Source organism: Streptomyces sp. HD (assembly GCF_028369295.1).
Classification (GTDB): Bacteria; Actinomycetota; Actinomycetes; order Streptomycetales; family Streptomycetaceae; genus Streptomyces.
In genome coordinates this window covers 114283-155223 of record NZ_JAQMYP010000023.1, presented here as the reverse complement: position 1 = coordinate 155223, position 40941 = coordinate 114283, and the positions used below count along the sequence as shown (strand labels likewise).

General features: G+C 71.0%; 29 protein-coding genes and 1 pseudogene (1 of these 30 only partly in view). 15 read left to right on the top strand and 15 right to left on the bottom strand.

Annotation, left to right across the window (positions count from 1 at the left end):
• Positions 1 to 314 precede the first annotated feature (314 nt).
• Together POF73_RS23180 and ptsP are read left to right on the top strand one after the other, a co-directional pair.
• Positions 315 to 764, top strand: coding sequence for a PTS sugar transporter subunit IIA (locus POF73_RS23180; protein ID WP_272118548.1), 450 nt, complete (start codon positions 315 to 317; stop codon positions 762 to 764).
• A gap of 82 nt (positions 765 to 846) precedes the next feature.
• A complete protein-coding gene (gene ptsP / locus POF73_RS23175; protein WP_272118546.1) occupies positions 847 to 2517 on the top strand; it encodes a phosphoenolpyruvate--protein phosphotransferase in 1671 nt (556 codons plus the stop codon).
• Between the two features lie 69 nt (positions 2518 to 2586).
• Here the strand turns inward: ptsP and POF73_RS23170 are convergent, their stop codons facing one another.
• Both POF73_RS23170 and POF73_RS23165 read right to left on the bottom strand, forming a co-directional pair.
• A complete protein-coding gene (locus POF73_RS23170) occupies positions 2587 to 3480 on the bottom strand; it encodes a hypothetical protein (RefSeq protein WP_272118544.1) in 894 nt (297 codons plus the stop codon).
• A gap of 182 nt (positions 3481 to 3662) precedes the next feature.
• Complete coding sequence (locus tag POF73_RS23165; RefSeq protein WP_272118541.1) at positions 3663 to 5630, bottom strand: acetoacetate--CoA ligase; 1968 nt, start codon at positions 5628 to 5630, stop codon at positions 3663 to 3665.
• A 212-nt stretch (positions 5631 to 5842) separates the two neighbouring features.
• On the opposite strand from POF73_RS23165, the gene POF73_RS23160 reads away from it, so the two are divergent.
• The gene (locus POF73_RS23160; protein ID WP_272118539.1) at positions 5843 to 8209 is read left to right on the top strand and encodes a glycoside hydrolase family 31 protein; all 2367 of its coding nucleotides are present in this window, start codon (positions 5843 to 5845) and stop codon (positions 8207 to 8209) included.
• 2 nt (positions 8210 to 8211) lie between these two features.
• On the opposite strand, the gene POF73_RS23155 is transcribed toward POF73_RS23160, so the two are convergent.
• Both POF73_RS23155 and POF73_RS23150 read right to left on the bottom strand, forming a co-directional pair.
• Positions 8212 to 8748, bottom strand: coding sequence for an NUDIX domain-containing protein (locus POF73_RS23155; RefSeq protein ID WP_272118538.1), 537 nt, complete (start codon positions 8746 to 8748; stop codon positions 8212 to 8214).
• A 50-nt stretch (positions 8749 to 8798) separates the two neighbouring features.
• A complete protein-coding gene (locus POF73_RS23150) occupies positions 8799 to 9605 on the bottom strand; it encodes a M15 family metallopeptidase (RefSeq protein ID WP_272118536.1) in 807 nt (268 codons plus the stop codon).
• Between the two features lie 138 nt (positions 9606 to 9743).
• Between POF73_RS23150 and POF73_RS23145 the strand changes: the two genes are divergently transcribed.
• From POF73_RS23145 to glpK, 5 genes are all read left to right on the top strand, one after another.
• Positions 9744 to 10190, top strand: a complete 447-nt coding sequence (locus POF73_RS23145; RefSeq protein WP_272118534.1) for a Zn-ribbon domain-containing OB-fold protein — start codon at positions 9744 to 9746, stop codon at positions 10188 to 10190.
• Complete coding sequence (locus POF73_RS23140) at positions 10187 to 11377, top strand: lipid-transfer protein (protein WP_272118532.1); 1191 nt, start codon at positions 10187 to 10189, stop codon at positions 11375 to 11377. The genes POF73_RS23145 and POF73_RS23140 overlap by 4 nt, the downstream gene beginning before the upstream one ends.
• 163 nt (positions 11378 to 11540) lie before the next feature.
• Positions 11541 to 13193 carry a GGDEF domain-containing protein gene (locus POF73_RS23135; RefSeq protein ID WP_272118531.1) on the top strand — a complete coding sequence of 551 codons (1653 nt, stop codon included), beginning with the start codon at positions 11541 to 11543 and terminating at the stop codon, positions 13191 to 13193.
• Between the two features lie 483 nt (positions 13194 to 13676).
• On the top strand, positions 13677 to 14402 hold the full coding sequence (locus POF73_RS23130) for an MIP/aquaporin family protein (protein ID WP_272118529.1): 726 nt from the start codon (positions 13677 to 13679) through the stop codon (positions 14400 to 14402).
• A gap of 22 nt (positions 14403 to 14424) precedes the next feature.
• On the top strand, positions 14425 to 15936 hold the full coding sequence (gene glpK / locus POF73_RS23125; RefSeq protein ID WP_272118527.1) for a glycerol kinase GlpK: 1512 nt from the start codon (positions 14425 to 14427) through the stop codon (positions 15934 to 15936).
• Between the two features lie 107 nt (positions 15937 to 16043).
• Here the strand turns inward: glpK and POF73_RS23120 are convergent, their stop codons facing one another.
• The 5 genes from POF73_RS23120 to POF73_RS23100 are packed head-to-tail and all read right to left on the bottom strand — an operon-like array spanning position 16044 to position 23981.
• Complete coding sequence (locus POF73_RS23120) at positions 16044 to 16649, bottom strand: GTP-binding protein (protein WP_272118524.1); 606 nt, start codon at positions 16647 to 16649, stop codon at positions 16044 to 16046.
• Positions 16630 to 20268, bottom strand: a complete 3639-nt coding sequence (locus tag POF73_RS23115; RefSeq protein ID WP_272118522.1) for a hydantoinase B/oxoprolinase family protein — start codon at positions 20266 to 20268, stop codon at positions 16630 to 16632. The genes POF73_RS23120 and POF73_RS23115 overlap by 20 nt, the downstream gene beginning before the upstream one ends.
• A 24-nt stretch (positions 20269 to 20292) precedes the next feature.
• Positions 20293 to 20688, bottom strand: coding sequence for a DUF742 domain-containing protein (locus tag POF73_RS23110; RefSeq protein WP_272118520.1), 396 nt, complete (start codon positions 20686 to 20688; stop codon positions 20293 to 20295).
• A gap of 9 nt (positions 20689 to 20697) precedes the next feature.
• Complete coding sequence (locus POF73_RS23105; protein ID WP_272118518.1) at positions 20698 to 21135, bottom strand: roadblock/LC7 domain-containing protein; 438 nt, start codon at positions 21133 to 21135, stop codon at positions 20698 to 20700.
• Positions 21132 to 23981, bottom strand: a complete 2850-nt coding sequence (locus POF73_RS23100) for a sensor histidine kinase (RefSeq protein WP_272118516.1) — start codon at positions 23979 to 23981, stop codon at positions 21132 to 21134. Before POF73_RS23100 ends, POF73_RS23105 begins: the two co-directional genes overlap by 4 nt.
• A 403-nt stretch (positions 23982 to 24384) precedes the next feature.
• On the opposite strand from POF73_RS23100, the gene POF73_RS23095 reads away from it, so the two are divergent.
• A complete protein-coding gene (locus POF73_RS23095; protein WP_443049600.1) occupies positions 24385 to 25032 on the top strand; it encodes a hypothetical protein in 648 nt (215 codons plus the stop codon).
• 167 nt (positions 25033 to 25199) lie between these two features.
• Positions 25200 to 26747 (top strand): APC family permease, encoded by a 1548-nt coding sequence (locus POF73_RS23090; RefSeq protein WP_272118512.1) that lies wholly within the window; start codon positions 25200 to 25202, stop codon positions 26745 to 26747.
• Here POF73_RS23090 and POF73_RS23085 read toward each other — a convergent pair whose 3' ends face one another.
• The 4 genes from POF73_RS23085 to POF73_RS23070 form a co-directional block, all read right to left on the bottom strand.
• On the bottom strand, positions 26748 to 31433 hold the full coding sequence (locus tag POF73_RS23085) for a hypothetical protein (protein WP_272118510.1): 4686 nt from the start codon (positions 31431 to 31433) through the stop codon (positions 26748 to 26750).
• 64 nt (positions 31434 to 31497) lie between these two features.
• Positions 31498 to 32379, bottom strand: a complete 882-nt coding sequence (locus POF73_RS23080) for a hypothetical protein (RefSeq protein ID WP_272118509.1) — start codon at positions 32377 to 32379, stop codon at positions 31498 to 31500.
• Positions 32380 to 32410: 31 nt separating this feature from the next.
• Positions 32411 to 33937 (bottom strand): hypothetical protein, encoded by a 1527-nt coding sequence (locus POF73_RS23075; protein ID WP_272118507.1) that lies wholly within the window; start codon positions 33935 to 33937, stop codon positions 32411 to 32413.
• 213 nt (positions 33938 to 34150) lie between these two features.
• On the bottom strand, positions 34151 to 34843 hold the full coding sequence (locus POF73_RS23070; RefSeq protein ID WP_272118506.1) for a GntR family transcriptional regulator: 693 nt from the start codon (positions 34841 to 34843) through the stop codon (positions 34151 to 34153).
• Positions 34844 to 35025: 182 nt separating this feature from the next.
• Between POF73_RS23070 and POF73_RS23065 the strand changes: the two genes are divergently transcribed.
• The 5 genes from POF73_RS23065 (at position 35026) to POF73_RS23045 (ending at position 39533) form a co-directional block, all read left to right on the top strand.
• Entirely contained in the window at positions 35026 to 36324 is a 1299-nt protein-coding gene (locus POF73_RS23065) for an MFS transporter (RefSeq protein ID WP_272118505.1), read from the top strand.
• The gene (locus POF73_RS23060) at positions 36321 to 37223 is read left to right on the top strand and encodes a putative hydro-lyase (RefSeq protein WP_272118503.1); all 903 of its coding nucleotides are present in this window, start codon (positions 36321 to 36323) and stop codon (positions 37221 to 37223) included. The genes POF73_RS23065 and POF73_RS23060 overlap by 4 nt, the downstream gene beginning before the upstream one ends.
• A 71-nt stretch (positions 37224 to 37294) precedes the next feature.
• Complete coding sequence (locus POF73_RS23055) at positions 37295 to 38053, top strand: LamB/YcsF family protein (RefSeq protein WP_272118501.1); 759 nt, start codon at positions 37295 to 37297, stop codon at positions 38051 to 38053.
• Complete coding sequence (gene pxpB / locus POF73_RS23050) at positions 38050 to 38667, top strand: 5-oxoprolinase subunit PxpB (protein ID WP_272118500.1); 618 nt, start codon at positions 38050 to 38052, stop codon at positions 38665 to 38667. The genes POF73_RS23055 and pxpB overlap by 4 nt, the downstream gene beginning before the upstream one ends.
• Positions 38664 to 39533 (top strand): biotin-dependent carboxyltransferase family protein, encoded by an 870-nt coding sequence (locus tag POF73_RS23045; RefSeq protein WP_272118498.1) that lies wholly within the window; start codon positions 38664 to 38666, stop codon positions 39531 to 39533. The genes pxpB and POF73_RS23045 overlap by 4 nt, the downstream gene beginning before the upstream one ends.
• Positions 39534 to 39766: 233 nt before the next feature.
• On the opposite strand, the pseudogene POF73_RS23040 reads toward POF73_RS23045, so the two are convergent.
• Both POF73_RS23040 and POF73_RS23035 read right to left on the bottom strand, forming a co-directional pair.
• Positions 39767 to 40612, bottom strand: a pseudogene (locus POF73_RS23040) (SGNH/GDSL hydrolase family protein); the annotation flags it as partial.
• Positions 40609 to 40941: the 3' end of a glycosyltransferase gene (locus POF73_RS23035; protein ID WP_272118560.1), read on the bottom strand. Its footprint extends 831 nt past the window's final position; only the last 333 of its 1164 coding nucleotides appear in the window; the start codon falls outside the window, past its right edge; the stop codon is at positions 40609 to 40611. The gene POF73_RS23035 and the pseudogene POF73_RS23040, both read right to left, overlap by 4 nt.

The window sequence follows — 40941 nt, the reverse complement described above, 5'->3', positions numbered from 1 at the left end:
GTTCCAAACTCTATCAGTGTTTTTCCGGCCCTCTGACCACCATCCTGCAGGCATGCAGAAGGTGACCCCGAGATAGGATCTGACAAGTTGGGTGCTGCTGGGCAAGGACGCCTAGTTGCGTCACTCAGTCCCGAGCAGGAGTACGACTGTACACGCGGCCGCAGAGCGGGTGCAAATCGGTTTACGGTATGGTCTAGACCACCCTGGAGTGCCCGCGCGGAATCGGCACTTCATGTGACATACCCTGCTGAACAGTGTGCCGTCCGCACAGGCAACGACGGCCCATAACGATCTCCACCCCTGGGAGGTTTCCCATGACCACCGTGACGTCCCCACTGGCAGGACGCGCCGTCGGACTGGCATCCGTACCCGATCCTGTCTTCTCCGGGGCCATGGTCGGCCCGGGCACCGCGATCGACCCCGTGCGTGAGCCCTCCGAGGCTGTGTCGCCCGTGGACGGAGTCATCGTCTCTCTCCATCCGCACGCCTTTGTCGTCGTCGACGAGCAGGGTCACGGCGTGCTCACCCATCTCGGCATCGACACCGTGCAGCTCAACGGCGAGGGCTTCGAGCTTCTCGTGAACAAGGGGGACACCGTGACGCGCGGGCAGGGCATCGTGCGCTGGAACCCGGCAGCGGTCGAGGAAGCCGGCAAGTCCCCCGTGTGCCCGATCGTTGCCCTTGAGGCCACGGCAGAGGCCCTCTCCGACCTGCGGGACGACGGCGACGTGAAGGCTGGTGACAGTCTCTTCTTCTGGAAGTGACACCGGCGCCGTCGTATGACGGCAAGTAGGGACGACAACCACCGCGGCGGCGGGACCCGCCGCACTATCGGAGACGGGTGAGATGGAGACAACGCTGCGAGGCGTCGGCGTGAGCCACGGTGTGGCGATCGGCGAGGTTCGGCACATGGGAACGGCGGTCCTCGAACCGCCTGCCAAGCAGATCCCGGCCGAGGAGGCGGAGCGTGAACAGGGGCGCGCACGCAAGGCGGTGGAGGCTGTGGCGGCCGACCTGATGGCGCGCGGCAATCTGGCGGGGGGCGAAGCCCAGGCGGTGCTTGAGGCTCAGGCCATGATGGCCCAGGACCCCGAGCTGATGGCGGATGTGGACCGGCGTATCGCCGTCGGCAGCACGGCTGAGCGCGCCGTGTACGACGCCTTCGCCGCGTACCGCGAGCTGCTGGCCGGCGCCGGGGAGTACCTTGCCGGCCGGGTGGCCGACCTCGATGACGTGCGGAATCGTATCGTCGCTCGTTTGCTCGGAGTCCCGATGCCGGGTGTCCCGGACAGCGACGAGCCGTATGTCCTTGTCGCTCGCGACCTCGCGCCGGCCGACACCGCGCTGCTGGATCCGGCCCTGGTTCTCGGCTTTGTCACCGAGGAGGGCGGGCCGACCAGCCACAGCGCGATTCTGGCGAGGGCTCTCGGCGTTCCGGCCGTGGTCGCGCTGCCGGGTGCCGGTGAGCTTGCCGAGGGCACGGTCATCGCTGTTGACGGCAGTACCGGTGACATCTTCGTGAATCCGAGCAAGGAGAAGAAGGCGGAGCTGGAGGCCGCTGCCGCCAAGCGCAAGGCGGCGCTCGCGGCGTCGACCGGCCCGGGTGCCACCGCGGACGGTCACAAGGTGCCGCTGCTGGCCAACGTCGGCGGGCCGTCCGACGTTCCGGCTGCTGTCGAGGCGGGCGCCGAGGGTGTCGGTCTGTTCCGTACCGAGTTCCTCTTCCTCGACGACAGCAAGAAGGCGCCGTCGGAGGAGAAGCAGGTCGAGGCCTATCGGCAGGTGCTTGAGGCCTTCCCCGAGGGCCGCGTCGTCGTGCGTGTCCTGGACGCGGGTGCGGACAAGCCGCTGGACTTCCTGACGCCGGCCGATGAGCCGAACCCGGCCCTGGGTGTGCGTGGTCTGCGGACGCTGCTGGACCACCCCGAGGTGCTGCGTACCCAGCTGACGGCACTCGCGAAGGCTGCGGAGGGGCTGCCCGTCTACCTTGAGGTCATGGCCCCGATGGTGGCGGACCGTGCCGATGCGAAGGCGTTCGCGGACGCGTGCCGTGCGGCCGGGCTGCAGGCGAAGTTCGGCGCGATGGTGGAGATTCCGTCGGCCGCGCTGCGGGCGCGTTCGATCCTGCAGGAGGTCGAGTTCCTGTCGCTGGGGACGAACGACCTCGCGCAGTACACCTTCGCCGCGGACCGTCAGGTGGGTGCCGTGTCCCGTCTGCAGGATCCGTGGCAGCCGGCGCTGCTCGACCTGGTGGCACTGTCCGCCGAGGCGGCGAAGGCCGAGGGCAAGAGCTGTGGTGTCTGTGGTGAGGCGGCGTCCGACCCCCTGCTGGCGTGTGTGCTGACCGGTCTGGGTGTCACCTCCCTCTCCATGGGGTCGGCATCGATTCCTTATGTCCGGGCGACGCTGGCGAAGTACACGCTGGCCCAGTGTGAGCGTGCCGCTTCGGCGGCGCGGGCGGCGGACAGCGCCGAGGAGGCGCGGAACGCCGCTCAGGCAGTGCTGTCCGGCGAGTAGCCGGAGCGAGCGGGCTGCAAGCCTGTCGCGTGGGGCGCTCCACCTGCGGGTGGAGCGCCCCCTGCGCGTTCAGTGGTCGTGGCCCGGAGTCGCCTCCTCGTCGCCGAGGTCAGGGGGCGCGCAGTAGTCGACGCCCGATTCCGGAGAGATGAGGTCTCCGGAATCGATGTCGGTGCAGTAGGCGTCGAAGACCTCGCCCGCGGTGAGGGGTTCCAGTCCGTCTCCACGCAGGCGCCATCCGTAGATGCGGTCGGATGTGCCGGGAGCGCTGGTGCGCATGACGAGTCCGCCGGGGCTCCGGGTGGCCAGGCCGAGGGCTAGAACCGTGGTGAACTCCAGCGCTTCTGCCTCGTCGAGGTGCGTGGCGCCCTGGGCGTGTTCGTCGGCGTGAAGGGCGGAGACGAGTGTTTCCGGGGTGCCCATGACGCTGCAGACGAGGTGTCGGCAGCCCTGATGGGCCGTGTCCAGGATGCGGACGAGGAGATGCGAGGCGCGGATGAAGGCCGCGCGGCCGAGGTCCTCGCCGCAGGTGGCACAGGCGCCGAGTCGGGCCAGGAGCATCGACGCGTACTCCCTGGTGGCTTGGCGGACGGCCTCGTCGACGAGAGCCGGGACTAGGTCTGCCAAGGGTTGGCCCTCAAAGGGGACGGTAGGTCCGGTGGCCGCGAGTTCGGCGGTGAAGCGCGTGCGGCTGGACGGGATGTCGGGGTCGAGGCCCGTTTCCGCGCAGAACTCGGCGTATTCCTGGGGATCGAAGAGGGCGATCGTCGTATGGCTGCCTTGGAAGGCCCGTGTCCTGAGGAGGGCTTCCACCTGTTCCAGATAGATCTTGTGGTCGTCGAAGGTGAAGCTGCGGTAGCCGCGCATGGCGCGGAAGTCGTGCTCGTCGGTCAGCAGGCCGATCGTGCCGGCGATTTCGCGGCGCAGGGCGCCTCGCATCGTCTGGTGGTCGGTGTGCGCCATCTTTCCCCCTGTGTGCGGTCGATCAATGCTCACTCACAGTAATCGGGGGCACTGACAACGGCGTCGGGGTGACGTGCCTGACGGGCCAGATGGTTGGTATTCGTGCAGGTCAGAGCCGCGATATCCGCGTGGCCGGCCTCGGAGGTCACGTGGCTCTGGAGTCCGAGGCCGGTGCTCCTCGGTCAGGCGCGCTTGCGGGCGAGTTCCTCGTAGAAGTGCAGGAGGTCGAGGTTGTCGATCGAGCCCGGGTTGACTGCCTTTTCAAGGGGTGTGCCTTGGAGGAGTCGCTTGACCGGGACCTCGATGCGCTTGCCGGTGAGGGTGTGCGGGACGCCGGGGACCTCGATGATCTCGTCGGGAATATGACGTGGTGACAGTTGTTCGCGGATGGTCTGCTTGATGCGGTTCAGGAGGGCCTCGTCGAGTACGGCTCCGGGGACCAGGTGCACGAACAGGGGCATCCAGTAGCCGCCGTCAGGCTGTTCGATGCCGATGACGAGGGATTCCTTGATCTCGGGAAGGCGCTCCACGGCTTCGTAGATGTCCGCCGAGCCCATCCGCACGCCCTGGCGGTTGAGGGTCGAGTCGGAGCGGCCGTGGATGATGACGGAGCCGCGTGAGGTGACGGTGATCCAGTCTCCGTGGCGCCATACGCCGGGATAGGTGTCGAAATAGCTGTCGTGGTACCGGCTGCCGTCGGGGTCGTTCCAGAAGTGGATCGGCATGGACGGCATGGGGTTGGTGACCACGAGCTCGCCCACCTCGTCGATGAGGGGGTTGCCGCTGGGGTCCCAGGACTGCAGGTCGGTGCCGAGACCGGGGGCCTGGAGTTCGCCGACGTACACGGGCAGCGTGGGCACGGCCCCCGCGAAGCAGGAGCAGACGTCCGTGCCGCCGCTGACGGAGGCGATCCAGAGGTCGTCGCGGACCTCGTCGTGCAGCCAGCGGAACCCGTCGGGCGGGAGCGGTGATCCGGTGGTGGCGACGCACTGCACCTCGGAGAGGTCGAAGTCGCGGGCGGGGTGCACATCGGCCTTGCGGCAGGCCATGACGTACGCGGCCGAGGTGCCGTAGAGGGTGGCTTTGGTGCGTTCGGCGACTCGCCACTGAGCGCCGGTGTCGGGGTATCCCGGGCTGCCGTCGTAGAGGACGATCGTGGTGCCGGTGAGGAGGCCGGAGACGAGGAAGTTCCACATCATCCAGCCCGTCGAGGTGTACCAGAAGAAACGGTCCTCTGGGCCCAGGTCGCAGTGCAGACCGAGTTGCTTGAGGTGCTCGACGAGGATGCCGCCCTGGGACTGGACGATGGCCTTCGGAAGGCCGGTCGTGCCGGAGGAGTAGAGCACCCAGAGGGGGTGGTCGAATGGCACCTGCTCGTAGACGGGCTCCACATCGGAGGCTGTGAGGGCAGACCATTCCAGGGCGCCTTCGGGGGCCTCCGTGCCGAGCAGGGGGATGTGGACGACGGCGCGCAGGGTGGGGAGTTCGCGGCGGAGTTCGGCGACGGTATCGCGGCGGTCGTGCTGCTTGCCGCCGTAGCGGTAGCCGTCGACCGTGATGAGGACGACGGGTTCGACCTGCTGGAAGCGGTCGAGGACGCTGCGGGCGCCGAAGTCGGGGGCGCAGGAGGTCCAGACGCCTCCGACGGCGGCCGTGGCGAGGAGGGCGACGACAGCCTGCGGGATGTTCGGGAGGTAGCCGCTGACGCGGTCTCCGGGGCGTACGCCCAGGGCACGCAGCTCGGCGGCGAGGGAGCCGACCTGGTGGCGGAGCTCGGACCAGGTCACGGGGCGGGGTTCGTGGGATTCGTCCACGTGGAGGAGCGCGGGTTCGTCCGGCCGGGTCGCGGCGGCGCGTAGGGCGTGCTCGGCGTAGTTCAGGGTCGCGCCGGGGAACCATTGGGCGCCTGGCATCGCGCGATCGCCCAGCACGCGCGCGTAGGGGGTGGAGAAGCGTACGTCGAACCACTCGGTGACGGCTTTCCAGAAGGTGTCCAGTTCGTCGACCGACCAGCGGTGCAGGGCCGCGTAGCCGCCCTCGGCGGGGGCACCGTGGTTTTCGGCGGCCCAGGCCTGGAACCTGGTGACCTGAGCCTGCGCGATGCGCTGCGGATCTGGCTGCCAGAGCGGCTGGGGATTCACGGTCGACATGGGGCGGCTCCCGGACTGTGCGCGTCGTGTGCGTCTTCCGCGCACGGCGGGGGTGTGCGCGTGACGCGGATGACACGGACGATGCCATGTGATCGACTTCTGCACCAGGGTGCGCCCCACATAGTCCGTGTCGTGAAGATGTGGTCCAGGCACGGGTGAACGGCAGTTGAACGGCACACGCGTGTGGGGCGCTGAATGGCAGGCTGAGCAGCATGGACGGTCGTGACCTGGTGCGTTCGATGAAGGCGGTCGGTTCTGTGGGAGCGGCCCAGGGGTTGCGTACCGTACGAGCGGCGTGGCGCAGGAAGCGCGCCGACGCCGCGGGGCTGCCGCCCCGGGGTGCCGAGCGTGCTCGGGTGCCCGGGCCGGTGCAGGAGGTGGAGCCCGGTCCGGGCGGCGGTGTCATCCGGTTCAGCCGGTCGGAACTACGCATCGTCGTCACCGTGAACGGAGCCGTCTTCTGGGGGTGGGACGGGGCCGCTCCCGAGCCGTCGTACGCGCTCGCGGGCCGGTGTCCGGAACCGGATCCCCGGGCCGTGCTGGAGCCCGACAAGGACGGTGGCTGGCGGGTCGTGGCCGAGCGGGTGACGGTCGTCATCTCGCGGCACGGTGCGGTGGAGGTGCAGACGCCGGGTGGTTTGACACTGCGCCGTGACCTGCCACCGCGTTGGTGGGAGCCGGTCGGCGGTGGGGCGGCGCGCTGGATGCAGCGGTCGGAGGTGGCCGCGGACGCCCGGTTCTTCGGGCTGGGCGGACGGGCAGCGGGGCCCCGGCTGAAGAACGGGACGTACCGGTTGTGGAACACCGACCCGGGCCGTGCGTTCGGCCCGGGCGACGACCCGTTGTACATCACCATGCCGGTGCAGCTGGTGGTGGCCGACGCGGCCACGCACCTGGTGTTCCACGACACTTCGTGGGACGGCACGGTGACGCTGCGGGAGGGCGAGGAGGGCGCCGGCTCCGGGCACGACCACGCGGGGAGCAGCGAACTGCGGATGGACGGGGGTCCGTTGCGCTGCTGGGTGATGGTGGGCACTCCCGCGCGCGTACTGCTCGTGTGGGCCTCCCTCACCGGTGCGGCCGCGCTGCCGCCGGCGTGGGCGTTGGGCCACCATCACGCGCGGTGGGGCTTCGGCAGCGAGCAGGAGGTACGGCGGATCGTTTCTGGTTACCAGGATCGGGATCTGCCGTTGGACGCGATCCATCTGGACATCGACCACTACGACGAGCATCAGGTGTTCACGGTCGACCATGAGGGCTTTCCCAAACTGCCGCAGCTGGCCGAGGACTTGCGGAGGGACGGAATCCACCTGGTCTCGATCGTCGACCCGGCGGTCAAGGCCGCGCCGGGCAATGCCGTGTACGACAGCGGGACGGTCGAGGACGCGTTCGTCAGGGACACCTCGGGGCAGGTCGTGCGAGGCGTGGTCTGGCCCGGGGAGGCGGTCTTCCCGGACTTCACGCACGCGCGCGTGCGGCACTGGTGGGGTGGGCTCTACGAGGAGCGGCTGGCGCAGGGCTTCTCGGGTTTCTGGCACGACATGAACGAGCCGACCTCGTTCGCGGCCTTCGGGGAGTCGACACTGCCTCGTTCGGCCCGGCACTCCCTGGAGGGGCGAGGCGGTGACCATCAGGAGGCGCACAACGTCTACGGCCTGTGCATGGCCAGGGCGGGCTATGAGGGGGTACGCGCGCTGACGCCCGAGGGGCGGCCCTTCGTGTTCTCGCGGTCCGGATGGGCCGGCATGCAGCGTTACGGGGGCACCTGGTCCGGCGACGTGGCCACGGGCTGGCCCGGGCTGCGGGCGTCGTTGTCGCTGGTCATGGGTCTCGGGCTGTGCGGGGTGCCCTACTCGGGGCCGGACGTGGGCGGGTTCGACGGGAGTCCTTCGCCGGAGCTGTATCTGCGGTGGTTGCAGTTGGCGGCGTATCTGCCGCTGTTCCGTACGCATGCGAGCCTGCGGGCGGGGCGCAGGGAGCCATGGGAGTTCGGTCCCGAGGTGCTGGAGCACGCGCGCGTGGCGCTCGTCGAGCGACGGAGGCTGCTGCCGTACTTCGTGACGCTGGCGCATCTGGCCCGGCGGACAGGCGCGCCGTATGTGCGTCCGCTGTGGTGGTCGGCGCCCGAGGAGCGCGCGCTGCGCGATTGCGAGGATGCGTTTCTGCTGGGCGACTCGCTGCTGGTGGCGCCGGTGCTGGATCCAGGAGCTGACCGGCGTGCGGTGCAGTTGCCGCGGGGGCGCTGGTACGACACGGCGACTGAGCGGGCGTACGAAGGGCCGGGGCTGGTGCTCATCGACGCGCCCCTGTCGCGTGTCCCGGTGCTGGCGCGCTCGGGCGCCGTCGTCCCCGTACGTGGGGACGACGGCGGGCTGGAATTGGAGGTGTGGGCGCCCGCCCCCGGACGTACCGGGGGCGGACTGGTGGTGCCGGACACGGGCGACGGTTGGGACGAGCCGGAGATAGAGCGCTACCTCACCCGCTGGGAAGGCCGCAAGCCTGTCGTCGAGCTGGAGCACGAGGACGGTGTGATCCCGTCCCCTCGTCCGGTGCGCGTCCGAGGGCTCGGCGAGCGTTGAGGTCAGATGTAACGGCCCTCGAAGAACGCCCGTACGGCCAGTGTGTGCAGCGGGAAGGCGAGCTCCTCCGGCCTGCGCAGGAGATGCCAGCCCTCGGTCTCGTTCGTGGCGGCCGACGGCGGCAGGCGGTCGACGGGGCGTTCCGGGAGGAGGCCGAACAGCAGCAGGTGCCCATCGGGGGAGCTCATCGCGTCGACGAGACGTACGTCGCGGCCGGCCGCGTCGATGCCGGTCTCTTCCTTGAGTTCGCGGACGACGGCCTGGCGCCAGTCCTCGCGGTCGTCGATGTAGCCGCCGGGCAGGGCGATGCCCCCGCGCGCGGGGGCCACGGTTCGGGTGATGACCACAAGGGCGGTGCCCTTAGTGTCGTACACGGGCTGGAGCGCGATCGCTACCGGCAGCGGGTTGCGGTAGGCCACGGCGCCGCACACCGGGCAGGTGCGCGGCCAGCCGGAGACGCCCTCTCCGTAGGGCGCGCCGCAGGTCGAACAGTGGGAGTCCGCTGCGGAGTTGGGAACGGAGTACTGAGATTCGGACACGCGGCGGACTGTATCCGATCAGTGGAAGGGCGTCTTCCGGGGGCCGGTCACTACTGCCTGGTCAGGGATTTCCAGGACACGGGGAAGTCGAAGTAGGTGTCCGGATAGGACTCCGGCTTGTACGTGTAGTGCCACCATTCCTCGGCGAGGTTGACGAATCCGAGGGCTTCGAGGGTGCCTTTGAGCAACAGCCGGTTGGCACGCTGTTCGCCCTGGATGCGCGGGTCGAGGGTGTGCGAGAGGGTGTCGAAGCAGTCGTAGCCGGTGCCCATGTCGACGGAGTTGTCGGGGAAGCGTTCGCTCTGCGGTGCGTAGCAGGGCACGAGGGGCTGTCCTGGCACGTAGGGCCTGGTGGGCTTCGCCGGCAGCCGGACGATCGTCAGGTCCATGGTCGAGCCGCGGCTGTGGCCGGATTTCTCCGCGATGTAACCGTCCACGAACAGACGGGTCTTGTCGACGTTCGGGTAGAACTCCTCCTTCATGGCTTCGTCGTCGAGGTCCTCGGCCCAGCGGACGAAGTGGTCGACGGCGCGCTGCGGCCGGTAGCAGTCGTACACCTTGAGCGTGTAGCCCTTGCGCAGCAGCTGCTGCTGGGCCTTGTGGAGGGCGTGGGCGGCGGGTCGGGTGAGGATGCAGAGGGGCTGTCGGTAGCCGTCGATGCGCTCCCCCACGAAGTTGTGCGGGGTGAAGTACCGCATCTCCTCGATGATGGTGGGATCCACGGTTCTCAGCGCCACGAAGTCTTTCGGCGCTCTGGGCTCGGTCCTCGCCTGGGCGGTCGCGGGGGCGGCGGTGACGGCCAGCATCGTGGCGAGCGTGGTGACCAGTCCTCGCAGCGCGATCGAGAGTCGTGTCATGTCTCCTGCATCTATCAGGAATTGGTTCCGTCGAGGAAGCGATCGGATGCAGTCGACCCGTAAGGCCGTCCTGCCGCTTTCCGGCTGCCCGTGACACACTTCTGACGTCCCGTCAGATTTTGGTTGCCAGGAGGGGCTATGCCACGTACGCGCACACCTGTCGTCGCAGGGTGGTTCACCGGCGAAGGGGACGACTTCCGGCTCCTCGGCACTCGTTGCTCGGTCTGCACCTCGGTGTTCTTTCCCCGCGAGGACGCGCACTGCCGGAATCCGGACTGTCCGGGCGGCAACCTGGAGGAGGTGCCGCTCTCGCGGTGCGGGCGCGTCTGGTCGTACACGGACAGCCGGTACCGACCTCCGTCACCCTATGTGACCGATCCGGAACTTCCTTGGGAGCCGCACACGTTGATCGCTGTGGAGCTGCCCGCTGAGTGCCTCGTGGTGCTGGGGCAGGCGGCTCCCGGGATCACCGTCGCCGATCTGGCGGTGGGCATGGAGGTGGAGGTCGTTCCCGGCGTGCTCCATGAGGACGCGGAGACGATCTGGACGACCTGGCAGTGGCGACCGACGGGGGTGGCGGCATGACGGAAGAGGTGGCGGTACTCGGCGTGGGCATGCATCCCTGGGGCAAGTGGGGACGCAGCTTCGTCGAGTACGGGGCGGTGGCGGCCCGTACGGCGCTCGCCGATGCGGGACTGGAGTGGCGGGACATCGGGTCGATCGTCGGTGCGGACACGGTGCGGGGCGGCTATCCGGGATATGTCGCAGGGGCCACGTTCGCGAAGGCGCTGGGCTGGCAGGGTGCCCGGGTCACGAGCGTGTACGCGGCGTGCGCGTCCGGCGCGCAGGCGGTCAACACCGCGCGGGCGCAGATACTTTCGGGGCTGGCGGACGTGGTACTCGTGGTGGGCGCCGATGCCGCTCCCAAGGGGTTCTTCCGGCCCGCCGGCGGCGACCGGCCGGACGATCCGGACTGGCTGCGTTTCCGAGTCCTCGGAGCGACCAATCCGACGTACTTCGGGCTGTACGCGCGTCGGCGGATGGCACTGCACGGGGACACCCTGGAGGACTTCGCACAGGTCAAAGTGAAGAACGCCGCTCTGGGGGCGTTGAATCCCCACGCGCGCTACCGCAAGCGGGTCACCGCCGAGGAGGTCGCCGCATCCGCCGTGGTCGCCGATCCCCTGCGGCTGCTCGACATCTGCGCCACCTCGGACGGAGGCGCCGCGCTGGTTCTGGCGGGCATGGATTTCGCGCGTCGGCACGGGGCCCCGGATCCGGTGCGCATCCGGGCGGTGTCCACCGTGACGCCCCGCTATCCCAACACGGTCCTGGATCTGCCCGATATCGCGACGGACTCCGCAGTGGCGGCGCAACCGGCGGCCGATACGTTCCGGGAATCGATCGCGCGGGCGGCCTACGAGGAGGCGGGCATCGGCCCGGAGGAACTGTCCTTCGCAGAGGTCTACGACCTGTCCACCGCGCTGGAGTTGCAGTGGTACGAGGATCTGGGGCTGTGCGGCGAGGGAGAGGCCGCGAAGCTGCTACGGGAGGGCGCGACGGGGCTGGGCGGCCGCATACCCGTCAACACGAGCGGCGGGCTGGCCTCCTTCGGAGAGGCGGTCCCAGCTCAGGCGATCGCCCAAGTCTGCGAGCTGACCTGGCAGTTGAGAGAGGCTGCGGCTGACCGGCAGGTCGCCGGGGCACGCGTGGGGATCGCGGCGAACCAGGGTCTGTTCGGGCACGGATCGGCGGTGATCGCGGTGAGGTGAGGCGGCTCGTTCGGCACGGGGAGCCGGTCCTGCGGGCGTGGCCTCACCGTCGTACGGCCGAGCACGGGCCAGGCATGTCTACGGTGTGTGACCAACCCGGAATCCTGCGTGAACGTCTCATGAACTGGGCTTGGGCGTGCTCCAGCGGCGCCATCATGCTGCCGTGGACTCCTGGACGGATACTCTCCGCTTCGCTTTCCAACCGGTGGTCAATCTGACGACCGGTGGGGTGGCGGGGCTGGAGATACTCGCCCGCCCGGAGACCGGCGACGTCCTGGCCGAGGCCCGCCGTGACCCCGAACTCGACGGCCGGCTGGCAGTGTTGGCGTTCCGCGCGGCGGCTCGCAAGGAGACGTTGCTCCCTCTGTACGTCAACGTGTTCGCCGGTACCCTCGCCGACCTCGGCGGGCTCACACCGCTGCACGACGCCGTGCGTGCGGCAGGGCGGCTCCCGTGGGAGGTGACGATCGACGTCGGTCCGCCGTACACGCATGTGCCTCAGCAGGCGCTGTTGGAGGCGATCGGCTCGCTGCGCGACCTCGGCTTCCGGATCAGCGCGGACGGCGTCGGCGACGGGGACCTGCCGTTGCGGTTGCTCACCGACATGGCGCCGGACCTGGTGAAGCTCGACGCGTCCATGCTGCTGCGCCCGGCGGCGGTGCGGGCGATGCGGACGCTGTGCGACCAGTTGCCGGCGCTGCTGTGCGTGGAGGGCGTGGAGACGGAACTGCAGTGCGCGGCCGCGCGGTCGGCCGGTGCGCAGCTGGCCCAGGGGGAGCTGTTCGCTCCGCCGGCTCGGCTGCCCGCGGCGGAGGTATACGTTCCGCCGCGCTCCCCCGGACTGGCGGTGGCGACCCGCTCGGGACCGTCGGTGCTGGAGTTCGTGCGGCCTGCCGCACTGCTGCCCGCCACCGCGTCCGCGGGGCAGGTGCGGGCGCTGCTGACCGGGTCGCCCGACGTATCCGGGGTGCTGTTGGTCAACCCGGACGGCGTCCCCTTGCGGTCGGTGCATCGCTCCCGCTTCCTGCTGTCGATGTCGGGCCGCTACGGCCACGCCCTGTACGCCGACCGGCCCGCGGCGAAGCTCGGAGACCCGCCGCGCACCGTGGGCGTCGACGCCACCGCGTGGGAGGTACTGGACGTGGTCGCGGTCGGCGACCGGGACCGCACGTCGGACGATGTGGCCGTGGTCGACCGGTACGGCCGGTGCGTCGGTGTCGTACGGCTCGCGGACCTCGTGCGGGCCCTCGCCGAGACCCAGGTCGAGGAGGCGGCCGGGCTCAATCCCCTGACCCGGCTGCCCGGTTCGGACGCGATCACCGGTGAGGTGGACCGGCGAATCGCGGACGGGCGGACGTTCGCACTGAGCTGGCTGGACGTGGACGACTTCAAGCAGGTCAACGACGGAGCCGGATTCGCGGCGGGCGACGAGCTGATCCGGTCGGTCGGACGGGCGCTGCAGCAAGCGGCGTCCGGCAGCACCCGGGTGGGCCACATCGGCGGGGACGACTTCCTTGTGCTCGCCGATCCTGAGGGGCTGAGCCCGCTGGCCGCCTCCGTGCTGGACGTGTCCTGGTCGGCGGGCGGGCGTCCTGTCACCTTGTCCCTGGCCACGGTCGTGTGTGAGCTCGGGAGCGTGGCGGACCACCGTCAGGCGGCAGCCTGTCTGGCGCCGCTGAAGAAGGCCGCGAAATCGCTCAGTGGGGCGAGCTGGGTGATCGGCCGCGCGGGGCTGTCCGGGCACGAGATCCTTCGCGGTGTGGAGGCGCAGCCCGCCCGCGCCGAGTGGGCGGTGGCGGACCCGAGCAAGGGGTGAGAACCTGTTCCTAGCAGGTCGGCGGGGCCGAAAGGCGTCCGCACGGCCTCAAGAACAGCCATGGCCTTCGACCCCCGCCGGGTTCAGCAGGAACTGGCCTGCCTGCCGTCCTCAGCAGGGCCTCGATGTCCGTCCCACCCCGAACGGGCGTGCCACGAGTCGCGTCGGCGAATATCCGTGACTCGTGAGTGCTCCCCCAACCGTTGACGTCCACGACCTTGACGCCCCTTGGACGCCGGTGAACACTTCCCGGTGTCGGTCGACATCGCCGTACATTCTCGGCGTATCCACGCACTGCGCCGCGCGGTTCCGCCCTGGACCAAGGCCCTTCCCCCACGGGCGAGTCGGCTGCGACGGCACGCTCGTCACGGACGCCGGGCGGGGCGCAGGCCCCTCCCTGCCTTCGGCTGATGTCGCCATGGGAAACGCACCCCGCACGGAGAAACCGGGGCCGATCGTCCCGGCCAGGGCCTAGGAGCCGCCATGAGCAACGGAGACATCTTCCTCGGTGAGGTCATCGGTACCGCGATTCTGATCCTCTTCGGGGCCGGAGTGGTCGCCGCCGTCGTACTCAACTATTCCAAGGCGAAGGACGCGGGCTGGGTCGTCATCGCGTTCGGCTGGGGATTCGGCGTGATGGCCGGCGCGTACACCGCCGCGCCGCTGTCCGGCGGGCAGCTCAACCCCGCCGTGACGATCGGGATCGCCATCGACACCGGGAACTGGGACAAGGTCCACATCTACATCGCCGGCCAGATGGTCGGCGCGATGCTGGGTGCCGTGTTGTGCTGGCTGGTCTACTTCGCGCAGTTCCAGGCCAATGCCGACGAGAAGATCGCTCAGCCGACGCTCGGGATCTTCTCCACCGCGCCCACGATCCGCAATGTCGTCGCGAACCTCATGACCGAGATCATCGCGACCATCGCCCTGGTGCTGCCCATCCTGGCATTCGGTCTGACCAAGGGCCTGGGCGTGTCGGGCACGGCGATTCTGATCGTCTCGTTCCTGGTGGTCGGCATCGGTCTGTCGCTCGGTGGTCCCACCGGATACGCCATCAACCCGGCCCGTGACCTGGGTCCGCGTATCGTCCACTCCCTGCTCCCGATTCCCAACAAGGGCACCTCCGACTGGAGTTACTCGTGGATCCCGGTGGTGGGACCGCTGATCGGCGGAGTGCTGTCCGGGGTCATCTTCAACGCAGCGTTCTGAAGGATCCGACGAAGGGGACGTCATGACGGACAAGTTCGTCGCCGCTATCGACCAGGGCACGACCTCAAGCCGCTGCATCATCTTCAACCAGGACGGCGCCATCGTGGCCGTCGACCAGCGCGAGCACCGCCAGATCTTCCCCAAGCCCGGCTGGGTGGAGCACGACGCCACCGAGATCTGGTCGAAGGTGCAGGCGGTGGTGGCGGGCGCGATCGCGAAGGCGGGTCTGCGCACCGATCAGCTCAGTGCGCTCGGCATCACCAACCAGCGTGAGACGACGGTCCTGTGGGACCGCGCGACGGGCAAGCCGGTGCACAACGCCATCGTGTGGCAGGACACCCGTACGGCGGCGCTGTGCAACCAGCTCGGCGGCTCGGACGGGCAGGATCGTTTCCGTGAGCAGACGGGGCTACCGCTGGCCAGTTACTTTTCCGGCCCCAAGGCGGCCTGGCTGCTGGACAACGTGCCTGGCCTGAGGGCCCGCGCCGAGCGCGGCGAGATCGCTTTCGGCACCATCGACTCCTGGCTGATCTGGAACCTCACCGGCGGCACGGACGGCGGACACCACGTCACCGACGTGACGAACGCCGGCCGCACCATGCTGATGAACCTGGAGACCCTCCAGTGGGACTCCTCGATCCTGTCCGCGATGAACGTTCCCGAGGCCGTCCTGCCGGAGATCAAGTCCTCCTCCGAGGTCTACGGGACCGCCGTCGGGCAGCTGGCCGGTGTGCCGGTCGCCTCGGCTCTGGGCGACCAGCAGGCGGCGGTGTTCGGACAGGCATGCTACGACGTGGGCACGGCCAAGAACACGTACGGCACGGGCAGCTTCCTGCTGCTCAACACGGGCAACCGCCCGGTGCCGTCGAAGAACGGGCTGCTGACGACGATGGGCTACAAGATCGGCAGTGAGGCGCCGGTGTACTGCCTGGAGGGGGCAATAGCCATAACGGGCGCGCTCGTCCAGTGGTTCCGCGACCAGCTCGGCATCATCCGCACCGCCGACGAGATCGAGCCCCTCGCGGAGAGCGTCGAGGACAACGGCGGCGCATACATCGTGCCCGCCTTCTCCGGCCTGTTCGCGCCGTACTGGCGTTCCGACGCGCGCGGCGTCATCACCGGTCTGACGCGCTACGTCACCAAGGGACACCTCGCGCGCGCGGTGCTGGAGGCGACGAGCTGGCAGACCCGCGAGGTCGTGGACGCCATGTACCAGGACTCCGGCGTGCACATCACGACCCTGAAGGTCGACGGCGGCATGACGAAGAACAACCTGCTCATGCAGCACCAGGCCGACGTGCTCGACGTGCCCGTGATCCGGCCCAAGATCTCCGAGACGACCTGCCTGGGCGCCGCGTACGCGGCAGGGCTGGCCACCGGGGTGTGGAACGACCTGGACGAGCTCAAGGCGCACTGGGCGAAGGACGTCGAGTGGACACCCGCCATGACCGCCCAGGACCGTGACCGCGAGTACCACAACTGGCGCAAGGCGGTGGAGAAGAGCTTCGGCTGGCAGGAGGACGGCGACGACTGACGCAGACGGCCCGCGCGTGCGGGTCGCGTGATCCACGCGCGCGTGTCCATGAGCCGCGGCCCGTACCCCAGTCGGCGGGGGTACGGGCCGTGCGCGTGCTCCGGGCGTCAGGTGGAGACGGTCTGGCGGCGGTCCGCCTGGTACGCCATGGCGTGCTGGACGACGCCGATGAGGATCTCCTTGACGGACTCCCGGTCGCGCGCGTCGCACAGCAGCAGCGGTACGCCCTCGTCGAGGTCGAGGGCCTGCCGGATGTCCTCCGCCGGGTAACGGGAGGCTCCCTCGAAGCAGTTGACGCCGACGAGGAAGGGTATGGACCGCCGCTCGAAGTAGTCGACGGCCGCGAAGCAGTCCTCAAGCCGGCGGGTGTCGGCGAGGACGACGGCGCCGAGCGCGCCCTCCGAGAGCTCGTCCCACATGAACCAGAACCGCTCCTGGCCGGGCGTGCCGAAGAGGTAGAGGACCAGGTCCTCGCGCAAGGTGATGCGGCCGAAGTCCATGGCCACGGTGGTGGTGCGCTTGCCCTCGACACCGCTCGTGTCGTCGACCGGGCGTCCGGCCTCGGTGAGCAGTTCCTCGGTGCGCAGAGGCCTGATCTCGCTGACGGCGCCGACGAGGGTGGTCTTGCCCACGCCGAAGCCGCCGGCCACCAGGATCTTGAGCGTGACGGGCTCGACCGGAGGCTTCCCGCGCTCAGAACGCCCGAAGATCATCGATCTCTTCTCCTGCTTGATGGGGGTCGCGCGACGGTGGGCCGTAGCCTCCGCCGCCGGGGGTTTCGATGACGAGTACGTCGCCGGGGGCGACGTCCGTCGAGTCGCTTCCGGCCAGTGCGGTGACGGTGCCGTCCGCGCGTTCGACACGGTTGGCTCCCAGTGCGCCCGGTTCGCCGCCCGCCATCCCGTACGGCGGCACCCTGCGGTGCTGGGACAGCGTGGAGACGGTCATGGGCTCGTGGAACCGGATGCGGCGCACGGCGCCGTCCCCGCCGCGCCACTGCCCGGCGCCGCCGCTGCCGCGCCGTACGGCGAACTCGTCGAGTTGTACGGGCAGGCGCCACTCCAGCACTTCGGGGTCGGTGAGCCGCGAGTTGGTCATGTGGGTCTGGACGACGGGCGCGCCGGGGAATCCGTCGCCCGCGCCGGATCCGGCGGCCACGGTCTCGTAGTACTGGTGGCGTTCGTTGCCGAAGGTGACGTTGTTCATGGTGCCGGAGCCCTCGGCCTGGACACCCAGGGCTGCGTAGAGGGCGCCGGTGATCGCCTGGGAGGTCTCGACGTTGCCGGCGACGACCGCTGCCGGGGGTTCGGGAGCGAGCATGGAGCCGGGCGGCACGATGATGTCGAGGGGTCGCAGACAGCCGTCGTTGAGCGGGATGTCGTCGGCGACGAGGGTGCGGAAGACGTAGAGGACAGCGGCGTTGACGACCGAGAACGGCGCGTTGAAGTTGGTGGCCAGCTGCGGGGACGTGCCGCTGAAGTCGATGGTGGCCGTGCGGTTGTCGCGGTCCACGCGCACGCGTACCCGGATCACGGCGCCGGAGTCGGTCTCGTAGGCGTACTCGCCGTCGTCCAGGGCGTCGATGACGCGGCGTACCGCTTCCTCCGCGTTGTCCTGGACGTGCTTCATGTACGCCTGGACGACGTCGAGGCCGAAGTTCTCGATCATGCGGGCGACTTCGTCGACGCCCTTCTGGTTGGCCGCGATCTGGGCGCGCAGATCGGCGAGGTTGGTCTTCGGGTTGCGGGAGGGGTACGGCGCCTCGGTGAGCAGGCGGAGGGTCTCCTCCTCACGGAAGCTGCCGTTCTCGGCGAGCAGCCAGTTGTCGAAGAGGATGCCCTCCTCGTCGATGGTGCGGCTGTTCGCCGGCATGGAGCCGGGCGCGATGCCGCCGATCTCGGCGTGGTGGCCACGTGAGGCAACGTAGAAGAGGATCCGGTCACCCTCCGTGTTCGCGGTGTCGAAGACCGGAGTGATCACGGTGACGTCCGGCAGGTGGGTGCCGCCGTGGTACGGGTCGTTGACGGCGTATGTGTCGCCGGGGCGCATCCGGGGGCCGCGCCGCCGGATGACCTCCTTGACGCTCGTGCCCATCGAGCCCAGGTGGACGGGGATGTGGGGGGCGTTGGCCACCAGGTTTCCGTCCGGGTCGAAGAGCGCGCAGGAGAAGTCCAGGCGTTCCTTGATGTTGACGGACTGGGCGGTGGATTCGAGGCGGGCGCCCATCTGTTCGGCGATGGACATGAACAGGTTGTTGAAGACCTCCAGCAGAACCGGGTCGGCTTTCGTACCGAGATCGGAACTCTCCGTAATCGCCGCGCGTTCCATGACCAGATGCCCGTCGTCGGTCGTCGCGGCTTGCCAGCCGTCGTCGACGACGGTCGTCGCGCTGGCCTCGGTGATGATCGCGGGGCCGGTGACGGTTTCGCCGGGAGGAAGGGTCTCGCGGCGGTGGAGGGGTACGTCGCGCCAGGTGCCGCCGGTGTGGAGGCGGACGGTTCGCGGGGCGGCCGGGCTGCCTTCAGGGGCGGCTTGGTACGGGGCGAGGGCGGAGAGATCGGGGGGTTCGGTGATGCCGGTGGCTTCGACGGAGAGGGCTTCGACGACGATCGGGCGGTCGAGGGCGAAGGAGTACGTGGCGCGATGACGTTCTTCGAAGGCGCGCCGCATCGCGTCGGGGTCGGTGAGTTCGACGGTGAGGGTGGTGTCGGTGCCGTCGTAGCGGAGTTGGGCGCGTCGGGTGATCTTGATGCGGTCCTCGGGGACGTCCTCGTCGAGGAGTTCGGTGCGGGCGGCGGATTCGAGGTCGTCCGCCGTCTTGAGGACGCCGGGCATGGAGGTGGCGTCCAGAGGCGCCTCGGCGGACTGTTCGCGCATGGCCGTGGTGTCGGCGAGGCCGATGCCGAGTGCCGACAGGACACCGGCCATGGGCGGCACGAGGACGGTGCGGATGCCCAGCGAGTCGGCGACCATGCACGCGTGCTGACCACCGGCGCCACCGAAGGTCGTGAGGGCGTAGCGGGTGACGTCGTGGCCCTTCTGCACGGAGATCCGCTTGACGGCGTTGGCGATGTTGGCGACGGCGATCTGCAGGTAGCCCTCGGCGACCTGTTCGGGCGTGCGGTCGTCGCCGGTCTGCTCGCGGATCTCGCGCGCGAGCGCGGCGAAGCGGTCACGGACGAGGGCGTCGTCGAGGGGCTGGTCGCCGTCGGGGCCGAACACCCTGGGGAAGTGGGCGGGTTGGATACGGCCGAGCATCACGTTGGCGTCGGTGACGGCGAGCGGGCCGCCGCCCCGGTAGCAGGCGGGCCCCGGGTCCGCGCCCGCCGAGTCCGGCCCTACGCGGTAGCGGGACCCGTCGAAGTGGAGGACCGAGCCGCCGCCTGCGGCGACGGTGTGGATGTCCAGCATGGGGGCGCGCAGTCGGACGCCGGCGATCTGTGTGGTGAAGACGCGTTCGTATTCGCCGGCGAAATGGGAGACGTCGGTGGAGGTGCCCCCCATGTCGAAGCCGATGACCCGGTCGAAGCCGGCGAGCTGCGACATGCGGGCCATACCGACAATGCCGCCTGCGGGGCCGGAGAGGATGGCGTCCTTGCCGCGGAACTGCCCGGCTTCGGCGAGACCGCCGTTGGACTGCATGAACATCAGCCGTACGCCTTCGAGTTCGTCGGCGACATGCTGTACGTAGCGGCGCAGCACGGGCGAGAGGTAGGCGTCGACGACGGCGGTGTCCCCGCGCGGTACGAGTTTCATCAGAGGGCTGACCTCGCTGGACAGCGAGATCTGCGGGAAGCCGACGCGGGCGGCGAGCGTGCCGACGGCCTGCTCGTGAGCGGGATGCAGATGGCTGTGCATACAGACCACGGCGACGGCGCGGATCCCGTCGTCGTACGCCTCTTGGAGGGGGCCGGCGAGGGCATCCAGGTCGGGGGCGTGCAGGACGGTGCCGTCGGCGGCGATGCGCTCGTCGACCTCGACGACCCGTTCGTAGAGCAGCTCGGGGAGCTCGATCCGGCGGGCGAAGATGCGGGGCCGGTTCTGGTAGGCGATGCGCAGGGCGTCGCGGAATCCGCGAGTGACGACCAGCAGGGTCCGCTCGCCCTTGCGTTCGAGGAGGGCGTTGGTGGCGACTGTCGTGCCCATACGGACGGCCTCCACGGGGTCCTGGGAACCGCCCAGCAACTCGCGTACGCCCGCGACGGCCGCGTCGGAGTAGCGTGCCGGGTTCTCCGACAGCAGCTTGTGCGTCAGCAGACGGCCGTCCGGGCGTCGCGCGACGATGTCCGTGAAGGTGCCGCCACGGTCGACCCAGAACTGCCAGCCTGTCACGTCACTACCCCGCTTCCACGCCGCTCACAGCGCCCGCAGGCCGTTGATCACGTCGCGCAGAATACTCTCGTCCACCAGCTCGGCAGGCGGTACAGGCCGGTTCACATGGACGAATTCACTGTCCACGAGGTCCCCGACGAGGACCCGTACGACGCCGATGGGCAGATCGAGTTCGGCGGAGAGTTCGGCCACGGACTGCGGGGCGTCACGGCACAGCCCGACGATGTCCACATGTTCCGGGGACAGCGTCGAGTCGGCGTCCGGGTCGTCCGCGTGCGGCTCCGCGACGACCACCGCGATCAGGTCGAGACGATGCTGGGCCGCACTGGTGGTGCGGCCGCGCGTCATGGCGTACGGGCGGACGACCGGACCGGCCTCGTCGTCGAACCAGTGGCTTCTTCCCTGACCCTCAGCGCTCATGCCATCCCACTACCCGCCCGAGGGCAGATCGGTGCGCGGAGAGGTGCCCAGATGCACACCGACCCGCTTGACGAGGAGCGTCATCTCGTACGCGACCAGACCGACGTCGGAGTCGGCGTCCGAGAGCACCGCGAGGCAGCTGCCGTCGCCGGCGGCCGTCACGAACAGGAAGGCGTCGTCGAGCTCGACGACCGTCTGCCGGACGTTGCCCGCTTCGAAGTGGCGGCCCACGCCCTTGGCGAGGCTGTGGAACCCGGACGCGACGGCGGCCAGGTGCTCGCTGTCCTCGCGGGTCAGGTCCTTGGACACACCCGTCGGCAGGCCGTCGCCGGAGAGGACGAGGGCCTTGCGGATGCTGGCGACGCGGTCCACCAGGTCGTCGAGGAGCCAGTTGAGCTCCCCGGACTGATTGGTCGCGGTGTGGCCGGTCGCCTCTGGTGCGGTCATCGACCGTCCCCCTTAGTCGTTCGTTGTGGTGCTGTGCCGCTGTGGGCGTCTTCACCCGCGGCGTTCTCCCGGCGGCCGCGCTGCCAGCCGCGCTGGAGTGAGGCCATTCGGCTGCGTACCTCGTCCGCGTCCCGTTCGGCGAGCTCCGTTCCCTCCTCCTCACGCGGGGCGGGGCCCTGCCTGAGCTGGGGAGCCAGGTTGGCCTGCCGTACCCGCCGGGGCAGCGGCGCCGAGCCGGGGCCGGTCTCCCCCTGCGCGGCGAACTTGCCGGTCACTGTGTCGTCGGGGCCGCTCGATGCGATCGCGGGCCGTCGTGTGCGCCTCGGGAGAGCTGCGGGCTCGGGTGCCTCACCGCGGTCGTGCCCGCCGGAGGGCGCGGCGTCTGCCCGGTCCCCGCTCCGGCTCGGCGCACCTGGCAGGTCGCCGCGGGATCCCGTGCCGCGACGGCGGGTCGGCAGCGGAGCGAGGCCGTTCGGCTCCGGGCGGCCCGGGTCCGTCGAGGGCTCCGGTGCCGTCTCCTCGCGCCGGGAGCGCTGCTCGGTGACCGGGCGTCCGTGCGAGCTGACCAGCTTGGGTGTCCTACGGCGGGGCAGCTGGACGGGGGCGCTCACCTCGTCGTCGGGGTCGGCCTGGTCCGGTCCGCCTGGGCCGCCGGAGACCGGGTGTGCGCCCAGCGGGCCCTTCGTCTCGTCCTCCGCATGGGCGAGGGGGCGACGTGGGCGGAAGAGTCCGCCGCGTTCCCCGTCGTCCTCGCCGAGTGCCTCCGGGAAGTCGCTGAGGGCGTCCAGATCAACGGGGGCCTCCAGCTCGATCGGACCGTCCATGAGCGAGGCGGGGAGTCCGGGCAGGCGGGCCGGGACCTGGGTGAGAGCGGCGCGGCGGGACTCCTCCAGCTCCGCCTCCTTGGAGGGCGTCGGCCGGTCGAGACGGAACCCGATGCCGTTGGTGTCCGGGACGTCGTCGGTGAGCAGCGCGTCGGGGATGAAGACGACGGCGGTGGTGCCGCCGTACGGTGACGGCTGGAGCGAGACGCGGACGTTCTGCCGCTGGGCGAGCCGGCTGACCACGAACAGACCGAGCCGGTCGGTGTCGGACAGCTCGAACTCGGGCGTCTCGGCGAGTCGGAGGTTGGCGTCCAGCAGGGCGTCGGCCGCCATACCCAGGCCGCGGTCGTGGATCTCCAGGGTGAAGCCGTTGGCGACCCGCTCGCCCAGGACCTGGACCGCGGTGTGCGGCGGGGAGAACACCGTGGCGTTCTCCAGGAGTTCGGCCACGAGGTGGGTGATGTCCGCGACGGCCGGTCCGGTCACGGCGACGCGGGGCAGACGGCGGACCTCGATGCGCTCGTAGTCCTCGACCTCGGCGACCGCGGCGCGCACGACGTCCATGAGCTGGACGGGTTTGCGCCACTGTCGGGAGGGGGCGGCGCCGGAGAGGATCACCAGGCCCTCCGCGTGCCGGCGCATACGGGTGGTCAGATGGTCGAGGCGGAAGAGGTCGGCGAGTTCGTCGGTGTCCTCGGTCCGGCGTTCCATTGTGTCGAGGAGGGTGAGTTGCTTGTGGAGAAGGACCTGGCTGCGGCGGGCGAGGTTGACGAAGACCTCGGAGACGCCGGCGCGCAGTTCGGCCTGCTTGACGGCTGCCTCGACGGCGGCGCGCTGCAGGGTGTTGAGGGCCTGGCCGACCTCGCCGATCTCGTTCTTGTCGTACTCCAGGCGTGGGACCTCGGTCTCAACGTCGACCTGTTCGCCGGCGGAGAGGCGGCGCATCACGCTGGGCAGGCGTACGCCGGATGCCTCGTGGGCCTCCAGTCGCAGCTGCCGCAGATCGCGGATGAGGGCGCGGCCGATGCGCACGGACAGGAAGAGCGAGAACAGCAGGGCGAGCAGTCCGAGGATGCCGGCGATGGCCGCCTTCATGATGACGCCCATCGCGACGGGGCTGACGCGGTCCTGATAGCGCGCGCCCGCGTCGTCGTTGAGTCTGCTGAGTTCGTCGAGGACGCTGCCGGCAGCGGTGTCCCAGCTCTTGGCGTCGACGGTGCTGGGCCGGCCCGACTGGGAGGAGATGACTGCCTGTTCGGCGACGCGCAGTGGAGCGGTGGAGGCGTTGTCCCAGAAGCGCTCGTAGCGTTCACGCTCGGACGAGGGCAGGTCCGCCAGACTGATGTCGTACATGAGGTTGCGCTGGGCGACGAGATCGGTGACGTCGCGGATCTCCTCGCGGGAGAGCTTGCCGACCACCAGGGCGGAGCTGAGCAACGCGTCCTCGCGGGAGAGCAGTTCGCGGGCACGGGTCACGTTGAGAAGGGCGCGGGCCTGCTTGTCCATCGCCACGCTGTCGATCCCGTCGAGGGAGCCCAGCAGGGCGTAGCAGGGATCGATGAGCCGGTTGTAGAGGCCGAGTGCCTGAGACCGGGAGACCGTTCCGTCCTCGACGCTGCTGCGCAGGGAGTTGATGCCGTCGAAGGCTTCCAGCATGGCGGTGAGGCGCTCGTCGTCGCCCTCGTCCAACCCGTCGCGGACGTCTGGGTCCTTGGCGTTCTTGCGGACGTCGGCGATTGCGGCGTCGGTGGCACTGCGGGTGACACGCAGCGCGGACTGCGCGTCCGAGGCCCGGCGGTCGGCCAGATAGACCAGTGCCTGGCGGCGTTCCTGCTGCAGGACGCGGACGGCGTCCTCGGTGGAGTAGCCGATCTTCTCGACGAGGGACGACACCGTGAACAGCTGGGCCACACCTCGCCCCGTGAGTACCGTGGCGAAACCCCAGATAGCGGTCAGGGACACCAGCGGCACGAGAAGCAGCGCCACCATCTTCCGGCGGATCGACTTCCCGCGAAAGTGCATGGCCTCCCCCAGCTCAAACCCCCAGCGGTCAGGGGGGCACACATGTGCGTCAACAATTGGCGCGAGCCTACTACCGACGCACAAGTAACTCGAAGAGACATCCGGAATCTGAACTTCCGCACCGGCGGCAAGACATGGGGAGTTGTCCGGCCATTGCGGGAGATTGCCTACCGCAAACCCTTGGCGCCATCGATCACGAATCCGGCCGGGCGCTCAGGCCAGTTGGCCGGATCTTTATCCTTCTCGGGAATCTTCGGGACGTGTCGATCGTCCTCCTCTATGGGAAACGGGGGCGGAACGGGTCACGGGAGCCGCATCCCACCCCTGGGCGGCGTAAACCAGCGCAAGCCGGGCAGCCGCAGGGGAGTCAAGTCTTCGGACACGGGCGAGCGGACTGCCGGCGGTGGGGAGTGACACGGTGATGGGCACGGCGGAGCGGCACGAGACGCCTCAGGACGGCGAGACGGCGCATGGTTCAGCGCGACGTCCCCAAGCGCTGGATCGCGACATTCCCGAGGGCGGACACGAGGCACCGGGTGGCCGCGCCACTCGGGCGGGCGCGAGCGCGGTGGCGGGGGACGACCGTGACGTTTCGGCCGGCTCCGGCCACCGGGCATGGATGCGTGACGTCGACGGCGGTACAGGTCAAGAGGGGGCGCCCTACCGGCCGTTGTGGGTGGAGGAGCCCGCCCGGCGGCGCCGGATGCCGGATCCGGTGCGCACCGCGGCGGTGCGGGCGGTACTGATCATCGCGGTGACGCTGATCCAGGCGATGGTGGCGTTCCTGTGCACTCTGGCGGAGTCATGGCTGGCGTTCCCGATGGTGATCAGCAGCGTGGTCAGCACGGTCGTGGCCACGTGGGGAGCCCTCGACGTCTGGGTGACCCGCCAGGTGTGGAACCAGCGCCATGGCGTGGTCTCGACACCCAGCAGCACAGCGCGCGCCCTGCGACGGGAGCGGCGCCGGGCCCGGCGGCAGGAGCGGAAGGCCGATCGCGCGCAGGAGCGAATACACGGCCGGGGTGGCGCCGGCCAGTTGTCCCACTCCTGAACCCGGTGTAACCGGACTGCTGGGACAGGCGGATAGGTCCACTCGGGGTGTCACCCCTGGCGCAACACGAGCCGCTCACCGCAAGGTTGGTTCGAAACTGATCCACCTCAGCGATCCCGGCACCCGCACGAGCCGCCCTCCCCTCCCCTGCCCCGAGGAGTCCGCTCATGTCACCAACGGAGCAAGCAACCCATTCACACAGTCACGACGACGCCGAGCTCGCCGAGTTCGGCTACAAACCCGAACTCCGGCGGACGCTCGGCAACTTCCACACGTTTGCGGCCGGGATCAGCTACATCTCGATCCTGACCGGCACCTTCCAGCTGTTCTACTTCGGCTACAGCAGCGGCGGACCCGCCTATTGGTGGTCGTGGCCGATGGTCTTCGTGGGGCAGTTCATGGTCGCCCTCTGTTTCGCGGAGCTGGCGGCCCGCTATCCCGTCGCGGGCTCGGTCTACAACTGGTCGAAGAAGATCGGCAATCCGCATCTGGGCTGGCTCGCCGGCTGGATGATGCTGACCGCGTCCATAGTGTCGATCTCGGCCGTGGCGCTCGCCTACCAGTTGACCCTCCCCCAGATCTCGTCGGCCTTCCAGCTCGTGGGCGACGGCACCGGCAAGTACGACGTGGCGACCAACGCGGTCATCCTGGCCGCGGTGCTGATCCTGTTCACCACGCTGGTGAACGCCTTCGGCGTCAAGCTGATGGCGAGGATCAACACAGCGGGCGTGTTCATCGAGCTGATCGCCACCGTCGTACTGATCACCCTGTTCGCGGTTCACATCACGCGCGGCCCGCAGGTGGTCATGGAGACGAACGGCACCGGAGCAGACTACGGGACCGGCTATCTGGGCGCGTTCCTCGTGGCGTCGCTGGCGTCCGCGTATGTGATGTACGGCTTCGACACGGCATCGTCCCTCGGGGAGGAGTGTCTGGACCCGTCCCGCAACGCGCCACGCGCGATCATCCGCGCGATCGTGGCCTCCTTCGTCCTGGGCGGCCTGATCCTGCTGCTCGCGCTGATGAGCGTCTCCAGCCTGGACGGCGAGAAGCTGTCCACGGACGGTCTGCAGTACATCGTCCTCGACGTGCTCGGTCCGACGGCCGGCAAGGCGATGCTGTGGTGTGTGCTGATCGCCGTCACCGTGTGCGCGCTGGCGGTCCATACGGCGGCGATCCGGCTGGCGTTCGCGATGGCCCGCGACAACAACCTGCCGGCGTCCTCGCTGCTGGCCCGGGTCAGTCCGCGCTTCCAGACACCGGTGCTGCCGACCGTGATCATCGGTGTTCTGGCGCTGGCGATCCTGGTGGTCAACATCCGCCAGCCGCAGATCTTCACGGTCGTCACGAGTATCGGCATCATCATGATCTACCTCGCCTACCTCGGGGTGACCGCGCCGATGCTGGTGGCCCGGCTGCGCGGGAGGTGGCAGCCCGCGGGTGACGGCAAGTTCTCCCTGGGCAGGTGGGGGCTGCTGGTCAACATCGTCGCCGTGGTGTGGGGCGCGGGCATGACGATCAACCTGATCTGGCCGCGTGCCGCGGTCTACAACGCGGCGGCCCCCTACCACTGGTATCTGCGCTGGGGCGCGGTGCTGTTCGTCGCGGTCATCGCGGGCGGTGGCTTCGCGTACTACTGGTTCGTCCAGCGGCACAGGACGGGCGTCCTCGCCGAGCACAGCCTCGAAGCCACCGATCCGGAACGGGGCGCCTGATCAGCTCGTCGTCGGTGCGGGCCGTTTGAACATCCGGGTCGCCGTGATCTCGGTGTGCGCCGTCTCCCCGGCCGGGGTCGGTTGCGGCAGTCCCGGCCGCAGGTGTTCCTCGACGCGGATGTACTTCAGTCCGGCGCGGAGGTCCGCGTCGTTGCGCAACCGGATGACCAGCGGGAACTCCGCGAGCGCGGTGGTGTCGAACAGGCCGGTGGTGTACAGGAGCTGGACACCCAGCGCGTCGGACACGGCGCGCTGGAGCTCCAGCAGATAGGTCGCGTTGGCGCGTCCGATCGGGTTGTCCAGGAACAGCGTGCCGGCGTGCCGGTGTTTGTCCCGACCGCGGTCGTTCGATCGCAGGGCGGCCATCGTGCAATACAGGGCGATGGCCGCGGTGAGCAGCTGTCCGCCGGAGAACACGTCGCCCATCTGCCCGACGGGCACGCGCTCGGCGCGCAGTACGGCGTCCGGCTTGAGGATCTCGACGGCGACGCCCTTGGGCTGCAGCGCCGCCGCAACTCCCCGCAGCAGCAAGGACATTCCATCGCGCCGCAGGTCGGAATTCTTCTTCACGGCCGCCCTGGTCGCTTCGTCGATGACCTCGCCGAGACGCTCGGTCAAGGTCGCCTGGTCAGGCTCCTCGAAGCGGATGCGCAGGAACTCCTGCCCGGACCACTCGCCGAGCCCCTCGGGCAGCCGGGAGAGTCGCTGGGCGGACCGCAGCGTCGCCAGTGCCGACTCGACCAGGCCGCGGAGCCGGTCCACGATCGAGTCGCGGTTGCGCTCCAGTTGGGCCAACTCGTCGGTGAGCACGCGGAGCCGGGGGGCGAAGGCGTCCGCCCACTTCTGGGCGTGCTCCGGCAGCGCGGAGGCGGGCAGTTCGCGGATCTGCTGGCGGGCGGGGGTGCGGACCTGTTCGTAACGCGTGGAGTTGGCGTGCCGGACGAGTACGTCGCTCGCCTCGCGGACGGCAGCCTCGGCGGCGGACAGGTCGGCGGCACAGCCGCGCAGCGACCGGCGGGCCTCGGCGGCGGACTGCCGGGCCTCCTCGGGGCTGCCGGGGTAGGGCTCGGGCGCCTCCTGCTCCTCGTCAGGGGTGTGTTCGCGCAGCAGGTCGCGCAGCATCGCGGCGATCTCGTCGAAGCCGCCGGCCGCGTCCTCGGCGGCACGGTGGGCTTCGAGGAGCTCGGCGTGGGCCTCGCGGGCCTGCGTCAACGCCTCGGTGCGCGAGGCGAGTTCGGTGGTCGCGGTGCGCAGCAGCGCCTGCGCGTGCTCGGCGTCGCGCGGCTGGAGTTCCTCGTTCAGCTCGGTGTGTGCCTCGCCGTCCTCGGGCGCGTGCCGCTCGGCCTCGCCGCGCAGCCGGCCGAGCTGCTCGCTCGCGCTGGACACGCGGGTCTCCAGCAGCTGGACCAGCTCCTCCGCCCGCGCGGCGGCCGCCTGCCGGGACGGTCCGTCGGAACCGTCGGGGGACTCAAGGAGCTGCTCGGCCCGGGTGCGGACCTTGTTGCTCAGCCGGTCCAGCTCCGCGCGGGCCGCGCTCTCGTCGCTCTCCGCGCGCGCCTGCTCGGCACGCAGATCGGCGCCGACGCCGACCTTCTCGTACACCTGGGAGGCGGCCCGGTACGCCTCCCGCAGTGCGGGCAGGGACGCCCTCGGGGCATCGGCGTCGGTGTCCGGTACGTCGTCGGGGGCACCCGCGATCTCCGAGCGCTCGGCGCGCAGGGCGCGCGCGGTGCGGCGCGCGTCGTCGGCGGCTCGCTGGGCGGCGCGGCGGTCCTCGTCGGCTGCGCGGGCGCGTTCCAGGCAGACCTGGGCCCGGGCCTCGGACTCGGTGGCCTCGTCGGCGAGTTCGCGCAGTTTGACCTGCCAGCCCGCCCGCTCACGCAGTCGGAACGCCAGCCCGGCCAGGGCGTCGGCGGCCCGCCGCGCCTTCTGGGCGGCCTCCTGTCGCTCGTCGCGGACCTGGGCAGCCTCGGCAGCGGATTCGTCGGCCTCGGCCCGTACGGTCCGCGCCTCGGCGAGCTCGGCCTCGGACTCCTCCATGAACGCGCGGGTGTCCCGGGCCGCCTGCGCCAGCTCGACCAGGTGGCCGGCCGGGCAGCCGGTCCGCCACGAGGCGAGCCGCGCCGCCAGCTCCCGGTCCTTGCCCAGCCGTGCGGCAAGGGCGCGGATCTCCTCGTCCCGCTCGGTCGCCCGCGCGCGCAGCGCCTGCCGCTCCTCGTCGGCGGCGTGCTCGTCGTGCATGGCGGGGTTCGGCGGTACGAGGAATACGTCGGGAGAGGGGCCGCCCGGTGCGTCGGCGGCCGGGGTCGGGGCGAGCAGCGCGCCTGCCGTGCCGACCGCGACGGCGGACCGGGGCAGCAGGGCGGCGTCGCTGAGCACCTCGCGGGCACGCGCGTGCGTGTCGGGGTCGGTGATGATCACGCCGTCGACCAGCTCGGGCCGGGCGGCCAGCACGCGCGCGTGATCGGCGGGGTCGACGGCCTGGGCGAGGTAGCGCCAGCCGGGCAGCGCGGGGATGCCCTGCTCGCCGAGGAACTCCACGGTGGCCAGCACGTCCGGGCCGGGCGGCAGCAACCCGCCGTCACCGAGCGCGCCCAGGATCCGGGAGTCGTCGGCGGCTGCCGTACGCAGCTCGAACAGCTGCCGCTCGGCGGCGGAGACGGCGTCTTCGAGGAGGTCGCGCAGTTCGTCGGCGAACCGGTCCAGCTCCTCCGGCGTGAGGGCGCTGTCCGCGCGGCCGCCGGAGTCGTCCTGCGCACCGTCGCGCGCGGTCGTGCCGGCCTTGGCGTCGTCACCCGTGCGAGGAGCGGGCACGCCCCCGCGCCGGACGCCGGACTCGCCGCCGGTCAGGCTGAGCAGTTCCGCGAGGCGCTCCTCGGCCGCCAGCCCCTCGGCGAGCCGGCGCTCGGCGTCGTAGGCACGCTCCGCGGCGGTCGCGGCGTCCGCCGCGCGGGCCGCCGTCAGCTCGGCGCGGGACTCGGTCGAAGCCGCTTCGCGCGCGTGCTCCGAGGCACGCCGGGAGGCCTCGCGGGCGGTGTCCCAGGCGGCGACGGCCGTCTTCTCGGCGTCGCTCGCGGCGAGCGCGGCACGCGCCGGGTCGGCGTCCGGCGCACTGTCGTCGAGCCAGCCCGCGCGGACTGCCTCGGCGGTCTCCTGCTCGACCTCGGACAGCCGCTGCCGCAGATGCCCGACCTCGCTGCGGGCCCGCTGTGCCTCGGTGGCGGCCGCGGTGGAGTCCCGGTACGCGGACTCGCTGACCTCCTGGAGCGACGCGGACCGCTCCTCCCCCTCGTTGGCGAGGGTCTCGGCGCTCTCGGCTGCCGCGTGCAGGGCCCGTACGAGGTCGACGGCGGCCTTGGCGCGGGCGGCCAGTGCGGGAGCCGCGTCCCGCTCGGCCTCCTGGATGGCGGCGGCCACGCGTGCCACGCGGTCGGCGGCGGCGCGGTGCCGCAGGACGGCCTCGGCGGCCTGCCAGGCGGAGTGCAGGGTACGCGCGTCCGCGAGCTCGCGCTTCTGGGCGGCAGCGGACTTCTCGGCTGCCGCGAGCGCCAACGAGGCGTGCCGGTAGGCGAGTTCGGCGGCGATCAGCGCGCTGCGCTCGCGTGCCGCCTCGGCGTGGGTGACGGCGTATGCGGCGGCGGTGACCCGCTGGGCGAGGTCGGCGGCCCGCACCCGCTCCTGGGCGCCCCGCGCGGACAGCCGCCGGGCCAGGCTCCTGGTCCGCCGTTCGGCGCCGGCGTGGATGTCACGCGCGCGTGAGCGGGTCTCGGCGGCCTCGACGATCCGTCCGAGCAGGTCGACGGACCCGGCCGTGAAGTCCCGTTCCGCGATCAGCTCGGCCCGCCGGCCCAGCTTGTTGCCGAAGCCGCTGACCAGGTCGGCGAGGCCGTCGGTGTCCCGGGTGTCCGTGACGGCCCGGAGCAGCAGGTCGGTGAAGTCGGAGTCCTTCTTGACCGCGAAGAGGCCGGCCGCCTCGCCCTCGTCGGCGTTCATCTCCCGCTGGTAGCGGAAGAGTTCGGGGTCGAGGCCGAGGTCGCCGAGGTGCTCGATCCAACGGTCGTGGATCTCCTCCCAGTGCACCTCCAGATGCGGATACGCCTTGCCCGCCTCCGTGATGGCGTCGCGGAAGCCCTTCATGGTGCGACGGCGGCCCTGCGCACCGGACTGCCCCTCGACGGACGGCCGTACGGCGGTGGCTTCGGCGACCGGCAGGTTGTCCAGGCTGAGCCCGGGGCCCGGCCGGAAGGAGTACCAGGCCTCGGCGAACTTCCGCGGGTCGTTGGAGACCTGGCGGCCGCGCCACTCGCTGACCTTGCCGACCACGACGCACTCGCCGGTGAGCGTGTGCTGCCACTCCAGCGCGACATGCCCGCAGTCGTCGGCGAGCAGGAACTTGCGCAGCACGCCGGAGCTGGCGCCGCCAAGAGTGTTGCGGTGGCCCGGCAGCATCACCGAGAAGATCAGCTTGAGCAGGACCGACTTGCCGCCGCCGTTCTCCAGGAAGAGCACTCCGGCGGGCGCCGGGCGGCGCGGCGGACCGACGGGCTCCTCCTCGAAGAACTCCGCCTGCATCGGCGCGGGGTCGGGCACGGGTTCGCCCACACCGCGCAGGTCAAGCACGGTGTCGGCGTAGCGGGCACCGGCCGGTCCGATGGAGTAGAGGCGGACCCGGGACAGCTCGTACATGGCGGACTCTCGTAAGTCTTCGTCAGATCGGGGAAGTTCGGGGAACTCTGGGTGGCGCGTGGCTTCAGGCGGAGTGGAACGGCAGCCCGGCGTCGGCCACCAGCTCCAGGTCGTCCGTGTCCTCGGCGGGCAGCAGGGTCGCCGTGCCGTCGGTGACCGGGACGATGCCCAGCTCCAGCAGCTCGGCCATGGCGGCGCTGCCGGCCATGTCGCGCACCTGGAGTTGGTAGCGGGCGGTCGTCCGGTAGGTGCCGCCGTTGTCGTCGCCCGTCCGCTGCAGGAAGCCGGAGTCGGTGAGGAAGGCCACCGCCTTGCCGATGATGCCGGTCGTGGAGCCCGCGAGCCGGCGCGCGTCCTTGGTGGCGCCGGTCGCGCTGCGTCTCACCCAGATCCGCCAGGCGGCCTCCAGGCCGGGCGCGTCCGTGGCCGGGTCGGTGTTCTCCCCCTGCTCGTCCGCGCGCTCCTCCAGCCGTCGGCAGGCCTGCCGGACGAAGGCGTCGACGCCGTTGACGGTGACGCGCCCGATGTAGCCGTCGTCGGCGAGGTCCTCGGGGCGCGGGAACGCCATGGCGGCGACGGCGAGATGGGCCAGCCCGTGCAGGAACCGGTCGCTGCCGTCGGCCGACGTACGACGCGCGTAGTCCCCCATGCGCACGGCGAACACGGAGTCCTCGGCGGCGGTCACCGCCATCCCCGCGCGCGGGGACACCTCCAGTACGACCAGCCCGAGCCCGGCGGCCACGGCGTCCGCGAGCCGCGCGAACGCCGGGTCCTCGCGGTGGCGGCGCAGGAGGTCGGCGTACTCCTGGTCGCGCGCGGGCTGCAACTTGGGCTGCAGCCCGAACGCCACGAGCCGCGCCGCGTCGGCGGCGTCGGCGGGCGTGACAGCGGCAGGCGCCGACGGGGCGAGAGCCTCCGCGTCACTCCACTCGACGTGCTCGCTCACGGTTGGGGCTCCTTGCTGCGTGCTTGCTCACTCATGCTGCTTCCGTCCTGTCCGCTGCCATTCCCGCCGCGTCCAGCAGAGCCGTCCCCACGATGAGGTCGGCACCGCCGAACTCGGGATCGTCCAGCTCCGTGCCGTCGTCCACGGCGAACAGCAGCTTCTCCTCGCCCTGCCGATAGGCGGTGCCCACCGGCGGACTGGCCGCGTGCACCGCCAGCAGTGCGACCAGGTAGGGCAGGTCAGGGTCCTGCCGTCGTGCCTCGGCCAGCAGCCCCGACAGCCGGCGCGGCGCGTCGGCCGGCAGGTCGAGCAGGACCATCGCGGCCGCCAACTGCTCCTCGCTGAACCGGCTGTCGTCCGGCGTCGCGATGAGGTCGGGCTCGGGCATCTCGGCACCGAGGTGCTCGCGCTCCACGGGAGGCGTCAGCAGTATGTCGACGAGATCACCGACCCGCACGGACACCGGCGTGCGCATCCCTGTCCCGCGGGCGAAGAAGGCGTCCGTGACCCGGACGGCCTGCTCCAGCGGCACCGGCAGGAGGGGCGCGAGGAGATGGCCGTACAGGTCCGTCCCCGACGTCGTCATGGGCGTCGCGAAGGCCTGTCGGTCCTGCTCGGCGCGGAACAGGGGGCCGGCCTCCAGCAGTCGGGACTGCAGCTGGGTGTGTCGTCGAATGCAGTCCTTGACGATGTCGACGAGCTCGGCCGCGCGGCGCTTGTGCTCGGCTTCCTCGGTCTCGTCGCGGGCCTTGCGGATGTTGGTGAGGATCGCGTTCTCGTGGCGGTACCGGTCGGCGACGTGGTCGAGCGCCTCGGCGATCATGTCGGGTACGGCGCTCAGCCAGTCGACCGCGCGGACGTTCCGGCGGGTCGCGTCCAGAGCCCTGCGCAGCGTCTCGGAGTACTGCACGGTGCGGTACCGGGCCTGCTCGGCGGCCAGCTGGGCGTCGGCGAGGCGGCCACGGTTGATCAGCACCTCCAGCTTGACCTCGGCGGCGATCTGGGCGCTGGTGACATCGGTGTCGAGGGCGCCGACGAGAACGTTGACCGCCTCGTCGGTCGTGCGCAGGTAGACCGTGCCGCCCGGCCCCGGCACCTCCTCGATCAGCTTGAAGTCGTAGTCACGGCGGACATAGCTGCCGTCCGGCGCGAACGTGCCGTACACGGCCCGGAAGCCGCGGTCCACGCTCCCGACGTTGATCAGGTTCTCCAGGACCCAGCGGGCCACCCGCTCGTGCTCGGCGACGGGGCGCTGCGGGGCCTGGGCGGCGATGCGGGGGATGAGGCGGGCGACTATCTGGTCGTGGTCGGCGCCCGTGTCGAAGTCCATGTTGAGTGTGACCAGGTCGATGGCGGCGAGGGCCACCTCCGCCATGCCGTACACCGAGTACTCGCCCGCGAGGTTGGCCTTGCGTGCGTCGAGGTCGTGCAGCGGCGCGGTGCAGGCGAGCGCGCGCAGCCGCCGCGCCAGCCCCTCGTCGGCGGCCGGGCCCGGAGCGGGGCGCGGCCCCGCGCTGAGCTGGGGCGGAACACGGTCCGTCGATGCAGGCGAAGTCACGGTGCACAGAGTAGGTCCTGGGTCTGACATCGACCCAAACGACGGCGCTCCGCCGGGCACGCCGGGGAGCTGCGGCTTGGCCGGGTAGCTTGCGGATTGTCCGGGGAGCTGCGGCTTGCCCGGGTAGCTGCGGCTTGTGCGGTGCCCGCAGGCCGTGGGCCGCTGGTCGCGCCCCGCGGCGCGGAGCCGCGTACCGATGCTGCCTGGCCACCCCTACGGGGAGCTCACCCTCCGCCGATAGACGTCAACCACCCGTTCCAGCGAGTCATCGAGGTAGACGGCGAGCAACTGCTCGGCCTCGCGCCTGTCCCCCACCTCCAGCGCCCGCAGGATCTGCTGGTTCCGGGCGAGGTAGGGCTCGTGCAGTCGACGCGGGTCGTCCACCACGTGGAAGGCCAGGCGCAGCTCCGCGAAGACGCTGCGCATGAGTTCACCGGTGCGGGCGCTGCCGGCCAGCGCGACCAGCTCCCGGTGGAAGTGGATGTTGGCCGTCCCCAGCCCTTTCCAGTCACCTTCGCGCACCGCGCGCTGTCCTTCGGCAACGGCTTCGGCGGGCCCGTCCAGTGGGTAGGGCGGCTCACCGAGCCCACGTACGACAGCGCACTCGACGAGGCGTCGGGTGCGGTAGATGTCCTCGACGTCCTCCACCGTCAGGACCCGTACGAACACGCCCCGGTTCAGCTCGTGGACGAGCAGGCGTTCATGGGTGAGCAGCCGGAACGCCTCGCGCAGTGTGTTGCGGGACACACCGAGTGCCCCTCCGATGCTGTCCTCCGACAGCCGGGTGCCCGGCGGGAAGAAGCCCTCGGCGATGCGGCTTCTGAGGATGTCCGAGACCCGTTCCGCCGTGCTCGTGCGGCCCAGGAGCGCACGGTCGTCGGCCAGTCCGCCCAGCTGCTCTGCCATGCCCGGAATTCAATCGCAGTCGCGAGAACGAAACAACACGGGTATTGAAGGATCGTTCAACGATCCTCTACCTTGCTGCTCACTGCTTCCGCCGACGCCCCCCATCCACCGCCCCCACCCAGCGTTCCTGCTCACCCTTCAGCTCAGTTCCGCACCCTCCGTCCCCCCTCTGCGAGGTGCCCATGAGCACGACCCCTCCACCACAGGCCCTGGCCAACACCCACTCCGCCACTGACGAACGCGCCGCCGACGACGGCGCGTTCGGCTGGCTGCGCGCCCTCGGTCCGCGCGGCCGCCGCGCCTTTGCGGGCGCTTTCGGCGGCTATGCCCTGGATTCGTACGACTACTTCACCCTGCCGCTGAGCATGGTCGCGCTGGCCGCGTACTTCGGCCTGGACAGCGGCCAGACCGGGCTGTTCACCACCGTCACGCTCGTGGTCTCCGCGATCGGCGGCGCCCTCGCGGGGGTGCTGGCCGACCGGATCGGCCGGGTCAGGGCGCTGATGATCACGGTGATCACCTACGCGGTCTTCACCGTCGCCTGCGGTTTCGCGCCCAACTACGAGACGCTGCTGGTCTTCCGCGCCCTCCAGGGCCTCGGCTTCGGCGGTGAGTGGGCGGTCGGCGCGATCCTCGTCGCCGAGTACGCGAGTGCCAAGCACCGCGGGCGCACCCTCGGCGCGATCCAGAGCTCGTGGGCCGTCGGCTGGGCTCTGGCCGCGGTCATGTACACGGTGGTCTTCTCGTTCGCCGGCGACGACCTGGCCTGGCGCGTCATGTTCTGGACCGGCGCGCTGCCCGCCCTGCTCGTCATCTGGATGCGGCGCCGGGTGCACGACGCCCCCGAGGCCGTGGCCGTGCGGGAACAGAGCGCCGAGAAGGGCTCGTTCTCGGCGATCTTCAAGCCCGGCCTGCTGCGTACGACGATCTTCGCCGGGCTGCTCTCCACCGGCGTCCAGGGCGGCTACTACACGCTCGCCACCTGGGTGCCGACCTATCTCAAGACCGAGCGCGAGCTGTCGGTCGTCGGCACCGGCGGCTATCTGACGTTCCTGATCTCGGGCGCCTTCATCGGTTATCTGACCGGCGGTTACCTCACCGACCGGCTGGGCCGTCGGCGCAACATCTGGCTGTTCGCGCTGCTGTCCGCGGTCTGCATCCTGGCGTACGCGAACATCCCGAGCGGCGCCAACACCCTGCTCCTCGTGCTCGGTTTCCCGCTCGGGTTCTGCATGTCGGCGATCTTCAGCGGGTTCGGGTCCTACCTGAGCGAGCTGTACCCGACGGCCGTGCGCGGCACGGGACAGGGCTTCACGTACAACACCGGCCGCGCGGTGGGCGCCGTCTTCCCCACCACGGTCGGCTTCCTGGCCGACAGCTGGGGCGTGGGCGGCGCGCTGGTCTTCGGCGCGATCGGCTACGGCATCGCGGCGCTGGCCCTGTTCGGACTGCCGGAGACACGCGGGAAGGAGCTGGTGTGAACCGCACGGACGAACGCCCGCCCACCGCCGCGGACAACCGTCCGCCCACCGCCGCGACGAACGACCGCCCGCTCAGCGCCCCGCCGGAAGACCGTCCGGTCACCGCCACCGACGAGCACGCGCACGCGTGGAGCCCGGAAACGGCCCGCTCCCGTTTCCGGGAGGGCCTGACGGGCCCCACGGCCGGGGTCGCGGCGGGCCACACCCAGGTGAACCTGATCTCGGTGCCCGCCGACTGGGCGTACGACATGCTGCTGTTCTGCCAGCGCAACCCCAAGCCCTGCCCGGTGCTCGACGTCACGGACGCCGGCTCCTGGACGACCGTCCTCGCCGAGAGCGCCGACCTGCGCACCGATCTGCCGCGCTACCGGGTGTGGCGGGACGGCGAGTTGGTGGACGAGCCGACGGACGTACGGGCGCACTGGCGGGGCGATCTGGTGTCGTTCCTGATCGGCTGCAGCTTCACCTTCGAGTGGGCGCTGGCCGAGGCGGGCGTCCCGATCCGCCACATCGAACAGGGGCGCAACGTCCCGATGTACGTCACCGGCCGCCAGTGCCGTCCGGCGGGGCGGCTGCACGGCCCGATGGTGGTGTCCATGCGCCCGGTGCCGCCGCAGCACGTGTCGGCGGCGCTGCGCGAGACCGGCCTCCTGCCCGCGGTGCACGGCAGCCCCGTGCACTGCGGCGATCCGTCGGCCCTGGGTATCGCCGACCTCGGCCGGCCCGACTTCGGCGATCCGGTGGACATGGAGCGGGACGACATCCCCATGTTCTGGGCCTGCGGAGTGACCCCGCAGGCCGCGGTGATGGCCTCGCGCCCGCCGTTCGCCATCACCCACGCACCGGGCCAGATGTTCCTGACCGACGCCCGCGACGAGCAGTACCGCATCGTCGCCTGACCACCGGACCACTGACCACCGGACTTGACCACCGGACTCTTGACCACAGGACTGAGGAAACGACCTATCCCATGACCTCGATCGATCTCAACGCCGACCTCGGCGAGGGCTTCGGCCGCTGGCAGCTCACCGACGACGAACGGCTGCTGTCCGTCGTCACCAGCGCCAACGTGGCCTGCGGCTTCCACGCCGGGGACGCGGCCACCATGCGGCGGGTGTGCGAGCAGGCGGCCGAGCGCGGGGTGCGGATCGGTGCCCAGGTCTCCTACCGGGACCTGGCGGGGTTCGGGCGGCGCGCGATGGACGTGCCGCCCGCCGAGCTGGCGGCCGAAGTCGCGTACCAGATCGGCGCCCTGGAGGTCTTCGCGCGAGCGGCGGGCACGCGCGTGTCGTACGTCAAACCGCACGGGGCGCTCTACAACCGCGTCGTGCAGGACGAGGAGCAGGCCGGCGCGGTGGTCGACGGCGTGCGCCTGGCGGACGCCACGCTGCCCGTGCTCGGCCTGCCGGGCTCGCGGCTGCTGGAGCTGGCCGCCAAGGCAGGACTCCCGGCCGTCACGGAGGCGTTCGCGGACCGCGCGTACACCGAGCAGGGCACGCTCGTACCGCGCGGGCAGGACGGCGCCGTGGTCACCGACCCGGAGGCCGTCGTGGCGCGCTCGGTGGGCCTGGCCCGCTCGGGCCTGGTCACCTCGCACTCCGGCGCCCATGTCGAGGTACGCGCGCGTTCCCTGTGCCTGCACGGGGACACGCCCGGCGCCGTCGAACTGGCCCGCCGGGTGCGGGCGCGGCTGGAGGAGTCGGGTGTCCGCGTGGAGGCCTTCGTATGAGGACGCTGCCCGTCGGCGACGACGCCCTGCTCGTCGAGGTGTCCTCGGGCGAGGAGGCCCGGGCACTGCACGCGGAGCTGTTGCGGCGCCGCGCCGAGGGCACGCTGTCGGTCCGCGAGATCGTCCCCGCGGCCCGCACGGTCCTGCTCGACGGCCTCACCGACCCGGCCCGTCTGGCCACCGAGCTGACCACGTCCGACGTGCCGCCCGCTCCCCCACGCGCGCGTGAGGCCGTCGAACTCCCGGTGCGCTACGACGGCCCGGACCTGGCCGACGTCGCCGCGCACTGGGGCGTCTCCCCGCGCGAGGTGGCCCGCATCCACGCGGAGACCGAGTTCAGCGTCGCCTTCTGCGGTTTCGCGCCCGGGTTCGGCTATCTCACCGGCCTGCCGCCGCGCTACGACGTCCCGCGCCGGGCCACTCCGCGCACGGTCGTCCCTGCCGGTGCGGTGGCGCTGGCGGGCCCGTACACGGGCGTGTACCCGCGCTCGTCGCCGGGTGGCTGGCAGCTGATCGGCACCACGGACACGGTGCTGTGGGACCACACGCGTGTGCCGGCCGCGCTGCTGTCGCCGGGCACGCGCGTGCGCTTCGTTCCGGTGGGGAGCTCATGACGGACCGCGCGCTCTGCGTTGTACGCGCCGGGGCGCTCACCACCGTGCAGGACCTCGGCCGTCCCGGGCACGCCCACCTCGGAGTACCGCGATCCGGTGCGCTGGACCGGCCCGCAGCAACGCTCGTGAACCGGCTGGTCGGCAACGCCCCCGAGGCCGCCGTACTGGAGACCACGCTCAACGGCTGTGCGGTACGGCCCCGTTCGACGGTCACCGTGGCGGTCGGCGGAGCCCCCTGCCGGGTCACGGTGGACGGACGCCCGGTGGCGTGGGGCGCTCCGGTGCGCATGCGAGCGGGTGCGGTCCTGGACGTGGGCGCGGCTGTCCGCGGCGTACGCAGCTATGTGGCCGTCTCCGGCGGCATCGCCGTGGAGCCGGTCCTCGGCAGCCGGTCCACGGACCTCCTGTCCGGCCTCGGCCCGCCGCCCCTCACCGACGGCGCGGTGCTCCCCCTGGGCCCGCCGACGCCGCTCCACGCGCGCGTGGACGTCGCCCCGCAGCCGGCTCCCCCCGCCGAACTGGTCCTGCGCGTGACGCCGGGCCCGCGCGACGACTGGTTCACGCCGGAGGCCGTGCGTGTCCTCACCTCCCGCACCTACCGCGTGTCCCCCGCGAGCAACCGCATCGGCCTGCGCACCGACGGCCCCGCCCTGGAGCGGGCGCTCACCCGCGAACTCCCCAGCGAGGGCGTGGTCCTGGGCGCGGTCCAGGTCCCGCCCGACGGCAGGCCGGTCGTCTTCCTGGCCGACCACCCGACGACGGGCGGCTACCCGGTGATCGCCGTCGTCCGCACGGCCGATCTCCCGGCCGCCGCCCAGGCGGTCCCGGGCACGCCGGTCCGGTTCGTGGCCGTACGTCGCCGCTGACTCCCCCTGCCGTACCCGCGCTACGCCGCCTCCGGTTCCGGCTGCTGCTTCGGTGCCGAGCGCTGTCCGGGCAGCAACAGCCCCTCGGGCAGCGACAGCTGGCCGGGCACCGCCACCCCCTCCGACGACAGGGACCGCTGACCCGGCACCGCCACCCCCTCCGGCACGGACCAGTGCCCGGCCGCCGGCCACTGCTCGGACAGCACCCGGTACTCCGGTACCGCCCCCTGCTCGGCCACCGGCACCTCCTCAGGCACCCCCAGCGACGCCAGCGCCCTCGACACCGCCTGCGCCGCACGCAGGTCGAGCCGCCCGCTGGTGCCCCGCGCGCGGTGCCGCATCTCGGTGACGGCGAGCCGCAGCAGCTGGGGCAGCAGGTCGTTGCAGCGCCGGATCACCCAGGCCGTACCCGCGGTGGCCAGCCAGAGCAGGCTCGCCGACTTGGTGGGCGGCGGGAACTCGGGCTCGGGCGAAGGCTCGGCCCCGGTCGCGATGCCCCGCTTCGCCAGCATCTCGTGGAAGCGCAGCGCCAGCTGGCGGTGACCGCGCTCCCCGGGATGCAGCCGGTCCGAGCTCCACATCGCACGGTCGCCGATCCAGTCGTCGTCGACCGCGTGCAGATGCACGGCCCCGTACCGCTCGGACAACGTGTGGACCACCGTGTTGACCGCGCGCTGCCTGCGAGCCAGCGGATTGCCCAGCACCCCCGGCAGCCCCAGCATCGTGCCCGGGTCGGGCAGACAGGCCGTGAGCACGGCGGTGCCCTGACGGGTGAAGGACGCGTAGACCCGGTCGAGGCGTTCGGCGATCTTCTCGATGTCGTAGGTGCCCCGCAGCGTGTCGTTGACGCCCACAACCACGGACGCGACATGCGGTCGCAGGGACAGGGCCGCAGGCAGCTGGGACTCCAGCACGTCGCGCGTCTGCGCCCCGCTCACCGCCAGGTTGGTGAACTCGGCGGACGGCTCGGACAGCCCGCCGGCGAGCAGCGCGGCCCAGCCGCGCCACCCGCTCCCCACGGGATCGCCCACCCCCTCGGTCAGCGAGTCCCCGAGGGCGACATACCGGAGCGGTCTCATGCCGCGCCCTCCGCACGCACGAAGGGACGCGCCGGCACTGCCGCGTCGTGCGCGGTGAGGAAGGCGTCCACCGCCGTGCCCCAGCCGAAGCACTCCGCACGCGCGCGTGCCGCCTCCCGGCGCTCGCGCTCGGGACGGTCCAGGAGCATCTCCACGGCGTCCGCGAAGGCGTCCCCGTTGTCCGCCGCGGTGGCCCCGGCGGATCCGATCACCTCCGGCAGCGCGGAGGAAGCGCTCGCCACGACGGGCGTACCGCAGGCCATGGCCTCCAACGCGGCCAGCCCGAACGTCTCGGCGGGCCCGGGGGCCAGGGCCACGTCCGCGGAGGC

Coding starts and splice junctions, on each gene's coding strand:
- POF73_RS23070 (WP_272118506.1), bottom strand. CDS start 34,843: ATGGCAGAGCAGCTGGGCGGACTGGCCGACGACCGTGCGCTCCTGGGC.
- POF73_RS23100 (WP_272118516.1), bottom strand. CDS start 23,981: ATGCACTTTCGCGGGAAGTCGATCCGCCGGAAGATGGTGGCGCTGCTT.
- ptsP (WP_272118546.1), top strand. CDS start 847: ATGGAGACAACGCTGCGAGGCGTCGGCGTGAGCCACGGTGTGGCGATC.
- POF73_RS23045 (WP_272118498.1), top strand. CDS start 38,664: ATGACGGACCGCGCGCTCTGCGTTGTACGCGCCGGGGCGCTCACCACC.
- glpK (WP_272118527.1), top strand. CDS start 14,425: ATGACGGACAAGTTCGTCGCCGCTATCGACCAGGGCACGACCTCAAGC.
- POF73_RS23150 (WP_272118536.1), bottom strand. CDS start 9,605: ATGACACGACTCTCGATCGCGCTGCGAGGACTGGTCACCACGCTCGCC.
- POF73_RS23130 (WP_272118529.1), top strand. CDS start 13,677: ATGAGCAACGGAGACATCTTCCTCGGTGAGGTCATCGGTACCGCGATT.
- POF73_RS23090 (WP_272118512.1), top strand. CDS start 25,200: ATGTCACCAACGGAGCAAGCAACCCATTCACACAGTCACGACGACGCC.
- POF73_RS23055 (WP_272118501.1), top strand. CDS start 37,295: ATGACCTCGATCGATCTCAACGCCGACCTCGGCGAGGGCTTCGGCCGC.
- POF73_RS23180 (WP_272118548.1), top strand. CDS start 315: ATGACCACCGTGACGTCCCCACTGGCAGGACGCGCCGTCGGACTGGCA.
- POF73_RS23120 (WP_272118524.1), bottom strand. CDS start 16,649: ATGATCTTCGGGCGTTCTGAGCGCGGGAAGCCTCCGGTCGAGCCCGTC.
- POF73_RS23065 (WP_272118505.1), top strand. CDS start 35,026: ATGAGCACGACCCCTCCACCACAGGCCCTGGCCAACACCCACTCCGCC.
- POF73_RS23170 (WP_272118544.1), bottom strand. CDS start 3,480: ATGGCGCACACCGACCACCAGACGATGCGAGGCGCCCTGCGCCGCGAA.
- POF73_RS23085 (WP_272118510.1), bottom strand. CDS start 31,433: ATGTACGAGCTGTCCCGGGTCCGCCTCTACTCCATCGGACCGGCCGGT.
- POF73_RS23105 (WP_272118518.1), bottom strand. CDS start 21,135: ATGACCGCACCAGAGGCGACCGGCCACACCGCGACCAATCAGTCCGGG.
- POF73_RS23145 (WP_272118534.1), top strand. CDS start 9,744: ATGCCACGTACGCGCACACCTGTCGTCGCAGGGTGGTTCACCGGCGAA.
- pxpB (WP_272118500.1), top strand. CDS start 38,050: ATGAGGACGCTGCCCGTCGGCGACGACGCCCTGCTCGTCGAGGTGTCC.
- POF73_RS23110 (WP_272118520.1), bottom strand. CDS start 20,688: ATGAGCGCTGAGGGTCAGGGAAGAAGCCACTGGTTCGACGACGAGGCC.
- POF73_RS23140 (WP_272118532.1), top strand. CDS start 10,187: ATGACGGAAGAGGTGGCGGTACTCGGCGTGGGCATGCATCCCTGGGGC.
- POF73_RS23165 (WP_272118541.1), bottom strand. CDS start 5,630: ATGTCGACCGTGAATCCCCAGCCGCTCTGGCAGCCAGATCCGCAGCGC.
- POF73_RS23160 (WP_272118539.1), top strand. CDS start 5,843: ATGGACGGTCGTGACCTGGTGCGTTCGATGAAGGCGGTCGGTTCTGTG.